At 70.9% G+C, this 55,143-nt stretch carries 55 protein-coding genes and 1 tRNA gene (2 of these 56 cut by a window edge); 22 read left to right on the forward strand and 34 right to left on the reverse strand.

Features of this window, described 5'->3' with window-relative positions:
* The 4 genes from ACIOGX_RS13090 to pdhA form a co-directional block, all read right to left on the reverse strand.
* Positions 1–391: the beginning of an NTP transferase domain-containing protein gene (locus ACIOGX_RS13090; RefSeq protein ID WP_356518086.1), read on the reverse strand. 485 nt of this gene lie to the left of the window's left edge; the window shows 391 of its 876 coding nt (coding positions 1–391); the start codon lies at positions 389–391; its stop codon lies off the left edge, out of view.
* Positions 392–460: 69 nt separating this feature from the next.
* On the reverse strand, positions 461–1,945 hold the full coding sequence (locus ACIOGX_RS13095; protein ID WP_401912709.1) for a dihydrolipoamide acetyltransferase family protein: 1,485 nt from the start codon (positions 1,943–1,945) through the stop codon (positions 461–463).
* A complete protein-coding gene (locus ACIOGX_RS13100; RefSeq protein ID WP_383968280.1) occupies positions 1,945–2,949 on the reverse strand; it encodes an alpha-ketoacid dehydrogenase subunit beta in 1,005 nt (334 codons plus the stop codon). Before ACIOGX_RS13100 ends, ACIOGX_RS13095 begins: the two co-directional genes overlap by 1 nt.
* On the reverse strand, positions 2,946–4,148 hold the full coding sequence (gene pdhA / locus ACIOGX_RS13105; RefSeq protein ID WP_401912712.1) for a pyruvate dehydrogenase (acetyl-transferring) E1 component subunit alpha: 1,203 nt from the start codon (positions 4,146–4,148) through the stop codon (positions 2,946–2,948). The genes ACIOGX_RS13100 and pdhA overlap by 4 nt, the downstream gene beginning before the upstream one ends.
* A 188-nt stretch (positions 4,149–4,336) precedes the next feature.
* Here pdhA and ACIOGX_RS13110 point away from each other — a divergent pair, with 188 nt between their 5' ends.
* Positions 4,337–4,876, forward strand: coding sequence for an Lrp/AsnC family transcriptional regulator (locus tag ACIOGX_RS13110; protein ID WP_383968286.1), 540 nt, complete (start codon positions 4,337–4,339; stop codon positions 4,874–4,876).
* Between the two features lie 73 nt (positions 4,877–4,949).
* Here ACIOGX_RS13110 and ACIOGX_RS13115 read toward each other — a convergent pair whose 3' ends face one another.
* The gene (locus tag ACIOGX_RS13115) at positions 4,950–5,570 is read right to left on the reverse strand and encodes a TetR/AcrR family transcriptional regulator (protein WP_401912715.1); all 621 of its coding nucleotides are present in this window, start codon (positions 5,568–5,570) and stop codon (positions 4,950–4,952) included.
* On the reverse strand, positions 5,567–7,090 hold the full coding sequence (locus ACIOGX_RS13120) for a 3-hydroxyacyl-CoA dehydrogenase (RefSeq protein WP_401912718.1): 1,524 nt from the start codon (positions 7,088–7,090) through the stop codon (positions 5,567–5,569). Before ACIOGX_RS13120 ends, ACIOGX_RS13115 begins: the two co-directional genes overlap by 4 nt.
* 217 nt (positions 7,091–7,307) lie before the next feature.
* Between ACIOGX_RS13120 and paaN the strand changes: the two genes are divergently transcribed.
* A complete protein-coding gene (paaN, locus tag ACIOGX_RS13125; RefSeq protein ID WP_401912720.1) occupies positions 7,308–9,041 on the forward strand; it encodes a phenylacetic acid degradation protein PaaN in 1,734 nt (577 codons plus the stop codon).
* Positions 9,042–9,167: 126 nt separating this feature from the next.
* Here the strand turns inward: paaN and ACIOGX_RS13130 are convergent, their stop codons facing one another.
* From ACIOGX_RS13130 to ACIOGX_RS13140, 3 genes are all read right to left on the reverse strand, one after another.
* Positions 9,168–9,965, reverse strand: a complete 798-nt coding sequence (locus tag ACIOGX_RS13130; RefSeq protein ID WP_401912723.1) for a TrmH family RNA methyltransferase — start codon at positions 9,963–9,965, stop codon at positions 9,168–9,170.
* 99 nt (positions 9,966–10,064) lie between these two features.
* The gene (locus ACIOGX_RS13135) at positions 10,065–11,363 is read right to left on the reverse strand and encodes an HTTM domain-containing protein (RefSeq protein ID WP_401913394.1); all 1,299 of its coding nucleotides are present in this window, start codon (positions 11,361–11,363) and stop codon (positions 10,065–10,067) included.
* A 194-nt stretch (positions 11,364–11,557) separates the two neighbouring features.
* Positions 11,558–12,340 carry a DUF5819 family protein gene (locus ACIOGX_RS13140; RefSeq protein WP_401764330.1) on the reverse strand — a complete coding sequence of 261 codons (783 nt, stop codon included), beginning with the start codon at positions 12,338–12,340 and terminating at the stop codon, positions 11,558–11,560.
* A 41-nt stretch (positions 12,341–12,381) separates the two neighbouring features.
* Here ACIOGX_RS13140 and paaA point away from each other — a divergent pair, with 41 nt between their 5' ends.
* The 5 genes from paaA to ACIOGX_RS13165 are packed head-to-tail and all read left to right on the forward strand — an operon-like array spanning position 12,382 to position 16,050.
* Positions 12,382–13,401 (forward strand): 1,2-phenylacetyl-CoA epoxidase subunit PaaA, encoded by a 1,020-nt coding sequence (gene paaA / locus ACIOGX_RS13145; RefSeq protein WP_401764333.1) that lies wholly within the window; start codon positions 12,382–12,384, stop codon positions 13,399–13,401.
* Positions 13,398–13,688: a 1,2-phenylacetyl-CoA epoxidase subunit PaaB gene (gene paaB, locus ACIOGX_RS13150; RefSeq protein ID WP_129772935.1), complete on the forward strand. Its 291-nt coding sequence runs from the start codon at positions 13,398–13,400 to the stop codon at positions 13,686–13,688. The genes paaA and paaB overlap by 4 nt, the downstream gene beginning before the upstream one ends.
* Entirely contained in the window at positions 13,685–14,446 is a 762-nt protein-coding gene (gene paaC / locus ACIOGX_RS13155; RefSeq protein WP_383968300.1) for a 1,2-phenylacetyl-CoA epoxidase subunit PaaC, read from the forward strand. The genes paaB and paaC overlap by 4 nt, the downstream gene beginning before the upstream one ends.
* Complete coding sequence (gene paaD, locus ACIOGX_RS13160) at positions 14,440–14,988, forward strand: 1,2-phenylacetyl-CoA epoxidase subunit PaaD (protein WP_384772785.1); 549 nt, start codon at positions 14,440–14,442, stop codon at positions 14,986–14,988. The genes paaC and paaD overlap by 7 nt, the downstream gene beginning before the upstream one ends.
* Positions 14,989–16,050 carry a 2Fe-2S iron-sulfur cluster-binding protein gene (locus tag ACIOGX_RS13165; protein ID WP_401912728.1) on the forward strand — a complete coding sequence of 354 codons (1,062 nt, stop codon included), beginning with the start codon at positions 14,989–14,991 and terminating at the stop codon, positions 16,048–16,050.
* An 80-nt stretch (positions 16,051–16,130) separates the two neighbouring features.
* Here the strand turns inward: ACIOGX_RS13165 and ACIOGX_RS13170 are convergent, their stop codons facing one another.
* From ACIOGX_RS13170 to ACIOGX_RS13185, 4 genes are all read right to left on the reverse strand, one after another.
* Positions 16,131–16,475 carry a rhodanese-like domain-containing protein gene (locus ACIOGX_RS13170; protein ID WP_356518113.1) on the reverse strand — a complete coding sequence of 115 codons (345 nt, stop codon included), beginning with the start codon at positions 16,473–16,475 and terminating at the stop codon, positions 16,131–16,133.
* A 189-nt stretch (positions 16,476–16,664) separates the two neighbouring features.
* Positions 16,665–17,522 (reverse strand): J domain-containing protein, encoded by an 858-nt coding sequence (locus ACIOGX_RS13175; protein WP_356518114.1) that lies wholly within the window; start codon positions 17,520–17,522, stop codon positions 16,665–16,667.
* Positions 17,523–17,772: 250 nt separating this feature from the next.
* Positions 17,773–19,254: a DUF2252 domain-containing protein gene (locus ACIOGX_RS13180; RefSeq protein ID WP_401912731.1), complete on the reverse strand. Its 1,482-nt coding sequence runs from the start codon at positions 19,252–19,254 to the stop codon at positions 17,773–17,775.
* Positions 19,255–19,421: 167 nt separating this feature from the next.
* Positions 19,422–19,772, reverse strand: a complete 351-nt coding sequence (locus tag ACIOGX_RS13185; protein ID WP_356518118.1) for a helix-turn-helix domain-containing protein — start codon at positions 19,770–19,772, stop codon at positions 19,422–19,424.
* Between the two features lie 120 nt (positions 19,773–19,892).
* Here ACIOGX_RS13185 and ACIOGX_RS13190 point away from each other — a divergent pair, with 120 nt between their 5' ends.
* Entirely contained in the window at positions 19,893–20,510 is a 618-nt protein-coding gene (locus ACIOGX_RS13190) for an FMN-dependent NADH-azoreductase (protein WP_387016630.1), read from the forward strand.
* Positions 20,511–20,724: 214 nt separating this feature from the next.
* On the opposite strand, the gene ACIOGX_RS13195 is transcribed toward ACIOGX_RS13190, so the two are convergent.
* Positions 20,725–20,808: transfer RNA gene (locus tag ACIOGX_RS13195), tRNA-Leu, on the reverse strand.
* Positions 20,809–21,123: 315 nt separating this feature from the next.
* Between ACIOGX_RS13195 and ACIOGX_RS13200 the strand changes: the two genes are divergently transcribed.
* From ACIOGX_RS13200 to pknB, 6 genes are all read left to right on the forward strand, one after another.
* A complete protein-coding gene (locus ACIOGX_RS13200) occupies positions 21,124–21,984 on the forward strand; it encodes a DUF3662 and FHA domain-containing protein (protein WP_129772943.1) in 861 nt (286 codons plus the stop codon).
* 10 nt (positions 21,985–21,994) lie between these two features.
* Entirely contained in the window at positions 21,995–22,513 is a 519-nt protein-coding gene (locus ACIOGX_RS13205; RefSeq protein ID WP_129772944.1) for an FHA domain-containing protein, read from the forward strand.
* 141 nt (positions 22,514–22,654) lie between these two features.
* Positions 22,655–24,094, forward strand: a complete 1,440-nt coding sequence (locus ACIOGX_RS13210; protein ID WP_356518123.1) for a PP2C family serine/threonine-protein phosphatase — start codon at positions 22,655–22,657, stop codon at positions 24,092–24,094.
* A 29-nt stretch (positions 24,095–24,123) separates the two neighbouring features.
* Positions 24,124–25,536, forward strand: a complete 1,413-nt coding sequence (locus tag ACIOGX_RS13215) for an FtsW/RodA/SpoVE family cell cycle protein (protein WP_356518125.1) — start codon at positions 24,124–24,126, stop codon at positions 25,534–25,536.
* Positions 25,533–26,999, forward strand: a complete 1,467-nt coding sequence (locus tag ACIOGX_RS13220) for a peptidoglycan D,D-transpeptidase FtsI family protein (RefSeq protein WP_401912736.1) — start codon at positions 25,533–25,535, stop codon at positions 26,997–26,999. Before ACIOGX_RS13215 ends, ACIOGX_RS13220 begins: the two co-directional genes overlap by 4 nt.
* A gap of 167 nt (positions 27,000–27,166) precedes the next feature.
* On the forward strand, positions 27,167–29,194 hold the full coding sequence (gene pknB / locus ACIOGX_RS13225; protein WP_401912738.1) for a Stk1 family PASTA domain-containing Ser/Thr kinase: 2,028 nt from the start codon (positions 27,167–27,169) through the stop codon (positions 29,192–29,194).
* A gap of 99 nt (positions 29,195–29,293) precedes the next feature.
* On the opposite strand, the gene ACIOGX_RS13230 is transcribed toward pknB, so the two are convergent.
* The 5 genes from ACIOGX_RS13230 to ACIOGX_RS13250 form a co-directional block, all read right to left on the reverse strand.
* Positions 29,294–30,109, reverse strand: a complete 816-nt coding sequence (locus ACIOGX_RS13230; RefSeq protein ID WP_356518130.1) for a class E sortase — start codon at positions 30,107–30,109, stop codon at positions 29,294–29,296.
* A gap of 47 nt (positions 30,110–30,156) precedes the next feature.
* A complete protein-coding gene (locus ACIOGX_RS13235; protein ID WP_401912741.1) occupies positions 30,157–31,581 on the reverse strand; it encodes a class E sortase in 1,425 nt (474 codons plus the stop codon).
* Positions 31,578–32,216 carry an aminodeoxychorismate/anthranilate synthase component II gene (locus ACIOGX_RS13240; RefSeq protein WP_401912743.1) on the reverse strand — a complete coding sequence of 213 codons (639 nt, stop codon included), beginning with the start codon at positions 32,214–32,216 and terminating at the stop codon, positions 31,578–31,580. The genes ACIOGX_RS13235 and ACIOGX_RS13240 overlap by 4 nt, the downstream gene beginning before the upstream one ends.
* Complete coding sequence (locus tag ACIOGX_RS13245) at positions 32,213–32,386, reverse strand: hypothetical protein (protein ID WP_129772952.1); 174 nt, start codon at positions 32,384–32,386, stop codon at positions 32,213–32,215. The genes ACIOGX_RS13240 and ACIOGX_RS13245 overlap by 4 nt, the downstream gene beginning before the upstream one ends.
* Positions 32,387–32,521: 135 nt before the next feature.
* The gene (locus tag ACIOGX_RS13250) at positions 32,522–33,289 is read right to left on the reverse strand and encodes a DUF881 domain-containing protein (RefSeq protein WP_401764356.1); all 768 of its coding nucleotides are present in this window, start codon (positions 33,287–33,289) and stop codon (positions 32,522–32,524) included.
* A gap of 142 nt (positions 33,290–33,431) precedes the next feature.
* On the opposite strand from ACIOGX_RS13250, the gene crgA reads away from it, so the two are divergent.
* Positions 33,432–33,689, forward strand: a complete 258-nt coding sequence (gene crgA, locus ACIOGX_RS13255; protein ID WP_129772954.1) for a cell division protein CrgA — start codon at positions 33,432–33,434, stop codon at positions 33,687–33,689.
* Between the two features lie 271 nt (positions 33,690–33,960).
* Here the strand turns inward: crgA and ACIOGX_RS13260 are convergent, their stop codons facing one another.
* Together ACIOGX_RS13260 and ACIOGX_RS13265 are read right to left on the reverse strand one after the other, a co-directional pair.
* Positions 33,961–34,872, reverse strand: a complete 912-nt coding sequence (locus ACIOGX_RS13260) for a rhomboid family intramembrane serine protease (RefSeq protein WP_356518138.1) — start codon at positions 34,870–34,872, stop codon at positions 33,961–33,963.
* Between the two features lie 139 nt (positions 34,873–35,011).
* The gene (locus ACIOGX_RS13265; RefSeq protein ID WP_356518140.1) at positions 35,012–35,539 is read right to left on the reverse strand and encodes a peptidylprolyl isomerase; all 528 of its coding nucleotides are present in this window, start codon (positions 35,537–35,539) and stop codon (positions 35,012–35,014) included.
* A gap of 404 nt (positions 35,540–35,943) precedes the next feature.
* Between ACIOGX_RS13265 and ACIOGX_RS13270 the strand changes: the two genes are divergently transcribed.
* Entirely contained in the window at positions 35,944–36,654 is a 711-nt protein-coding gene (locus ACIOGX_RS13270; protein WP_356518142.1) for a DUF5324 family protein, read from the forward strand.
* A gap of 265 nt (positions 36,655–36,919) precedes the next feature.
* On the opposite strand, the gene ACIOGX_RS13275 is transcribed toward ACIOGX_RS13270, so the two are convergent.
* On the reverse strand, positions 36,920–37,291 hold the full coding sequence (locus ACIOGX_RS13275) for a DUF6344 domain-containing protein (RefSeq protein WP_356518144.1): 372 nt from the start codon (positions 37,289–37,291) through the stop codon (positions 36,920–36,922).
* A 468-nt stretch (positions 37,292–37,759) separates the two neighbouring features.
* On the opposite strand from ACIOGX_RS13275, the gene ACIOGX_RS13280 reads away from it, so the two are divergent.
* Positions 37,760–38,737 carry an alpha/beta hydrolase gene (locus ACIOGX_RS13280; RefSeq protein ID WP_356518146.1) on the forward strand — a complete coding sequence of 326 codons (978 nt, stop codon included), beginning with the start codon at positions 37,760–37,762 and terminating at the stop codon, positions 38,735–38,737.
* Positions 38,738–38,859: 122 nt separating this feature from the next.
* On the opposite strand, the gene ACIOGX_RS13285 is transcribed toward ACIOGX_RS13280, so the two are convergent.
* The 10 genes from ACIOGX_RS13285 to ACIOGX_RS13330 form a co-directional block, all read right to left on the reverse strand.
* Complete coding sequence (locus tag ACIOGX_RS13285; protein WP_356518148.1) at positions 38,860–39,858, reverse strand: cytochrome d ubiquinol oxidase subunit II; 999 nt, start codon at positions 39,856–39,858, stop codon at positions 38,860–38,862.
* On the reverse strand, positions 39,855–41,294 hold the full coding sequence (locus ACIOGX_RS13290) for a cytochrome ubiquinol oxidase subunit I (protein ID WP_401912751.1): 1,440 nt from the start codon (positions 41,292–41,294) through the stop codon (positions 39,855–39,857). Before ACIOGX_RS13290 ends, ACIOGX_RS13285 begins: the two co-directional genes overlap by 4 nt.
* A 191-nt stretch (positions 41,295–41,485) precedes the next feature.
* The gene (locus tag ACIOGX_RS13295; RefSeq protein ID WP_356518152.1) at positions 41,486–42,691 is read right to left on the reverse strand and encodes an ABC transporter permease; all 1,206 of its coding nucleotides are present in this window, start codon (positions 42,689–42,691) and stop codon (positions 41,486–41,488) included.
* Positions 42,688–43,440: an ABC transporter ATP-binding protein gene (locus tag ACIOGX_RS13300; RefSeq protein WP_384772846.1), complete on the reverse strand. Its 753-nt coding sequence runs from the start codon at positions 43,438–43,440 to the stop codon at positions 42,688–42,690. The genes ACIOGX_RS13295 and ACIOGX_RS13300 overlap by 4 nt, the downstream gene beginning before the upstream one ends.
* 8 nt (positions 43,441–43,448) lie before the next feature.
* The gene (locus ACIOGX_RS13305; protein ID WP_401912754.1) at positions 43,449–44,450 is read right to left on the reverse strand and encodes a peptidoglycan-binding protein; all 1,002 of its coding nucleotides are present in this window, start codon (positions 44,448–44,450) and stop codon (positions 43,449–43,451) included.
* 188 nt (positions 44,451–44,638) lie between these two features.
* On the reverse strand, positions 44,639–45,250 hold the full coding sequence (locus ACIOGX_RS13310; RefSeq protein WP_401912756.1) for a hypothetical protein: 612 nt from the start codon (positions 45,248–45,250) through the stop codon (positions 44,639–44,641).
* A gap of 179 nt (positions 45,251–45,429) precedes the next feature.
* Positions 45,430–46,893, reverse strand: a complete 1,464-nt coding sequence (locus ACIOGX_RS13315; protein ID WP_401912759.1) for a sensor histidine kinase — start codon at positions 46,891–46,893, stop codon at positions 45,430–45,432.
* An 89-nt stretch (positions 46,894–46,982) separates the two neighbouring features.
* Positions 46,983–47,648, reverse strand: a complete 666-nt coding sequence (locus ACIOGX_RS13320) for a response regulator transcription factor (protein WP_401912762.1) — start codon at positions 47,646–47,648, stop codon at positions 46,983–46,985.
* Positions 47,649–47,809: 161 nt separating this feature from the next.
* Complete coding sequence (locus tag ACIOGX_RS13325; RefSeq protein ID WP_401912765.1) at positions 47,810–48,940, reverse strand: PP2C family protein-serine/threonine phosphatase; 1,131 nt, start codon at positions 48,938–48,940, stop codon at positions 47,810–47,812.
* Between the two features lie 99 nt (positions 48,941–49,039).
* Positions 49,040–49,912 (reverse strand): ion transporter, encoded by an 873-nt coding sequence (locus tag ACIOGX_RS13330; protein ID WP_401912768.1) that lies wholly within the window; start codon positions 49,910–49,912, stop codon positions 49,040–49,042.
* A gap of 390 nt (positions 49,913–50,302) precedes the next feature.
* Between ACIOGX_RS13330 and ACIOGX_RS13335 the strand changes: the two genes are divergently transcribed.
* Both ACIOGX_RS13335 and ACIOGX_RS13340 read left to right on the forward strand, forming a co-directional pair.
* Positions 50,303–50,524 (forward strand): hypothetical protein, encoded by a 222-nt coding sequence (locus ACIOGX_RS13335; protein WP_401912770.1) that lies wholly within the window; start codon positions 50,303–50,305, stop codon positions 50,522–50,524.
* A gap of 93 nt (positions 50,525–50,617) precedes the next feature.
* Positions 50,618–51,694, forward strand: coding sequence for a sporulation protein (locus ACIOGX_RS13340; protein WP_401766098.1), 1,077 nt, complete (start codon positions 50,618–50,620; stop codon positions 51,692–51,694).
* 172 nt (positions 51,695–51,866) lie between these two features.
* Here the strand turns inward: ACIOGX_RS13340 and ACIOGX_RS13345 are convergent, their stop codons facing one another.
* Positions 51,867–52,796, reverse strand: a complete 930-nt coding sequence (locus ACIOGX_RS13345; protein WP_356508848.1) for a M56 family metallopeptidase — start codon at positions 52,794–52,796, stop codon at positions 51,867–51,869.
* A gap of 4 nt (positions 52,797–52,800) precedes the next feature.
* Positions 52,801–53,211: a BlaI/MecI/CopY family transcriptional regulator gene (locus ACIOGX_RS13350; RefSeq protein WP_383969035.1), complete on the reverse strand. Its 411-nt coding sequence runs from the start codon at positions 53,209–53,211 to the stop codon at positions 52,801–52,803.
* Between the two features lie 438 nt (positions 53,212–53,649).
* On the opposite strand from ACIOGX_RS13350, the gene ACIOGX_RS13355 reads away from it, so the two are divergent.
* The 3 genes from ACIOGX_RS13355 to ACIOGX_RS13365 all read left to right on the forward strand — a co-directional run.
* Complete coding sequence (locus ACIOGX_RS13355) at positions 53,650–54,540, forward strand: hypothetical protein (protein WP_401912773.1); 891 nt, start codon at positions 53,650–53,652, stop codon at positions 54,538–54,540.
* A gap of 110 nt (positions 54,541–54,650) precedes the next feature.
* Complete coding sequence (gene tatA / locus ACIOGX_RS13360) at positions 54,651–54,923, forward strand: Sec-independent protein translocase subunit TatA (protein ID WP_356508854.1); 273 nt, start codon at positions 54,651–54,653, stop codon at positions 54,921–54,923.
* Between the two features lie 115 nt (positions 54,924–55,038).
* On the forward strand, positions 55,039–55,143 hold the 5' end (the start) of the coding sequence (locus ACIOGX_RS13365) for a GlsB/YeaQ/YmgE family stress response membrane protein (protein ID WP_356508856.1). The gene runs 162 nt beyond the window's last position; only the first 105 of its 267 coding nucleotides appear in the window; its start codon is at positions 55,039–55,041; the stop codon falls past the right edge of the window.

The raw sequence follows: 55,143 nt of genomic DNA on the forward strand, positions 1-55,143 counted from the left end.
CGACCAGCGGCTGGTCGCGGCCGTCGGCGTCGGTGAGCAGCGCCCCCTCCCGGCCTGTTCCGCCCAGCGTCTCGATCAGGCGGCGCACCGTCGGCTCCCCCAGGAACGGCAGGTCCGCGGAGAGGACGAGCACGGTGTCCGCCTCGGCACACCGCACCCCCGCGTCGAGCGCGGCGACCGGTCCGCCGCCCGGCGGATCCTCGCGCGCCCAGCGCACCGGCCGCACCGTGGGCCGCCTGCTGCCCACGACCACGGTGCGGGCGGCCCCTTCGCAGGCCGCCAGCACCCGGTCGAGCAGCGATCTGCCCCCGACGCGTACCCCTGGCTTGTCGGCGCCGCCGAGCCTCTTGGCGGCACCTCCGGCGAGCACGATGGCGTCATACGCGGTCATGGCTGAAGTATGGGCCGCGACCGCCCGGCAGCAGCACCCGCGGTGGCCGGTTTCCGGACGAGCGACGGCCTACAGCGTGCGCAGCAGCACCGCCGGCTGTTCGACGCAGTCCGCCACGTAGCGCAGGAAGCCGCCCGCCGTGCCGCCGTCGCAGACGCGGTGGTCGAAGGTGAGCGACAGCTGGACGACCTGACGCACGGCCAGCTCGCCCTCGTGCACCCACGGCTTGGGCACGATCCGGCCGATCCCGAGCATCGCCGCCTCGGGGTGATTGATGATCGGCGTCGAGCCGTCGACCCCGAACACCCCGTAGTTGTTGAGGGTGAACGTCCCGCCGGTCAGCTCGCCCGGCGTGAGCGTGCCCGACCTGCCCGCCTCCGTCAGCCGCGCGAACTCGGCGCTCAGCGACTCCGCCGAGCGGGCCTGCGCGTCCCGTACGACGGGGACGACCAGGCCGCGGTCGGTCTGCGCGGCGAAGCCGAGATGCACCTCCGGCAGGCGCACGATCTCCCGGGCGGCCAGGTCCACGGTGGAGTTCAGCTCGGGGTGGCGGGCGAGGGCCGCCGTGCAGATCCGGGCGAACACGGCGAGCAGCGAGATCTTGGCCCCTCCGGCCGCGTTCATCGCCCTGCGCGCGGCCAGCAGTTCCGTGGCGTCCGCGTCGACCCAGCAGGTCGCGTCCGGGATCTCGCGACGGCTGCGGGTGAGCTTGTCCGCGACCGCGCCGCGTACGCCCCGCAGAGGCACCCTGGTGACGCCGGGCCGCGCGGACGGGGAGGCCGCCGCCGGAGCCGGTGCCGGGGACGGGGACGCGGTCGGTGCCATGACAGGAGCCGGGGCCGTGGCAGGAGCCGGGGCGCTGACGGCGGACGGCGTCTGTGTGGCGCCCCGGTGGATCGCCTGCTCGACATCGCATCGCAGGATCAGCCCGTCCCGCCCCGTGCCCGTCAGGCCCCGCAGATCGACACCGTGCTCACGGGCCAGCCTGCGCACCAGCGGGGAGACGACCGGGACCGGCCCGGCCGCACCGTTCACCGGTTCACGAACGAGGGCGGGGGCGGCGGGGGACGCGCTCAACGGCGCCCGGCGGACCCGGCGCCTGCGCGCCGCCGGAGCGCCCGTGCCGTATCCGACCAGTACATTGCCCGACGTCTCGTCGGAAGCGGAAGCGGAAGCCGAAGCCGAAGCCGATGCGCGGGCCGGCGTCGGGCCCGGGGCCGGAGCGGCGGCCGGGGCGGGCGCGGCGGCCCGCGGCGTGGCCGCCGTCGCCGGGGCGGGGGCCGTGTCCGACACGTCGGCAGGGTCCGACGCGCCCACCGCCACGGTCAGCAGCGGCGCCCCGACGGGCAGCTCCGTGCCCTCTTCGCCATAGCGCGCCGTCACCACACCCCCGTAGGGGCAGGGCACCTCCACCATCGCCTTGGCCGTCTCGACCTCGACGACCGGCTGATCGACGGCGACGACATCCCCCACCGACACCAGCCAGCGGACGATCTCCGCCTCGGTCAGCCCTTCCCCGAGGTCCGGCAGTTTGAATTCCAGCACCTGGGCCATCAGCTCTCCGTCTCCCACTGGAGTCGCGCGACCGCGTCCAGCACCCGGTCCACTCCCGGAAGATGGTGCCTCTCCAGCATGGGCGGCGGATAGGGAATGTCGAATCCGGCCACACGCAGCACCGGCGCCTCCAGATGGTGGAAGCAGCGCTCGGTGACCCGCGCGGCGATCTCCCCGCCCGGTCCGCCGAATCCGGTGGACTCGTGGACGACGACCGCGCGCCCCGTGCGCCGCACGGACGCCGCGACCGTCTCGTCGTCGAACGGCACCAGTGAGCGCAGGTCGACGACCTCCAGGTCCCAGCCCTCGGCGCGGGCCGCCTCCGCCGCCTCCAGGCAGACCGGCACGGAAGGACCGTAGGTGATCAGCGTGGCACTGCTGCCCCGGCGCCGGACGGCGGCCCGCCCGATCGGAGCGACCTCGGCCGGCTCGTCCGGCGACCACGGGGCCTTCGACCAGTAGAGCCGCTTCGGTTCCAGGAAGATCACCGGATCGTCGGAGGCGATCGCGGCCCGCAGCAGCCCGTACGCGTCGTCGACCGTCGCGGGCGTGACGACGTGGAGGCCGGGCGTCGCCATGTAGTACGCCTCCGAGGAGTCGCTGTGGTGCTCGACCCCGCCGATCCCGCCGCCGTACGGCACCCGCACGGTGATCGGCAGCGGCATCGCGCCCCGCGTGCGGTTCCGCATCTTCGCCACATGGCTGATCAGCTGCTCGAACGACGGATAGGCGAAGGCGTCGAACTGCATCTCCACGACGGGCCGCAGGCCGTACATGGCCATCCCGACGGCCGCCCCCAGAATGCCGGCCTCGGCGAGCGGGGTGTCCGTACAGCGGTCGTCGCCGAACTCGGCCGCGAGCCCGTCGGTGATCCGGAAGACCCCGCCGAGCGTGCCGACGTCCTCACCGAGGACATGGACGGAGGGGTCCTCGGCCATCGCGTCGCGCAGCGCGCGCCGCAGGGCCTGCGCCATGGTGGCGGGCTTCACCGCGACGGTGGTCATCGCACCTCACCGGATCCTTCCGCGCGTCCTTCGCCGGGGCCTTCTTCCGTGTCTTCCCCTGCCGAGGCGTCCAGCTCAGCACGGAGTTGGGCCGCCTGCTCACGCAGCTGGGCGGTCTGGTCCGCGTAGACATGCGCGAAGAGGTCCATGGGGTTGAGCACCGGCTCGGCGTTCATCCGGTCGCGCAGCCGCGCGGCCATCGTCTCGGCGGCGTCCGCGGCCTTCCTGATGCCGTCCTCGTCGAGCACCCCGCGCGCGGTCAGCTCGCGTTCGAGCAGCCGGACCGGGTCGTGCGCGCGCCAGATCTCGACCTCGTCGCCCGCCCGGTAGCGCGTGGCGTCGTCGGCGTTCGTATGGGCGTCCATGCGGTACGTCACGGCCTCGACCAGCGTCGGTCCCCCGCCGCGCCCGGCGCGCGCCAGGGCCTCGCCGAGGACCGTGTGCACCGCGACCACATCGTTGCCGTCGACCAGCCGGCCCGGCATGCCGTACCCGACGGCCTTGTGGGCCAGGGAGGGCGCCGCGCTCTGCTTGGCGAGCGGCACGGAGATCGCGAAGCCGTTGTTCTGGACGAGGAAGACGACCGGGACCTGCCAGACGGCGGCGAAGTTCAGCGCCTCGTGGAAGTCTCCCTCGCTGGTGCCGCCGTCGCCCACGAGGGCGAGCGCGACCACGTCGTCCCCCTTGAGCCGGGCCGCGTGTGCCAGGCCGACGGCGTGCGGCAGCTGGGTGGCCAGCGGCGTCGACAGCGGGGCGATCCGGTGCTCGTGCGGGTCGTAGCCGGTGTGCCAGTCGCCACGCAGCAGCGTCAGTGCCTGTACGGGGTCGAGCCCGCGCGCCACGGCCGCGAGCGTGTCGCGGTAGCTGGGGAAGAGCCAGTCCTGCTCGCGCAGGACCAGCGCGGCGGCGATCTGGCAGGCCTCCTGGCCGGTGCTCGACGGATAGACGGCGAGCCTGCCCTGCTTGGTCAGGGCCGTGGCCTGCGTGTTGTACCTGCGCCCGCGGACCAGCTCGGTGTAGAGCCGCAGCAGCAGGGCGGGGTCGGCCCCGGCCGCGGTGTCCGTACCCAGCACGCGGTACGGCTCGGGGTCGGGCAGCAGCGGCGCGGGGTCGGTACGCGGCCGCCACGCCGGGGGCGAGTGCGGCAGGTGGCCCGCGGCACCGGGCAGTTCCTGGACCGACGTACTGCTTTTCTTCACGCGTGCACCTCCTCGTGGGAGTGGGCGAACGGGTGCCAAAATGTGGCACGCCTCACCTACCGATTGTTCGGTCGACAGGGCATTTTGGCTACACGCGGCTCCAGCCTGTGGACAAACGGTTCTCCACAGCTTGGGATGGACGCAGCCCGTCCATGGCGCGAAGGCGAGGAGACAGGAGAGCTGAACAAATGGCCGACGGCACGGACCACGAGATCGACGGGGTGGGGGTCGGGCCCGGCGCCGAAAGAGGCGGCGGCGGTACGGAGCCCCTGCTTCCGGCGCGCCCGCTGGACGTCATCGACCAGGACATTCTGCGCATCCTGCGAGCGGACGGCCGCGCCTCGATACGGTCCGTGGCCGAGCGCGTCCATGTCTCGCGCGCCAACGCCTACGCCCGGATCAACCGGCTGATCGACGACGGCGTGATCCGCGGGTTCAGCGCCAGCGTCAACCACGAACGCGCGGGCCAGGGCTCCTCCGCGTACATCACCCTGAAGATCGTGCAGAACTCCTGGCGCACGGTGCGCGAACAGCTCCAGGAGCTGCCGGGGGCCACCCATATCGCGCTGGTCAGCGGTGACTTCGACGTACTGCTGCTGGTGCACGCCCCGGACAACCGCTCCCTGCGGGAGCTGGTCCTGACCAGGCTCCAGTCCATCCCCGAAGTGCTCTCGACCCGCACGCTGCTGGTGTTCGAGGAGACGGACCTGAACGGGCCCCTTCCGTAGAGACGGCCCCCTGTTCATGGTCAACGGCCCCCTCTTCGAAGAGGAGGCCGCTGACGAGTTCAGGAGACGACGGCTACGAGCCCTGCGGGAGGCCACCCCGCTGCGGCTCGGTGCGCAGCCCGTCGAAGGCCAGCCGTACGACCGCGTCCGCGACCTGGTCACGGTCATAGCCGCCGGGCGCGTGCGGCCGGTACCACTCCACCAGCGAGTTGACCATGCCGAAGATCAGCCGGGTCGCCAGCCTGATGTCCATGTCGGCACGCAGATCGCCGTCCGCCGCGGCGGCCTTCAGCAGATCGGCGACCCGCTGGTCGAACTCGCGGCGCCGCTCCATGGCCCAGCGTTCGGTCTGGGTATTGCCCCTGACCCGCAGCAGCAGCGTCACATAGGGCAGCTCGGCGATCAGCACCTCGACCGTACGGCGGGTCACGTACTCCACCCGCCCGATGGCCCGTCCGCGCGTCGCCCCCTCCTCTTCGAGGATCCCGAAGAGGCCGTCCAGGGCGCGGCTGACCGCACGGCGCAGCAACTCCTCCTTGCCCACCACGTGGTGGTATATCGAGGACTTGGAGATCCCGGCCGCCTTGGAGAGATGCTCCATGGAGGTGCCGTCGTACCCGCGCTCGTTGAAGACGCGGACGGCGACGGTCAGCAGGGTCTCGGGCGTATAGGTGTCGCGCTTCGCGGTGGTCATGACGCGTCGTCCTCCTGCGCGGCGGCCAGACGGCGCAGGGCCTGGGAGGGGGCGTAGCGGCCCGTGGGGTACTCCTCGTGCAGCGCCTCCAGCGTGTCGAGCGCCCACCGCGCGCCGAGCCGGCCGCCCCAGTCGAGCGGGCCGCGCGGGTAGTTGACGCCGAGCCGCATCGCGAGGTCGATGTCCTCCGGGGCCGCCACCCGGCGCGCCGCCGCGTCGAGGGCGAAGTCCACGAGCATCGCGACCGTACGGGTCACGATCAGGCCCGGGATGTCACCGATCACGCTGACGTCCTTGCCCAGCGCCTGGAACAGGCCGATGGCCTCCTTGAGGGCCGCCTCCGCCACATGGGCCGCGGGCGCGAGCGCGATCCGGGTCGCCTCCCGGTAGTCCAGTGCCAGATCGAAGTGGATGACGGGCATCCCCGCGTCGTCGGCGGCCGAGCCGTCCGCCAGGAAGAGACGTGTGCCGTCGGACAGTTCGAGCCAGCCGGGATAGCCCGGGACGGCGTCCTCCTCACGGGTGACGCCGATCCCCGCCTCCTCGATCAGGCCGGGCAGCGCGTCCGCCGCGAACAGCTCGCCCCGCACGACGACGGACGCGGGCGCCTTCTCCGGCCCCGCCGTGTGCGCGGCGGCCGGCGGCGTGGCGTCCTCGCCGTACGCGTACCACCCCCGGCCGGCCTTCCGGCCCAGCCGCCCCGACTCCACCAGCCGGCGCTGTGCGAGCGACGGCGTGAACTTCGGGTCCTGGAAGAAGGACTCCCAGACCGACCGGGTGACGGCCTCGTTGACGTCCTGGCCGATCAGATCGGTCAGCTCGAAGGGGCCCATCCGGAAGCCGCCGCACTCGCGCAGGACCGCGTCGATGGTCGCGGGGTCCGCGGCCCGCTCCTCGTACACGCGCAGCGCCTCCGCGTAGAAGGGGCGGGCGATGCGGTTGACGATGAAGCCCGGGGTGTCGGCGCAGCGCACCGGCGTCTTTCCCCAGGCCAGCGCCGTCGCGTGGGCGCGCTCGGCGGCCGTCTCGTCGGTCGCGAAGCCGCTGACGACCTCCACGAGGGGCAGGAGAGGGGCGGGGTTGAAGAAGTGCAGTCCCACGAAGCGGCCGGGACGGCGCAGCGCGCCCCCGACGGCCGTGACGGAGAGGGAGGAGGTGTTCGTGGCGAGCAGGCAGTCGTCGGCGACGATGTCCTCCAGCGCCGCGAACAGGTCCCGCTTGACGGGGAGTTCCTCCAGGACCGCTTCGACGACGAGCGCGGCGTCCGCCAGCTCGGCGAGGTCCCGGGCCGGGTGCAGCCGGGCGCGCGCGGCGTCGCGCGTCACGGCGTCGAGACGGCCCTTCTCGACCAGTCGGTCGAGTCGCCCCGCGAGAGTGGTGGCGGCCTGCTCCGCGCGGCCGGGCACGGCGTCGTAGAGCCGTACGGGGTGGCCCGCGACCAGCGCCACCTGGGCTATGCCCTGCCCCATCGTGCCGGTGCCGACGACCGCGACGACGCGGCCGGGCTCGATTGCTGTCATGGACGCAATCCTCCCGTATGAGTGAGCTGTTGAGTGAGCCGGTTATCCACAGATGAGTCGTCCACGGACGAGTCACGGGACGAGTACGGGCGAGTTGTGCACAGGTTCGCCGGACACCCTTGTCCCGACCGATCGTTCGGTTACTCTAACTCTGTCCGCCCGTTCATGTCTCTGTCCGTGTCCCTGATGCTCAGCCCGACCGAGGAGTGGGTCCGTCATGGCCGCCGCCCAGCTCAGTCCCCAGCAGCTCTCCGACAAGCACCGGCCCACGCTCGACCGGGCTCTCGACGCGATCAGCACCCGCGCCTACTGGTCCCCGCACCCCGAGCACCCCAAGGGGTACGGGGAGACCGCCCCGGCGGACGGGCTCGCCGCCTTCCAGGCGCTGCGCGGGACCCGCTTCGAGCTGGACCAGCCGGGGACGGACGGCTGGACCGGTGGCGAGATCTCGCCCTACGGCCCGGCGCTGGAGGTCGAGTATCCGCACGCGGACCTGGATGTCCTGCTGCCCGCCATGCGCGCGGGGATGGGCGCGTGGCGCGAGGCCGGGCCCGAGACGCGCGCCCTGGTCTGTCTGGAAATCCTGGCCAGGATCAGCGCCCGCACGCACGAGTTCGCGCACGCGGTGATGCACACCAGCGGGCAGGCGTTCATGATGGCGTTCCAGGCGGGCGGGCCGCATGCCCAGGACCGCGGTCTGGAGGCCGTGGCGTACGCGTACCAGGAGCAGATCCGTACGCCGGGCGAGGCCGACTGGTCCAAGCCGCAGGGCAAGCGCGACCCCCTTGAGCTGCGGAAGACCTTCACGGCGGCGGGGCGCGGGATCGCGCTGCTGGTCGGCTGCAACACATTCCCGACGTGGAACGGCTACCCCGGCCTGTTCGCCTCCCTGGCCACCGGCAATCCGGTGCTCGTCAAGCCGCATCCGCGGGCGGTCCTGCCGCTCGCGCTGACGGTCCGGGTGGCCCGCGAGGTGCTCGCCGAGGCCGGCTTCGACCCGAATCTGACCGCCCTGGCCGTGGAGCGGCCCGGCGAGGGCATCGCCAAGACCCTGGCCGTACGTCCCGAGATCCGGATCATCGACTACACCGGGTCCACCGCCTTCGGCGACTGGCTGGAGACCCACGCCCGTCAGGCGCAGGTGTACACGGAGAAGGCCGGCGTCAACACCGTCGTGATCGACTCCACCGACGACTACAAGGGGATGCTCTCCAACCTCGCGTTCTCGCTCTCGCTGTACAGCGGCCAGATGTGCACCACCCCGCAGAATCTGCTGATCCCCCGGGACGGCATCACGACGGACGCGGGCGAGAAGTCGTACGACGAGGTGGTGGCCGATCTCGCGGCCTCGGTGAGCGGGCTGCTGGGCGACGACGCCCGCGCCAACGCGCTCCTGGGCGCGCTGGTCAACCCGGAGGTGAAGGCCCGCCTGGACGCGGCGGGCGGGCTCGGGGATGTCGCGCTGGCCTCGCGCCAGATCACCAACCCGGACTTCCCGGACGCGGTGGTCCGTACGCCCGCGATCGTGAAGGCGGACGGCGCCCGCAAGTCCTGGGAGAAGGCGTGGGAGGGCGCGGCCCAGGGCGGCGGCGCCACCGACGCGGAGCTGCCGTATCTCGCGGAGTGCTTCGGCCCGGTGTCCTTCGCGGTCGCCGTGGACTCGACGGAGGACGCGCTGGAACTGCTGCGGCGCACGGTGCGCGACAAGGGCGCGATGACGGTCGGCGCGTACACGACGTCGAGCGAGACGGAGCGCGCGATCGAGGACGTCTGCCTGGAGGAGTCCGCGCAGCTCTCGCTGAACCTCACGGGAGGGGTCTATGTGAACCAGACAGCGGCCTTCTCCGACTTCCACGGCTCCGGCGGCAACCCGGCGGCGAACGCGGCGCTGTGTGACGCGGCGTTCGTCGCGAACCGCTTCCGGGTGGTGGAGGTACGCCGCCAGGCCTGAGGCACGCCGAACACCCGAGGTGTTCCCCGGGCGCCCGGGGAACGGGTGCCGCCCGCCGGTCAGGGGGCGGGCGGCACCGACTCTCCTGGCGGCTCCGACTCCCCTACGGGGACGTGGCCGACTCTCCTACGGGGACGTGGCCGCTTCGGGAGCCGCTGCCTCTTCGGGGACCGCGGCCGGTCCGCCCCAGTGGAACAACGTCATGGCCACGCTCGTGGCGAGGTTGTAGCTGGACACCTGCGGTCGCATCGGGAGCGACAGCAGTGCGGTGGCCCGGCTCCGGACGTCCGCCGAGAGTCCGTGCCGCTCGGAGCCGAAGGCGAGCAGCGCGTCATCGGGGAGGGTCACGGACCGGATGTCCTCGCCCTCCGGGTCCAGCGCGTAGAGCGGTCCCGGAGGAAAGTCATCGGGAGAGAGCCGCTCGACGGCGGTGGCGAAGTGGAGGCCGGCGCCGGCGCGCACGGCGTTCGCGTGCCAGGGGTCCAGGTCGCCGGTCGTGATCACACCGGTCGCCCCGAACCCCGCGGCGAGCCGCACCACGGCCCCGACATTGCCCAGATTGCGCGGGTTGTCCAGGACGACGACGGGTGCCGGACGGGGCAGGGCCGACAGAGCGTCCAGGTTGGTGCGGCGACCGCGCCTGACCGCGAGAGCCGCGATCTGCGTGGCGTGGACACGCGGCACGAGTTCCCGCAGGACGTGGGCCGGTACCTCGACGACGGATTCCTTGATCGCGTCCGTCAGGTCGTCGGCGAGTTCCGCGGCCAGGGCGAGGGCGGCGTCCTTGTCGCTCGTGACGGCCGACCGTACGTCCGCCCCGAACCGGAGGGCGTGTTTCAGCGCGTGGAAGCCGTCGAGGACCACCAGGTCGGGGCCGGCCTCGCGCCACTGCCGTACGGCGCGGGCGGCATCAGCGTCGTTCATCGGCTCAGGGTACGGCGTGTCCGTCGTGACCAGGCAGTTCGTCGGCCCCGCCCGGCCGCTGCCCGAGAGCCGCGGCCATGGCGGGAGACGTGCGGAGTCTCACGGCCGGCCGTCGGAGCCGACAAGGCTGCGGGGCTGGTCAGGGCTCTCGCTCCGCTGCTCGGGCAACGGTTTGCCCCGCCAGAGGAAGAGTCGGTCCCGCAGGTGTGCGATCCGGTCACCGAGCCATCGCAGGAAGTTCGTCGGCAGGAACACCGCGTCCGCGGCGATCATCGCGAGCGAGAAGAACGGCAGCCCGAGCAGCACGGCGATGCCCGCGTGCTCCAGCATCATCGCGACCAGCAGCACATTCTTGACGCGGCGGTTGAAGAGCGTGAACGGGAAGGCGACCTGCACGATGACCGTGCCGTAGCTGAGCAGCATGACCATGAAGCCGCTGGACGCGAGCAGTCCGGAGAGATCCGGCCAGGGCGAGAAGTAGTCCAGCTTGAGCGGGTAGTAGAGGGCGGTGCCGTCCTGCCAGCGCGAGCCCTGGATCTTGTACCAGCCGGCGGTCGCGTAGACGAGACAGACCTCCGCCATGATCACGGCGAGCCCGGCATTGTGGACAAGGTTGGCGAGGATGTCGAGCAGGGCGCGGGGCTCGCCGTCCGGCGCGTACCGGTTCGCCGCCCACCACAGGCCCTGCGCGACCCAGAGTCCCCAGAACAGGATGAGCATCCACAGCTCGACATGGACCCGGTCCAGCGACGTACCGACCAGGAGCGCCCCTCCGAGGACCACCCAGAGGACCGGTCCGACGCGATCCGGTACAGCACGTTCGCGTACGGCAGGGTCGCGTACGGCAGGGTCGCGTACGGCAGGGTCGTGTACGGCAGGGTCGTGTACGGCAGGGTCCGGTACGGCAGGGTCCGGTACGGCAGGGTCCGGTACGCCGTCGGCCGCCTTGCGGGCGGCACGCGCCGCGCGCCTGGCGTCCAGCGACCAGACCTGACCACACCGCGTCAGCACGAGATAGATCGCGATCAGATGGATGATGTTGTCGCCGCCGTCGCCCATGAAGATGGAGCGGTTCTGGAGCGACAGCACCCCGAACATGAAGACCACGGACATCGTGCGGGTGCGCCAGCCGAGCAGCAGCAGCGCGCTGGACAGCACGGCGACGGCGTACACGATCTCGAACCAGACCGTGCTGTCCGACCACATCAGCCCGGTGAAGGCACCGTTCTTGGCGATCAGCTGCTGGGCGAGGTCCCAGCCCCACGGGGCGTCGGGCCCGTACATCTCGCGGCGGTGAGGCAGCTCGCGCAGCAGGAAGAGCAGCCAGGTACCGGCGAACCCGATCCGGACGACGGCGCTCTGGTACCGGCCGAGAGGGCCGCCGGTCACGCGCCGGATACCGCGGGCGGCCCAGCGGTCGAAGGTGACCCGCTTGCCGCCCCGGTCGCCCTTGGCCGCGCCCGGCGGACCGTCCGGGGGCCCGTCCGGCGGACTGTCCGGCGGACTGTCCGGCAGCCGCTCCGGTGCCCCGGCCGGCGGGCGCTCCGGCGTCGCGCCCGGCAGACCGTCCCGCGGATGCTCCGACCACTCGCTCACCGGCCCGCCTCCGTACGGTCGTTCCGTACGCCCCCGGGAAGATCGGACGCGTTCACCGTCCACCAGGGGAAGACCCGGTAGTACGGGCGCGTATTGACCTTCTCGCTGCTCCAGGAGGGGGCCGTGATGGCGGTCGTGGCGGACCTGAGCTGGAGGCGTTCCACGGAACCGCCCAGATCGTGGCCCTCCAGGCGCAGCATCACTATGCGGCGGACGTAGCTCTCGGAGAGCTGCCCGCGCAGACCGTTGGGGCGGTTCTTGTCGTCGCGCGATCCGACGAAGAAGTCCCAGCCCCTGCGCAGTTCGTTCTGGTCGACATGGCTGGGCAGCGGATTGCCGCGGATCGCCGCGCCGTCCTCGGCGGAGAGATCGATCCAGTCGGTGGTCCGGCGGGAGCCGTCGGGGGTCTCGATCTCGGCGCGCGCCTGGACGGCGACGTTCTGCTGGAGCGGGTTGGGCGCGAAGAGCTTCCAGTTCTGTTCGAACTCGGGATAGATCCAGCCGTCGACGGTCTCACCGTGCTGCTTGGTGAGCGTGTTGGACGGGGCGACATGCAGAAACACCATGGCCACATGTCCGCAGGCCAGCACCCCGATGACCGCGAGGGCCACGGCGGCCACCACTTGGTAGCGCAGGGAGAGGCCGGCTATCCCGGCGCCCGGTGGCGGCCCGGCCGGCACACCCTCGTCGTCGTACGAATCCATCCCGCCCCGATCCCCGTTGGTGCCACAGTCACTTATCCACAGCGGTTGACACCCTACGGGCCGCCGACTCACCATTGAAGTCCATGAACCGAACGATCGGTCGGTAGGGGGCTCGGATGACGGCAGTGACCGCGGGAACGGCTGCGGAGGCGACGATGGGGGCGACGGCGGAGGGGTTCGAGGCGGGGTTCGACGCCGCGGTGGCCGCCGATGAGCGCATCGAGCCGCGCGACTGGATGCCCGAGGCATACCGCGCCTCGCTGGTCCGCCAGATCGCGCAGCATGCCCACTCCGAGATCATCGGCATGCAGCCGGAGGCGAACTGGATCACGCGCGCGCCGTCGCTGCGCCGCAAGGCGATCCTGATGGCCAAGGTGCAGGACGAGGCGGGACACGGGCTGTATCTCTACAGCGCGGCGGAGACGCTGGGCACCGGCCGTGAGGAGCTGCTCGACAAGCTCCACACCGGCCGCCAGAAGTACTCGTCGATCTTCAACTATCCGACGCTGACCTGGGCCGACGTCGGCGCGATCGGCTGGCTGGTGGACGGCGCGGCGATCACGAACCAGGTGCCGCTGTGCCGCTGCTCGTACGGCCCCTACGCCCGCGCGATGGTCCGGATCTGCAAGGAGGAGTCCTTCCACCAGCGGCAGGGGTACGAGCTGCTGCTCGCGCTCAGCAACGGGACCCCGGCGCAGCACGAGATGGCGCAGGACGCGGTGAACCGCTGGTGGTGGCCGTCGCTGATGATGTTCGGCCCGCCGGACGACGAGTCGGCGCACTCCGCGCAGTCCATGGCCTGGAAGATCAAGCGGCATTCCAACGACGAGCTGCGCCGGCGCTTCGTGGACATCTGCGTCCCGCAGGCCGAGGCCCTCGGGCTGACCCTGCCGGACCCGGATCTCCGCTGGAACGAGGAGAAAGGCCGGCATGACTTCGGCGCCATCGACTGGGCCGAGTTCCGCGAGGTCCTGAAGGGCAACGGCCCCTGCAACGAGCAGCGCATCACCCAGCGCCGCCGGGCGCACGAAGAGGGCGCCTGGGTACGGGACGCGGCGGCGGCGTACGCGACGAAACGCGCCGCCGACGGCACGGCGGCGGAAGACGGCATCCGGATGATGGAGGCGACGGCATGAGCAGCTCGACGGACTGGCCGCTGTGGGAGGTGTTCGTACGCTCCCGCCGCGGGCTGTCCCACACCCACGCCGGGAGCCTGCACGCCCCGGACGCGGAGATGGCCCTCCGCAACGCGCGCGATCTCTACACCCGGCGCAACGAGGGGGTGTCGATCTGGGTCGTCCCGTCCTCGGCCGTCACCGCCTCCTCCCCCGACGAGAAGGACCCGTTCTTCGCGTCGGCCGCCGACAAGCCCTACCGGCACCCGACCTTCTACGAGATCCCGGAAGGGGTGAAGCACCTGTGAACGACGCACCGGTGACCGCCCCGACGACGATCCCGCCGACGGCGCCGCCCCGGGCCGCGGCCCTCGCGCTCGGCGATGACGCCCTCGTGCTCTCGCACCGGCTGGGGGAGTGGGCGGGACACGCGCCCGTGCTGGAGGAGGAGGTCGCGCTCGCCAACATCGCGCTGGATCTGCTCGGCCAGGCACGGATCCTGCTCTCCCTCGTCGGGGACGAGGACGAGCTGGCCTATCTCCGCGAGGAACGGGCCTTCCGCAACCTCCAGTTGGTCGAGCAGCCCAACGGCGACTTCGCGCACACGATCGCCCGCCAGCTCTACTTCTCGACGTACCAGCTCTTCCTGTACCGGCAACTGGCCGCCGGGGACAGCGCGTTCGCCGGTCTCGCGGCGAAGGCCGTCAAGGAGGTCGCGTACCACCAGGACCACGCCGCGCACTGGACGCTGCGGCTCGGCGACGGCACGGCCGAGAGCCATGAGCGGATGGCGCGGGCCTGCGGGGCGCTGTGGCGGTTCACCGGCGAGATGTTCGAGCCGGTGGAGGGTCTGGAGCTGGTGGTCGACTGGCGTGCTCTGGAGGACAGTTGGCGCGCCTCCGTCGCCGACGTGCTGGAGCGGGCGACGCTGACGCTGCCGGACGGGCCCCGCTCCGGCGCCTGGCGGGCGGGCGCCGGGCGGCAAGGACTGCACACGGAGCCGTTCGGGCCGATGCTCGCCGAGATGCAGCATCTGCACCGCAGTCACCCGGGCGCGTCATGGTGAGCGGCACGGGCTCCCGGACCGCCCCTTCCACCCCGGCCGCTTCGGGCGACACGCACCCGACCGCGCTGGAGGCCGAGCTGCGCGCACTCGCCGGGGCGGTGCCCGACCCCGAGCTTCCGGTGCTGACGCTGGAGGAGCTGGGCGTGCTGCGCACGGTCGTGATGTCGGGCCCCGGCCGCGTCCGGGTCGAGCTGACCCCGACCTATACGGGCTGCCCGGCGATCGAGGCGATGTCCGAGGACATCGAGCGCGTGCTGCGCGAGCGCGGCATACCGGACGTCTCGGTCGTGACGGTCCTCTCCCCGGCCTGGTCGACGGATGACATCAGCGCCGAGGGCCGGCGCAAGCTCGCGGAGTTCGGCATAGCCCCGCCTCGCCCGGGTGCCGCGGACGGGCCCGTACCGCTCTCGCTCTCGATCCGCTGCCCGCACTGCGGCTCGACCGACACCGAGCTGCTGAGCAGGTTCTCCTCCACCGCGTGCAAGGCGCTGCGCCGCTGCACGGCCTGCCGTGAACCGTTCGACCACTTCAAGGAGTTGTAGATGTTCCATCCGCTCCGGGTCAGCGAGGTCGAGCCGCTCACGGACGACGCGGTGGCCGTCACCTTCACCGTCCCGCCCGAGCTGCACGCGTCCTTCCGTCACACCCCCGGCCAGCACATCGCCCTGCGCCGAACCGACGCGCGGGGCGGGGAGATCCGGCGTACGTACTCGATCTGCGCGCCCGCCGGAGCCGATCCCGTGCTGCGGGTGGGGATCCGGCTGGTCGAGGGCGGCGAGTTCTCGACGTACGCCCTCAAGGAACTCGCCGTGGGCGACGTGGTCGACGTCATGGAGCCGACGGGCCGTTTCACGCTGGAGCCGCGCGCCGGGCACTTCGCGGCGGTCGTCGGCGGCAGCGGCATCACGCCGGTGCTGTCGATCGCCGCCACCCTGCTGGCGCGGGAGCCCGGCGCCCGGTTCTGTCTGGTCCGCAGTGACAGGACCGTCGCGTCCACGATGTTCCTGGAGGAGGTCGCCGACCTCAAGGACCGCTATCCGGACCGGTTTCAGCTGGTCAGCGTGGTCTCCAGAGAGGAGCAGCAGGCGGGGCTGCCGTCCGGCCGGCTGGACCGGGAGCGGCTGGCGGAACTGCTGCCGGCGCTGCTGCCGGTCGCCGACGTCGACGGCTGGTTCCTCTGCGGCCCACTGGGTCTGGTCACCAGCGCCGAACGGGCACTGCGCGGTCTCGGGGTGGCCCGCGACCGTGTCCACCAGGAGATCTTCCATGTCGACGACGTGACCGCGACCACGGCGGCACCGGGCACGGCCACCGCGCCGGTCCCCGCCCACAGCACGCTCACCGCGACCCTCGACGGCCGCTCGGGCAGCTGGCCTGTCAAGGACGGGGACTCCCTGCTGGAGACCGTGTTGCGCAGCCGCGCGGACGCCCCGTACGCGTGCAAGGGCGGGGTCTGCGGGACCTGCCGGGCGTTCCTGGTCTCGGGCGAGGTCAGGATGGACCGCAACTTCGCGCTCGAACCGGAAGAGACGGAAGCGGGCTATGTGCTGGCCTGCCAGTCCCATCCGGCGACCGCGGAAGTGGAGTTGGACTTCGACCGCTGAACGGCCGTGACCGCCGAACATCTGCCCGCCGATCCGGGGCCCGGCTCGCTCCGTGCCCCGGAAGGGCCCTGAGGCGGGTCTCAGAGGACGAACGCCGGGCTGCCGCTGTCCGTGACCATCGGACGCCCGGCGCCGTCCCAGGCGAGCATTCCGCCGTCCACGTTCACCGCGTCGACACCCTGCTGAACCAGATACTGGGTGACCTGAGCCGACCGGCCGCCGACCCGGCACATGACATAGGCCCGTCGGCCCTCGGCCACCGCCTCGGTCACCTCACCGAAGCGGGCCACGAAGTCGCTCATCGGGACATGCAGCGCGCCCTCGACATGGCCGGCCGCCCACTCGTCGTCCTCCCGGACATCCAGCACCAGGCCGTCGGCCGGGATCGCCGCGGCATCGACCGAGGGCAGCGGGGCGAAGTTCATGGGAAGTGCCTTCTCTCGTACGTGACCGGGGCGGGCGGGATTCCGGGCCGGGACCAGGAGGACCAGGACCTGCGGACCGGCACCGGCACCGGCACCGGCACCGGCACCGGCACCGGCCTGATGGTCTTCCGAACGTCCCCGCGGGGTCCCGCCCGATCAGCGGGCTCCCGGCCGGGGGCTCCGAAAAACCTACTGCACCAGCCTGGCCAGTTCCGTCTCACGCTCGGAGACCTCCGCGAGCAGTTGCTCGGCGATCTCCTCCAGCAGCCGGTCCGGGTCGTCCGGAGCCATCCGGAGCATCGCGCCGATCGCGCTCTCCTCCAGCTCCTTGGCGACCACCGTCAGCATCTCCTTGCGCTGTGCCAGCCACTCCAGCCGGGCGTAGAGCTCCTCGCTCTCGCTCAGCCGAGGCGCCAGCGGCTCCGGCCCCGCCGCCCATTCCGCGACGAGTTCCTGGAGCAGCGGCTCGTCCCCGCGCCCATAGGCGGCGTTCACGCGTGTGAGGAACTCCTCACGCCGCGCCCGCTCCTTCTCGTCCTGCGCCAGATCCGGATGCGCCTTGCGCACCAGGTCGCGATAGAGCTTGCGGGCCTCGTCGCTCGGCCTGACCCGCTTGGGCGGCCGCACGGGCTGATCGGTCAGCATCGCCGCAGCCTCCGGCGACAGCCCGTCGGAGTCGAGCCAGTCGTGGAACAGCTCCTCCACACCCGGCATCGGCTGCACCAGCGCACGGGCCTCGCGCGCCTTGCGCAGATCCTCGGGATCACCGGTGCGCGCCGCACGGGCCTCGGCGATCATCGCGTCCAGCTCGTCGAGCCGGGCGTACATCGGACCGAGCCGCTGGTGGTGCAGGCGGGAGAAGTTCTCCACCTCGATCCGGAAGGTCTCCAGCGCGATCTCGAACTCGATCAGCGCCTGCTCAGCGGCGCGCACGGCCGTCTCCAGCCGGGCCTCCGGACGCGGCGCCGCCCCCGCGTCGGGCGCGTCTCGTACGTCCTGCTCATCGTCGTTTCGGATCGTCGGCTCCCCAGGGGCGTCGTGCATCACCCGTCCAGCGTAAGGGCGAACGCGGCGGCCCCCGCGCCGTCCCACCCCTGGACCAGTAGCCGTTACCCCCCTGGACCGGCAGCCGTCATACCCCTGGACCGGTAAGTCCGACGGACCAGCGGGTCCGGCACTCCGTCCGCCAGGGGCCAGCGGTCCGAGCGGACGACGCCGCCCCCTCGGACCTACCGCCCCCTCGGACCTGCTGCCCCGTCTCGGACCTACCGCCCCCTCGGAGCTACCCCCCTCGGAGCTACTGGTCCAGCTCGGCCGCGATCCGCCCGCTCCTGATGGCCGCCAGCAGCTCGGCGTGGTCCGCCTCCGTACGGTCCGCGTACGCCATGGCGAACGCCGCCACGGCCGCGTCCAGCTCCTCGCTCTTGCCGCAGTACCCGGCGATCAGCCGCGGGTCCACGCTGTGCGCGTGGGCCCTGGCCAGCAGCGCGCCGGTCATCCGCCCGTAGTCGTCTATCTGGTCGGCGGGAAGCGCCGCCGGGTCCACGCTCCCCTTGCGGTTCCTGAACTGCCGTACCTGACAGGGCCTGCCCCGGACCGTCGTCCACCCCAGCAGGCTGTCGCTGACGACCTGCATCCGCTTCTGCCCCAGCACCACACGCCGCCCCTCGTGCACCGCCTCCGGCGCCTCGAAGCCCACGGCCGGCAGATGGGGCAGCAGGGCCGAGGGCCGCGCCTCCTTCACCTGGAGGACCAGCGGCTCGCCCCGGTGGTCGAGGAGCAGCACCACATACGACCGCGTCCCGACGCTGCCGGTGCCGACCACCCGGAACGCCACATCGTGGATCGCGTACCGCGCGAGCAGCGGCAGCCGGTCCTCCGAGAGCGTGCCCAGATACTCCTCCAGCGAGGCGGCGACCGCCGCGGCCTCCTCGTCGGACACCCGCCGCAGGACGGGCGGCGCGTCCACGAACCGCCGCGTGTCCCCGCCCGCGTCCGCGCCCCCGTCGGGCACCGTCTCGGTGGCCTTGGCCGCGAACCGCGCGCTCGTGTTGTTGCGCGCCTTCTCCGATACGCGTTCCAGCGTGCCGGCCAGGTCGCGTGCGTTCGCGTGCGAGACCAGCTCCTCGTCCGCGATGGCGTTCCACGCGTCGAGCACGGGAAGCTTCGTCAGCAGCCGCATCGTGCGCCGGTAGGCGCCCACCGCGTCGTGCGCCCCCTGCCGGCAGGTGTCCTCGTCCGCGCCCGCCTCGCGGCCGGCCAGCACCAGTGAGGTGGCGAGCCGCTTGACGTCCCACTCCCAGGGGCCGACCACGGTCTCGTCGAAGTCATTGAGATCGATCACGAGCCGGCCGCTCGCGTCCCCGTACAGACCGAAGTTCGCCGCGTGCGCGTCCCCGCAGATCTGCGCGGCGACGCCGGTGACCGGGGTGCCCGTCAGATCGTGGGCCATCAGCCCGGCGGCGCCCCGCAGAAAGGCGAACGGGGTCGCGGCCATCCGCCCCACCCGCAGCGGCGTCAGCTCGGGCACCCGGCCGCGGCTCGACTCCTCGACGGCCCGCACCGCGTCGGGCCGCCCCGCCGTGAACACCACCGAGTCGTGCGCGGACCTCGGCACCCGGCGCCGGAGCGCCTTCCCCCGGGCCTTGGGCGTCTCCGCCCCGCCCACGGCCGTACGCGGCGCGAACCCCGGCACCACCGGGATACGCGCGCTCCCGGAAGCCCCGGAGCCCTCGGAAACCGTGCGCGGCGTGTCCGCCGCCGACCCGACATCGCCCATGGCGTGCCGCCTCCCCCGTACTCGTGCGAGATCGACCACACACGACGTTACCGCCGGGCCCGACAGCCGTCCTCCCCTGTGGACAACCCCGGCCCGCTCCCGTGGCGCCCCTGTGGACAGGACCTGGGTGTCGTGACCCGCGGGGTTGTTGACCCGGGTCAGGACACCTAGCAGCTGCCCTCCGAAGCCCCTCGCAGATGGGATTCCGCCCACAGCGCCAGTTCCTTCAGCGCGGGTTCCATCGCCGTCCCCGCCTCGGTCAGCCGGTACGAGACCCGCAGCGGCGGCCCCTCATCGACCTCCCGCACGACCAGCCCCGCCGCCCCCAGCTCCGTGAGCCGGTCCGAGAGCATGCGCTCGCTGATACCGGGGATCGCCCGGCGCAGCTCCGCGAAGTAGACCGCTCGTTCCATCAGTACGGAGATGATCGGCCCGGTCCACCGCTTGCCGAGCAGCTCGAAGACGCGCGTGATGCTCACGTCGACCTTCTTGCACGCGTCCTCACTGTGGTCCGCCATACGCACAGAGTACTGGTTTTCCCAGACGGGATGAAAAAAAGTAAGCGGCTATGTTATCCATAGGAGCGAACGGAACTTCCGTCCGTTCGCCGTCATACGCCACCCCTCATGGAGACCTTCATGGCCACGCTTCTGCACATCGACTCCGCCGTCTTCCCCGAAGGCTCCGCCTCGCGCGACATCACGGCCGCCTTCGTCCGGTCCTGGCGGGAGCAGCACCCCGAGGGCAAGATCATCTACCGCGATCTCGCCGCCGCCCCGCTGCCCCACCTGAACGTCAGCGCCGCCGCCGCGGGCGCGGACGACACGCTGCGCGCGGAACTGGCCGCCGAACTGGCCGAGGCCGACGCCGTACTGATCGGCGCGCCGATGTACAACTTCACGATCCCGTCCACCCTGAAGGCGTGGCTCGACCAGGTGATCATCGTCGGCCACAACGCGGGCCGCCCCGACGCGCCGCTGGCCGGCACCCCGTTCACGATCGTCGCCAGCCGCGGCGGCTCGTACGCCCCCGGCACCCCGCGCGAGGACTGCGAGTTCGTCCAGAACTACCTGGAGAAGGTGCTGGCGAACATGTTCGGCACCACCCAGATCGACTTCATCGTCCCGGAGCTGACCCTGGCCCACACCAACCCGGGCATGGCCGATCTCATCCCGCTCGCCGAGGCGTCCCGCGCCAAGGCGGAGGAGGAGGCCTCCCAGAAGGCCAAGGCCCTGGCCACCCGCCTCGCCGCCTGAGCTCCACGTCACAGAGGGCACGAAGCGCCCGAGAACATGCCTCCCACGGGACCCACCCGCGGGAGGCATGTCTCACACCCGGACGTCTCCACCCCCGGACGCCTTCAGCCGGACGTCTCCACCGGGACGTCTTCAGCCGGACGCCTTCACCCGGACACCGGCACGACACGACGAAGAAGCCCCGTAGGTCGATGACCTACGGGGCTTCCATCTGTGCGCGAGGGGGGAGTTGAACCCCCACGCCCTTTCGGGCACTGGAACCTGAATCCAGCGCGTCTGCCTATTCCGCCACCCGCGCATTGGGTGTGCCGTCCGGTGCTTCACCTGCTGGTGTGCGCTCCTGGCGACATCGAGAAGATTAGCACGGTGCGGAGGGTGGGTTCACCTCCGTTTGTTTCGACGACCCGGCCGCGGAACAGGGAACGAACAGCGGCCGCCCCCCACTCCTCGTGAGTGCACCCCGGGTGCGGGACACTGGCGTCAGGCCGCCTCTACGATCCGTGTGAGAGGTGACACTCATCGACGGGGCAGACAAGGGGAACCAGCCGATTTCCCGACGCGTGGATACGATCAGTAAGCAGTACCAGGACGGCCACTACGGAGGAGGTGCCCCATGGGAGTCATGAAGCGTTTCGAACAGCGTCTCGAAGGTTTGGTCAATGGCACCTTCGCGAAGGTGTTCAAGTCCGAGGTCCAGCCCGTCGAGATCGCGGGTGCCCTCCAGCGCGAATGCGACAACAACGCAACGATCTGGAACCGCGAGCGGACCGTCGTACCCAATGACTTCATCGTGGAGCTGAGCACGCCCGACTACGAGCGCCTCAGCCCGTACTCCGGACAGCTCGGCGACGAGTTGTCCGGACTCGTCCGCGACTACGCCAAGCAGCAGCGCTACACCTTCATGGGCCCGATCAAGGTCCATCTGGAGAAGGCCGAGGATCTCGACACCGGCCTGTACCGCGTCCGCAGCCGCACGCTGGCGTCCAGCACGTCCCAGGCGCCCGAGCGCGGTCCCGCGGGCTCCCCGGTGCCCGCCTCCCCGCACGGTGGCGCGCCCGGCGCCGCTCCCGGCGGTTACGGGTACCCGCCCGCCGCGGTCCCTCCCATGCCGCCCGCTCCACCGCCCGGTGGCGGCCACGCGCCCGCGGCGCACCGCCCTCCGGCCCCCGGCCCCGGCTCGCCGCCGCACGGCCAGGTACGCCGCTGGATCGAGATCAACGGCACCCGCCACCAGATCTCCCGCGCGACACTCGTCCTGGGCCGCAGCACCGACGCGGACGTACGGATCGACGACCCCGGCGTATCGCGCAGGCACTGCGAAATCCGCACGGGGACGCCCTCGACCATTCAGGATCTCGGGTCGACCAACGGCATCGTGGTAGACGGGCAGCACACCACCCGCGCTACGCTCCGCGACGGCTCGCGGATCGTCGTGGGCAACACCACCATCGTTTACAGGCAAGCCGAAGGGTGAAGCGGGGGCAATGTCAGAGCTGACCCTGACGGTCATGCGGCTAGGTTTTCTGGCCGTTCTGTGGCTGTTCGTGATCGTGGCCGTACAGGTCATCCGCAGCGACCTGTTCGGAACACGCGTCACGCAGCGCGGCTCACGCCGCAACGCAGACGCCCGCCCGCAGCAGGCACGCCAGACACCGGCGCCGCCCCAGCAGCGCCAGCAGCAGCAACAGGGGGGCAGGCAGCGCCGCGGAGCCCCCACCAAGCTCGTCGTGTCCGAGGGAAGCCTCACCGGCACCACGGTGGCGCTCCAGGGACAGACCATCACGCTGGGCCGCGCGCACGACTCGACGATCGTGCTGGACGACGACTACGCGTCCAGCAGGCATGCCAGGATCTACCCGGACCGCGACGGCCAGTGGATCGTCGAGGACCTCGGCTCCACCAATGGCACGTATCTCGACCGGACCCGGCTCACGACCCCGACACCGATCGCGCCTGGCGCTCCGATCCGCATCGGCAAGACCGTCATCGAGCTGCGGAAGTAGTACGACAATGAGCGAGCGGAGCGAGCGAGCCGCGGCGGTACCGACGGCGGACCGCGGCCGGCTCCCGACCGGAGGGTGGGCAGTGTGGCTCGAGACCGGCTGGCGCGACAGTCGACTGGCGAGCCGACGGGCGAGGTGCGCATGAGTCTGTCTCTGCGCTTCGCCGCCGGATCGCACAAAGGCATGATCCGGGAGGGAAACGAGGACTCCGGTTACGCCGGTCCCCGGCTGCTGGCCATCGCCGACGGCATGGGCGGCCAGGCCGCGGGCGAGGTCGCCTCGTCCGAGGTGATCTCCACCCTCGTACAGCTCGACGACGATGTACCGGGTTCGGACATCCTCACCTCGCTCGGCACGGCGGTGCAGCGCGCCAACGACCAGCTGCGCGTGATGGTCGAGGAGGACCCCCAGCTGGAGGGCATGGGCACCACGCTCACCGCCCTCCTCTGGACCGGCCAGCGCCTCGGACTCGTCCATGTCGGCGACTCCCGCGCCTACCTCCTGCGCGACGGCGTACTGACCCAGATCACCCAGGACCACACCTGGGTGCAGCGGCTGGTCGACGAGGGCAGGATCACCGAGGAAGAGGCCACCACCCACCCGCAGCGCTCCCTGCTGATGCGCGCGCTGGGCAGCGGCGACCACGTCGAGCCCGATCTCTCCATCCGTGAGGTCCGGGTCGGCGACCGCTATCTGATCTGCTCCGACGGCCTCTCCGGCGTCGTCTCCCACCAGACGATGGAGGAGACGCTCGCCGGTTACCAGGGCCCGCAGGAGACCATCCAGGCGCTCATCCAGCTCGCGCTGCGCGGCGGTGGCCCCGACAACATCACCTGCATCGTGGCCGACGTCCTGGACGTCGAGTCCAACGACACCCTGGCCGGGCAGCTCAACGACACCCCGGTCGTGGTCGGGGCGGTCGCCGAGAACCAGCTCCCGCTCAGCTCCGCCGAGAACGCCGCCGCGATGCAGACCCCGGCGGGCCGCGCCGCGGGCCTCGGCCGCGCCGTACCGCCGCAGCCCGGCGGGGGCGGCTTCGGCCCGCCCGGCAGCGGCGACAGCGCCGACTACGACGGAATGCCGCCCGAAGGCGGTTTCGGGGCCTACGACGACGAGGAGTTCGTCAAGCCCCGCCCGCGCCGCCGGTGGCTCAAGACGTCGTTCTACGCCGTCCTCGCGCTCGCCGTCGTCGGCGGTGGTCTGTACGGCGGCTACTACTGGACGCAGACTCAGTACTACGTCGGCGCCAACCAGCAGCACGTGGCGCTCTACCGGGGTATCAGCCAGGATCTCGGCTGGGTCTCCCTCTCGAAGATCGAGAAGGAAACCGACATCGAACTCAAGTACCTGCCGGACTACCAGCGCAAGCAGGTCGAGGCAACCATCGCCGAGAGCAGCCTCGCCGGCGGACGCGACAAGATCGACGAACTCGCCGTCCAGGCGTCGGCCTGCAAGAAGGACGAGCAGCGCCGTCTGGCCACGAAGACCGCCGACACCAAGCCGAAAGCAACCACTCCCTCTCCGGGCCCCAGCCTCTCGGAAGAGGAGCAGAAAGTGGCCTCGAACTGCGGTAAGCAGTAGGAGCCGGCCGTAGGGGGCCTTTCACCACCATGAGCGTAGTCACCAACACGACGACCATCGGCGCCATCGAAGCACCGAGCCGCCGCAACACCGAGCTTGCCCTGCTCGCCTTCGCCGTCGCCATCCCGGTGTTCGCGTACCTGAACGTCGGGCTCGCGCTCGACGGCAAGGTGCCCACGGGCATGCTCGGTTACGGCCTCGGCCTCGGCCTGCTCGCCGGCGTCGCCCACCTCGTGGTGCGCAAATTCGCCCGCTACGCCGACCCGCTGCTGTTGCCTCTGGCGACGCTGCTCAACGGCCTCGGGCTGGTGCTGATCTGGCGTCTGGACCAGTCACCCCGGCTCATCCGGCTCGCCGAGATCAGCTTCGGCGCCTTCAGCCCGTCCGCGACGAAGCAGCTGCTGTACTCGGCGATGGGCATCGCGCTCTTCGCGGCCGTCCTGATGCTCCTCAAGGATCACCGCATCCTCCAGCGCTACACGTACATCTCGATGGCCGTCGCGCTCCTCCTGCTGGTCCTGCCCATGTTCTTCCCCGCCAGGAACGGCGCCAAGATCTGGATCAGCATCGCCGGCTTCAACCTCCAGCCCGGTGAGTTCGCGAAGATCATCATCGCGATCTTCTTCTCCGGTTATCTGATGGTCAAGCGCGATGCCCTGGCCCTCGCCAGCCGCCGCTTCATGGGGCTCTACCTGCCCCGCGGACGCGACCTCGGGCCGATCCTCGGCATCTGGGCCCTCTCGATCCTCATCCTGGTGTTCGAGACCGACCTCGGTACCTCACTGCTCTTCTTCGGCCTCTTCGTGGTCATGCTCTACGTCGCCACCGAGCGGACCAGCTGGATCGTCTTCGGCCTGCTGATGTCGGTCGGCGGAGCCGTCGGCGTCGCCACCTTCGAACCGCACGTCCAGGCCCGCGTCAACGCCTGGCAGGACCCGTTCTCCTGCTACGCGACCGACGGCGCCTGCCAGCAGATCGGCGACGCCCTGCTGTCCTTCGGCTCCGGCGGCACGCTCGGCACAGGGCTCGGCCAGGGCAACTCCGACCTCATCGGCTTCGCCGCCAACGCCGACTTCATCCTGACCACCGTCGGCGAGGAGCTCGGCCTCGCCGGCACGATGGCGTTCCTGCTGCTGTACGGGCTGATCGTGGAGCGCGGCGTACGTACCGCCCTCGCCGCCCGCGACCCCTTCGGCAAGCTCCTCGCCATCGGCCTCTCCAGCGCCTTCGCCATCCAGGTCTTCGTGGTCGCGGGCGGCGTCATGGGGCTCATCCCGCTGACCGGTATGACCATGCCGTTCGTCGCGGCCGGCGGCTCGTCCGTACTCGCCAACTGGGCCCTGATCGGCATCCTGATCCGTATCAGCGACACCGCGCGCCGGCCCGCACCGGCCCCGGCCCCCTCACCCGACGCCGAGATGACCCAGGTGGTCCGACCGTGAACAAGCCCCTGCGCCGCATCGCGATCTTCTGCGGGCTGCTCGTCCTCGCGCTGCTGATCCGGGACAACTGGCTCCAGTACGTCCGTGCCGACGAACTGAACTCGCATAAGAACAACCGCCGGGTCCTGATCGAGCGGTACAGCGCCGAGCGCGGCAACATCATCGTCGACGGCAAGCCCATCACCGGCTCCGTCAAGACGGACGACACCGACTTCGTCTACAAGCGCACCTACACCAACGGACCCATGTGGGCGCCCGTCACGGGCTACGCCTCGCAGGCCTTCGACGCCAACCAGATCGAGAAGCTCGAGGACGGCATCCTCACCGGCAACGACGACCGGCTCTTCTTCGACCGCACCCTGGGCATGTTCACCGGCGAGGAGAAGAAGGGCGGCAGCGTCGTCACCACCCTCAGCGGCGCCGCCCAGAAGGCCGCCTTCGAGGGCCTGGGCAACAAGAAGGGCGCCGTCGCCGCGATCGACCCCCAGACGGGCAAGATCCTGGCGCTGGCCTCCACGCCCAGCTACGACCCCGCCACGTTCGCCGGGAACAGCAGCAAGGACACCAAGGCCTGGGTCGGCCTGGACAAGAAGAACAACCCCGACGACCCGATGCTCAACCGGGCGCTGCGCCAGACCTACCCGCCCGGCTCCACCTTCAAGGTGGTCACCGCGGCCGCCGCCCTGGAGCACGACCAGGTCACGGACATCGACGCGGCCACCGACACCCCGCTGCCGTGGATCATGCCCGGGACCACCACCCCGCTGCGGAACGAGGGCAACATCCCCTGCAAGGACGCCACGCTCCGCACCGCGCTGCGTGTCTCCTGCAACACCGTCTTCGGCAAGCTCGGCGCGGACCTCGGCAAGGAGAAGATGCTGGAGACCGCGAAGAAGTTCGGCTTCAACCAGGAGCAGTTCATCCCGGTACGCGCCGACGCCTCGGTCTTCCCCGAGGAGATGAACGCGTCGCAGACCGCGCTCTCCTCGATCGGCCAGTTCGACACCCGTACCACCCCGCTCCAGATGGCCATGGTCACCGCCGCGATCGCCAATGACGGCAAGCTGATGAAGCCGTACATGATCGACCGCCTCGTGGCGCCGAACCTGGACGTGCTCGACCAGAACGAGCCCGAGGAGCTGAGCCGCCCCCTCAACCAGGAGAACGCGCAGAAGCTCCAGAGCATGATGGAGACGGTCGTCAACGAGGGCACCGGCCGTAACGCGCGCATTCCGAACGTGACCGTCGGCGGCAAGACCGGTACCGCCCAGCACGGCGAGAACAACAGCAAGAACCCGTACGCCTGGTTCATCTCGTACGCCAAGGCGGGCAACGGCTCCCCGGTCGCCGTCGCGGTGGTCGTCGAGGACAGCGGCGCCAGCCGCGACGACATCTCCGGCGGCGGTCTCGCGGCCCCCATCGCGAAGAGCGTGATGAAGGCGGTCCTCGACACCAAGAAGTGACGCCGGTCACGGCTCACGTCCATTCCTGCACATTGCGATACCGGTCGTATATCAGGTGACCGTTACGGGCCAACCGCATGCGGCGTGCCCGGTAGCGTAGGCGCGAACAGCACACCGCCGGACCACACACGGGTGCGGTCGGGACTGACGGAGAGGGCTGGAACGTTATGGAAGAGCCGCGTCGCCTCGGCGGCCGGTACGAGCTGGGCTCGGTGCTCGGCCGTGGTGGCATGGCGGAGGTCTACCTCGCGCATGACACCCGGCTCGGTCGCACCGTCGCCGTGAAGACGCTCCGGGCGGACCTCGCCCGCGATCCGTCCTTCCAGGCCCGGTTCCGCCGAGAGGCCCAGTCGGCCGCCTCGCTCAACCACCCGGCGATCGTCGCGGTCTACGACACCGGCGAGGACTACGTCGACGGGGTGTCCCTCCCGTACATCGTGATGGAGCACGTCGACGGCTCGACCCTGAGAGAACTGCTGCACTCCGGGCGCAGACTCCTGCCCGAGCGCACGCTGGAGATGACGGTCGGCATCCTCCAGGCCCTGGAGTACTCCCACCGCAACGGCATCGTCCACCGTGACATCAAGCCGGCCAACGTCATGCTGACGCGCACCGGCCAGGTCAAGGTCATGGACTTCGGCATCGCCCGCGCCATGGGCGACTCCGGGATGACGATGACGCAGACCTCGGCCGTCATCGGCACCGCCCAGTACCTCTCCCCCGAGCAGGCCAAGGGCGAGCAGGTCGACGCGCGCTCCGACCTCTACTCCACCGGCTGTCTGCTCTACGAACTGCTGACGGTCCGGCCCCCGTTCATCGGGGACTCCCCGGTCGCCGTCGCCTATCAGCACGTACGGGAAGAGCCGCAGACGCCCAGCGTCTTCGACCCGGAGATCACGCCCGAGATGGACGCGATCGTGCTCAAGGCCCTCGTCAAGGACCCCGACTACCGCTACCAGTCGGCCGACGAGATGCGCGCCGACATCGAGGCGTGCCTCGACGGCCAGCCCGTCGCCGCCACGGCGGCCATGGGCGCGGTCGGCTACGGCGGCGGCGGATACGGCGGCCCTCCGGACCAGCCGACGACGGCCATGCGCCACGGCGACCCGGGCGGCCAGACCTCCATGCTCCCGCCCATCGGGCCGGACGAGGGCGGCTACGGCGGCTACGACGACCGCCCGGCACGACGCCGGCAGAAGAAGTCCAACACCTCGACGATCCTGCTGGCGGTCGCGGGCGTCCTGGTGCTGGTCGGCGCCATCCTGATCGGCAAGTCGGTCTTCGGCGACACCGGCGACGGCAGCAGCCAGCTCGATGTCCCCCAGCTCGTCGGCGAGACGCTGACCGAGGCCGAACGGCTCGCGGACAACGCGGGCGTGAAGGTCGCGCAGTCCGGCTCGGAACGCTGCGAGGTGCCCAAGGGCTCCATCTGCAGCCAGGTCCCGGCCTCCGGCAGGATGAGCCAGGGCGAGACGATCCAGGTCGTCGTCTCCGAGGGCGCTCCGCAGGTCAAGGTCCCGGATGTCACCGACAAGCAGAAGCAGAGCGCGACGGACATCCTGGAGTCCGAGGACTTCACGGTCGACTACAAGCAGGAGGAGTCGGACGAGGATCCGGGGACGGTGCTCTCGCAGGATCCGGAGGGCGGCTCCATGGTCGAGAAGGCCTCCAAGATCACGCTGACGATCGCCACGCAGAACCAGGTCTCGGTTCCTCCGGTGGTCGGCGCGCAGTTCGACGCCGCGCAGAACCAGCTCCAGCAGCTCCAGTTCACGGTCGTACGCAACGACGTGGACTCGGAGCAGCCTCTGGGCACGGTTCTCGAGCAGAACCCGCAAGGCGGCACCAAGGCCGCCGAGGGCTCGCAGGTCACCCTGAAGGTCTCCAAGGGCCCGCAGCAGCAGAAGGTCCGGATCCCCGAGGTCCGCGGGAAGACGTTCGGAGAGGTACAGGGCATGCTCCAGGGCCTGGGCCTCAATGTCGCGCTCGCACAGAACGCGCCGAACGACCCCAATGCCCTGGTGATCAACAGCGATCCCCAGCCCGGTCAGGAAGTCAACAAGAACGACACGGTCACCCTGACCACCGTGGGCGGTCAGGGCGACAACAACGGGGGCAACAACAACGGCGGGAACAACGGCGGGAACAACGGCTTCTTCGGCGGCCCGGACGCCGGCAACGTCCGTAGGGACTGACCGGAGGAACAGGCGGTACGCGAAGAGCCCCGGCACCCTCCTTGCGAAGGGTGCCGGGGCTCTTCCGTGCCGTCCCCGGGGACGGCCGGGCCACGACCGTCAGCGAAGCTCGGGCGGGGGCGTGCGGTTCTTGTCGACCTTCTCCGTGCGCTCCAGCTCGGCCCAGACGATGTAGCGGTAGTCCGAGGTGTAGATCGGCGTGCAGGTCGTCAGGGTGAGATAGCGGCCGGCCTTCTTCTTCCCCGACTCCTTGGGGACCGGCTGGAGCACGTCCACGTTGTACTTCGACGTCTTCGGAAGCTCCTTGAAGACCTTGTAGACGTACCAGGTGTCGCGGGTCTCGAAGACGACCGGATCACCGGTCCTGAGCTTGTGGATGTTGTGGAACCTCGCCCCGTGGCCGTCCCGGTGCGCGGCCAGCGTGAAGTTGCCCTTCTCGTCCCAGGGGAGCGCCGACTTGACCGGCTCGGTGTAGTAGCCGGCGATCCCGTCGTTCAGCGACGAGGCCGTGGTGCCCTTCTTGACCAGCACCTCGCGGGTGTTCATCGCGGGGACGTGGAGAAAGCCGATGCCGTCCTCGGAGTCGTAGACCGGCGGGGCGGAGCCGGGCTTCTTCTCCTGCGCCCAGCCGTGGCGTACGTCGTCGCCCTGCTTGGCGGCCTCGCGGTCGGCCAGGACGTTCGTCCACCACAGCGAGTAGACGACGAAGAGACCCAGTACCACGCCGGCGGTGATGAGCAGTTCGCCGAAGACGCTGACGGCGGACGCGAGCGGGCTCCTGGGGCGGCGGACCCGTACCGGAGCCGGGGCGGCTGCCGCGTCCGGGGCCTGGTGCGCCGCGTCCTCCGGGCCCGAGTCCCCGCCCGACGGCGGCGGTGCGTCGGCCTGCTCGTCGTGCTCGGTACTCGCTGCCACCGCACCCGTCCCCAAGTCCCTGAAGTGTGTCCGCGCTCCGATCGGCGTCAGCCGACGAGAGCGTCGGGCTTGCCCTTGCTGCGCGGCCGTTCGTCCACCATCTTGCCCCACACGATCATCCGATAGGTACTGGTGAACTCCGGGGTGCACGTCGTCAGCGTGATGTAGCGACCGGGCTCCGTGAACCCCGAACCGGGCGGCACCGGACCGATGACGCTCACATTCGACGGGGCCGTCTGCGGCAGGAGCCGGGTCATGTCGTACGTGTAGTACGCGTCCCGCGTCTCGACGATGATCTCGTCGCCCGGCTTCAGCTGATTGATGTAGCGGAAGGGTTCGCCATGGGTGTTGCGGTGGCCGGCCACCGCGAAGTTGCCCTGCTTGTCGGAGGGCATCGCCGTCTTGAGGCGGCCCTCCGAGTAGTGGCCGACCATGCCGCGGTCGAGGACCTTCGGCTTGCTGATGCCCTCGGCGATCGGCACGACGACGTCCAGCTTCGGGATGTGCATGATGGCGAAGCCCTGCCCCGGCTCGAAGGCGCCCGGCTGCCGGTCCTTCGACCAGCTGTCCTGGATCTTGTTCGTCTCCTTGCCCGCGTACTGGTCGGCCCGGATGTTCGTCCACCACAGCTGGTACGTGACGAACAGCAGCATCAGGACGCCGAAGGTGATGAACAGCTCGCCGACCGCCCGGCTGGCGATGACGGCGGGGCTCTCCTTGAGGGCACGCGCCGCGCGCCGCGCTTCGACCCGGGAGAGCGGCCGGGCGGGCGCCGGCTCCCCGGAGCCGGGCGCGGAGCCGTGTCCTGAGGCGTGTCCCGGGCCTTGCCCGGCCCCGGCCCCCGCGGGCTCGGCACGTCTACGGCCCCGGCCACCGCCCTTGGCGGCCCTGCGCCGCTCGGCCCGGCCCCCTGTCACGGGCTCCGGCCCGGCCGCCCGGCGCGTGTCCGCCGTCCGGAGTCCGACGGTCTGGTCATCCAGCCGCGGCACGGGCACGGGAGCGGGTACGGGCGCGGGCGCGGAGTGCGCGGGCCCCGGTTCGGACACGGGCACGGGCACGGGCACGGGATCCGGCTTGGACACCGGTATCAGGGCCGTGTCGGCCGTCGGCGACGTACCGCCCGCGCCCGCGTGGTACGAGGGGGTGCCGGACTCCGGCCCCCGCGGGGTCTCCGCCGCGTACTGACGGTAGTAGTCGCCGGACCACTCCGGGCCCGGGGCCGCGGCCGGGGCGGGGGCTGGGTCCGGCGCGGGCTCCGGCTGCCGGGGGCCCCGGTGCCGCCCCTGCTTCCGTACCGGCTGCCGGCCCGGCTCCTGCTCCTGCCCCTGGCCCTGTTGCTGGCCCGGGAGCGGATCGTTCAGTGGGTCCGCCAGCCCGTCCACCGCCGCCTCGAACGCTCCGGAGACCTCGTACCCTCCCTGCTCGTACGAGGCTCCGTAACCCGCTTCGTGTTCGGGGCGGAGTGCCGTCACGCGAGCGCCTTGCCCACCACCGGCGCCAGCCCCGCCGACCGGCCGACCGCACCCGGATCGCCGCACTGGGCCAGCCAGTTGGCCAGCATCAGATGCCCGTGTTCGGTGAGGACCGACTCCGGGTGGAACTGCACACCCTCGACGGCCAGTTCACGGTGGCGTACGCCCATGATGATGCCGTCCGCGGTGCGCGCCGTGACCTCCAGCTCGTCCGGCAGCGTCGCGGGCTCCGCCGCGAGCGAGTGATACCGGGTCGCGGTGAACGGTGAAGGCAGCCCCGCGAAAACGCCCTTGCCCTCATGCGTGACGAGCGACGTCTTGCCGTGCAGCAGCTCGGGGGCCCGGCCCACGACACCGCCGTACGCCACCGCCATCGACTGCATGCCGAGGCAGACCCCGAAGACGGGCACCGCGGTCCCGGCGCAGTGACGCACCATCTCGACGCAGACACCGGCCTGTTCGGGCGTACCGGGCCCGGGGGAGAGCAGCACCCCGTCGAAGCCGTCCTGGGCGTGAGCGGTCGTCACCTCGTCGTTGCGCAGCACTTCGCACTCGGCGCCGAGCTGGTAGAGGTACTGGACGAGGTTGAAGACGAAGCTGTCGTAGTTGTCGACGACAAGAATGCGCGCGCTCATCCGGCGGCCCCCGCTCCGTCGACGGTCACATCGTTGAACGGCAGCAGCGGCTCCGCCCACGGGAAGACGTACTGGAACAGCACATAGACGACGGCGAGCGCCAACAGGAGCGAGATCGCCGCCCGCAGCCACACGTTGCCCGGCAGATGCCGCCAGATCCAGCCGTACATGCTGTCCCTTCCGTCCGGTACCGCGCCAGGCGGTACGGCACCAGACTAAAGGGATCCACCGGCACATGGGCGGTTCATCGGTCAGCTGCACAGAGGTTCGGGGGTTGCTCTTCGTCACAGGCTCCGGCGAGCGCGCTACCCGACCGGCTTCGCGTAGTGCAGATCCACCGTTCCCGTGTAGCCCGGCAGCGTCTGCTTGTCGCGCTCGTCGACCTTCCAGCCGAGGCCGTACGCCTTGACGTACAGCTGGTAGTTCTGGATCGCCGGGGAGTCGGTGAGCGCCTTGCGGAGCTTGTCCTGGTCACCAACAGCGGTGATCTTGTAGGGCGGCGAGTAGACGCGGCCCTGGAGGATCAGCGTGTTCCCCACGCACCGCACGGCGCTGGTGGAGATCAGCCGCTGGTCCATGACGCGGATGCCCTCGGCACCGCCCTTCCACAGGGCGTTGACGACGGCCTGGAGATCCTGCTGGTGGATGACGAGGTCATTGGGCTGCGGCTCGGGATAGCCGGGGTTGGCCGTGGCGTTCGGCGGGGCGTCGTCGAGCGTGACCGTGAGCGCCTGACCGGTGACCTTCTTGGTACCCGCCGCCTTCTCCAGGGCGTTCAGCCGGGCCTCCTCGGCCGCGGTGGTGCCGTGGTCGCGGCTGACGAGGGCATCGACGTCACGCCGTACCGCCGCGTTGGCGTCGCCCAGTTCGGCGTTCTTGCGGTCGCGCTCGTGGATCAGATCGGAGAGCTTGAGCAGCGAGGTGTCCGTACGGATGTTGGTGCCCTTGGCCGTGTTGAAGCTGGTCACGAAGATCAGCCCGGCGAGGGCGAAGACGGCAGCCGTGAGCAGCCGGACGGGCCGCCTGTTCGGTCGGCGGACCGGCCCTGGGGGAGAGTCGGCGGAATTGCTCAACGTACCCTTATCTCCTTAGGCGCCGCGGAAGCACTACGCTAACGGACGCCCGGGGGCGGCGGTGTTCCCCCTGCTCTCCGCCCCGGCACACCGTTTCAGTCCCCCTGCGCGGTCACGCAGCGCATCGACAGGAGAGTCCCTCGTGCCGAAGTCACGTATCCGCAAGAAGGCCGAGTTCACGCCGCCTCCGGCCGCGAAGCAGACGGTCAACCTCAAGCTGACCAATCGGAGCTGGGTGGCCCCGGTCATGCTTGCCCTGTTCCTGATCGGCCTGGCCTGGATCGTCGTCTTCTATGTGACCGAGGGCGATCTTCCGCTGGAGAGCTTCGGGAACTGGAACATCGTGGTCGGGTTCGGCTTCATCGCCGCCGGCTTCGGTGTCTCGACCCAGTGGAAGTAGCGGGTCCACCACCCCGCCGTCAAGCTCCGCCCCTACTTATCCACAGCGTTGTCCACAGCAGGGGAAAAGGTCAGACGATCTGTGGATAACTCCACGGGACATTGACGCCGGTGTGACTACTTCCGCCATTCTGATGACACGCTCGCCCCTTGTCGCTGCTGGTCAAACCCACATCAGCGACAAGGGGCACGCACGTTCCCCACAGGATGCACAAGATCCGCCACACACTGTGGACAACTGTGGAGTACGGGCCGTCCTCACCAGGTCACGCTCAGGTGAGTGAGACGGTTCTGGCCACGATGGTCACGACCGTCGCCACCAGCACCAGCGCGCAGGTCCCGTACTGCACGAGAGCCCGCCGCTCGCGAGGCGCGTGCACCATCCCTATGGCGACCACCACGCCCGCGACCAGCCCGCCGACATGCGCCTCCCAGGCGATGTTGGACCAGGTGAAGGTGAAGAGCAGGTTCAGCGCCAGCAGGACGAGGACCGGCCGCATGTCGTAGTTGAGCCGCCGCATCAGTACGACGGTCGCGCCGAGGAGCCCGAAGATCGCGCCGGAGGCGCCCAGCGAGGGCTGGTTCGGCGCGGCGATGAGATACGTGAGCGCGCTGCCGGCCAGTCCGGAGAGCAGATAGAGCGCCAGGAAACGGACGCGGCCGAGGGCCGCCTCCAGCGGCCCGCCGAGCCACCACAGCCCGAGCATGTTGAAGGCGATGTGCCAGATCTCCTGGTGCAGGAACATGGCGGTGACCAGGCGATACCACTCACCGTCCGCGACGCCGACGACCCGGCCGAGGCCGGGGCTGTAGGCGTAACCGATGAGGTCGAGATCCTCGACGAGCCGGTGCCGGTCGCCCACCGCGAGGACGGCGACGAACACCGCGACATTGATGCCCAGCAGGATCTTGGTGACCAGCCGGGGGTCGGCCGCGACCGTGCCGCCCGCGAGGGTGCGCGGCCGGTTGGCGGTCGCCCCGTGTCCCGTGCCCGAACCCTGCCGGACGCATTCCGGGCACTGGAAGCCGACAGAGGCGCTGATCATGCACTCGGGGCAGATGGGGCGCTCGCAGCGCGTGCAGCGTATGCCCGTCTCCCGGTCCGGGTGCCGGTAACAGCTGGGCGTGCCTTCGGTGACGGCAGGCTGGTCCTGGCCTCCGTGGCCGCCTGGCGGGTGGTCCATCGGTCCCCTCGGTCCTTCGTGACGGCGGACGGTGCCCGGCACGGCACAGCGCACCGCCCCGCCCGTCCGGTATGTAACCACTACGGACGGGCAGGGCGGGAGGTTCCCCGCACCGGGGAACCGAACAGTGCGCGAGCGGTCAGCGCGTCTCGACGACGACCGATTCGATCACGACCTCCTGGAGCGGGCGGTCGGTGCGCGGGTTGGTCTGCGCGCCGCCGATGGCGTCCACGACCTTCTTGCCGGCCTCGTTGGTGACCTCACCGAAGATGGTGTGCTTGCGGTTCAGCCAGGAGGTCGGCGCCAGGGTGATGAAGAACTGCGAGCCGTTGGTCCCCGGGCCCGCGTTGGCCATCGCCAGCAGGTACGGCCTGTCGAAGGAGAGGTCCGGGTGGAACTCGTCCTCGAACTGGTAGCCGGGGCCACCGGTGCCGTTGCCCAGCGGGTCCCCGCCCTGGATCATGAAGCCGCTGATCACACGGTGGAAGACCGTGCCGTCGTACAGCTTGTCCGTGGTCTTCTGACCGGTCTCCGGGTTGACCCACTCCCGCTCGCCCTGCGCGAGCTCGACAAAGTTCTTGACCGTCTTCGGCGCGTGGTTCGGCAGGAGCCGGACCTCGATGTCGCCGTGGTTGGTCTTCAGGGTGGCGTAAAGCTGCTCGGCCACGATCTGCCTTCCGTAAGTCTTCTCTGACTCTCACGATCCTCGCACGGAAGGCGTGATCGCCGCCCGGCCGCTGCCCTCGAACGTGCTTTACGCCCGTCTTGGTGCGGTTTCGGGGCCGGATGGAGGCGGTGGAGGACAGAAAGGTTCAGGGCAGCCGAAAGCGAGCAGTCGCGGAGAAGGCGGTGTGGTCACGCCGGAACCCGCGCATGCTGGAGGGAAGTGCGACATCGTCATCCATCGGTACGTACGAAAATCTACGCGGAGGACCGCGATGTCCGGGCATCACCCACGTCACCTCGGATGACCCGGATGCCCGCAACGCATGCCGAGACCGATGCCGACAGGCATGATCTCGAAAAGGGTGGATAGGCGAAATACGGAACGCCACCGAGGAGGATGATCCTGTGACCCGCATGGACAGCGTGCGCGCCGCTACCGGTTCGGCGAAGGAGAGCGTGCAGCACGCCGCGGAAGCGGTGGCCCCTTACGCCGGTTCGGCCAAGGAACAGGCCGCTCTGGCCAAGGAACAGGCCGCGCTCTACGCCCGCGAGGCGCGCGTACGGCTCGCCCCGACAGTATCGAAGGCCGCTCAGCAGGCTCGTGTTCAGTACGGCGCCCATGTGGCGCCCCGGGTACCCCCAAAGGTCGATGAAGCCGCTCACCGCGCCGCGGTGGGCACTCGTCAGGCCGCCCGTCAGGCGGCGGATTACACAGTGCCGCGCGTGAACCAGGCGGTGGCCACCGCACGGCCGGTGGCCGGACAGGCCGCGGCGCGTTCCGCGGCCGCCCTGGCCGCTCTGCGCGGACAGGTCACGGCGAAAGAGATCCAGAAGCTGGTGAGGAAGCATGAGCGGCGGGCCAGGGCCGGCCGGGTCGCCAAGGGCCTGGCGGTCCTCGGTGTGCTGGCCGGTGGGGCTTTCGCCGCCTGGAAGTGGTGGGACAAGCAGGCGAATCCGGACTGGCTCGTGGAGCCGCCGGCCGCTACCGAGGTCTCGGAGCGTGGTCCGCTGACGTCCGTGGACGGCAGCCATGTGGTCGATCCGCTGGATCCGGAGGTCCAGGCGAAGCAGGCCGAGGCCGAGGCGTCGGAGAACGACCGGGACGACCGCCCCTGAGCGCACGGACCGCGGAGATCACAGACCGGGCGTGGCACTCGCCGCGCCTGTAGTCCTTGTCGTCCGCGCCTTCGCCGTCTGCGCTCGAACGGCTCGAATGGCTCGAACGGTGTGCGTACCTGCTGTTCGCATACGCGCTGTTCGCGTGCTTGCTGTTCGCGTACTTGCTGTCCGCGTCGTCCTCGTCGCGCCACCGGCGTACGGGGTTCGGCGACGGGCGCACCGGAGGTGAGGGGCGCCGGGAGACCGCGGGGTTCCCGGCGCCTCACGCCGCGACGAGTGCCGCGTCGGCGGCGTACGCGCTCACCTGCGCCTCGCGGGCATCGGCCTCGCTCGGCACGGTCGCCGGCAGATGACGGACCGAAGGTGACGAGCCGTGCGCCTCCGCGTGGATACGCTGCTTGATCGTGGGCGGCAGCGACCGGCCGCGTGGCAGCGACCTGGGTACGGTCGCTCTGGCCGGAGTGGCCTTGGCGACGTAGTGCGCGGCGGCGGGTGCCGGCGCGGGCTGCTCGGCCGGCTGCTGCACGGCGTTGCCGGCGGCCGCGGCCGGGGCGGTCAGCCCCAGGGAGGCGAGCACCGCGAAGAACGCGGTGATGAAGACAGTCCACAGTTTCTTGACCTTGAAGGCGGCCATGACCCCTCGCTTTCGGGTTGGGCGGTTTACATACCTTCCTTATGATGTGGACGCATCTTGAGAATCCAGGGAGCTACGCCGCCGTCCGGCAGTTCTTCGGATGAACACCACTCGTACGGTCCAACCGACCCCGCGTAATCGCGGGCCGGAGCGCGCCCGAAGCCGCATCTGAAGCAGTGCTTCCGCGCCGCCGACCGACTTGCACAAGCGCACGTCAGCGCCCTTTCAGCGGCTCCGCGCCGCTCTCTTCGCCGGCCGAAGCACGACTTCCGCGCCGCCGCCACCCGGAACGATCGCCGCCGCGCGGGGCGCACCGCCTGCCCGGCCTCGCGGATCACCCGCCTGCCGTCCAGGACGCGCCGTATCGGCACAAACCGGAAAAGCTGATGTCTGGACCGCCGCTCGGCCCGCTCCTCGGCTCGCCGCTCGGCCGCCCCTTCCCGGCAGAAGAGAAAGAGAGAGAACGCCATGACGCTGCGCCTGTCCCGAGAGCTCATACGTTCGCGGCCCGTCGCCGCCCTCGCCTCCGTGTGCTCCGTGGCGGCGCTCGCCGCGCCCGCGCCCGCCATCGCCGGTGGCGCTTCCTCCAGTTCGGGCAACGGCGGCATAGCCAAGCCGACCGTGGTGCTGGTGCACGGCGCGTTCGCCGACGCCTCAGGATGGGACGGGGTGGTGGAGCGGCTTCAGCGCGACGGCTATCCCGTCATAGCCCCCGCGAACCCGCTGCGCGGGCTGGCCAGTGACTCCGCCTACATCGCCAGCGTCCTCAAGAGCGTCAAGGGACCGGTCATCCTCGCCGGCCATTCCTACGGCGGCGCGGTGATCGGCGAGGCCGCCGCCGGCAACCGCAACGTCAAGGCGCTCGTCTACATCTCGGCGTTCATGCCCGACAAGGGCGAGACGCTCGGGGCGCTGGGCGCGAAGTTCCGCGGCAGCGAACTCGATCCGGCGCTCAGACAGGTGCCGTTCCAGGACGGCGACGGCACGACGGGCACCGATCTGTACATCAAGCCCGACAAGTTCCACCAGGTCTTCGCCGCCGACCTCGCGGCGTCCACCGCCGCGCAGATGTCCGCCACCCAGCGCCCGATCAGCGCCACGGCCTTCACCGAGAAGGCCCGCGGCGCCGCCTGGAAGTCCATCCCGTCGTGGTTCCTGGTCGCCACCAAGGACCGGGCGATAGCCCCGGATCTGGAGCGCTTCGAGGCCAAACGGTCGGGCTCCCACACCATCGAGGTGAACTCCTCGCACGTGGCGATGATCTCCCACCCCGGCACCGTCACCAGCCTCATCCTCGACGCCATACGCACCGAGGCCTCCGGCACGCCGTCGCTGGCCACCACGGGCAGTACGACGAGCGCCACCGGCCTCATCGGCGTCGGCGCCATCGTCGCGGGCGTGGGCCTGATCGTGGCCGTACGCAGGCACCAGGCACGCGACCGCTGACCGCCGAGCCGCCACGAACCCGAGCCGCCGCGAACCCGGACCGACCCCCTTCGAACCGTGTTCAGGCGGTTCGGCGGGGGTCGGAGGGGATTTCGAGGGGGTCGGACGTGGTTCGGAGGGGGTTACTCCCTCGCCCCGAGTCTGCCGCGGTTGTGCAGGACGTACAGGAACGCCAGGGACGGAACGATGAGGAGCACGGCGGCGCCGGCGACACCCACGAGCACCCACAGCGTGGGCGTGGGCGAGGCCGCTGCGGAGATGCTCAGGTGCGTACCCAGCAGATACGGGTACTGCGCGACCCCCCATCCGCAGACGACGGCGGCCACCGCCAGGGCCGCCGACATGCGCAGCACACCGGTTCTTCCGGTCTTGAGCAGGAAGAGAGTGGCCAGGCCGCTCAGGGCGGAGATGATGAGCAGCGGCAGTCCGCGATGGCTCAACTCGTGGAACAGACGCGGCGAGTCCGCCTGGAGCACGAAGATCCCGGCCAGACCGACCAGGCCGGTGGCGGCTCCGGCGAGCAGCGCGCGCCGGCTGAACCACGCTTCGAGTGCGGGGCTCCCCGTCTGCCGCGCGGCGGCCGTCAGAAACACCGCGGCCAGGTAGGAGCAGACCAGGACCGCCAGTACTCCACCGAGCACGGACGTCGGGTTGAGCCAGCTGCCGAGCGGATCGCCCTTCCCGCCGGCCGGTACCCGTCCGGACGCGATCGCCCCGGCCAGGCTTCCGAAGCAGTACGGGGTGACCACCGAGGACAGCGCGAAGAACACCCCGTAGACCCGCTGCTCCGGGGTACGCATCGACTCCTTGCGGAACGCGAAGCCCGCCCCGCGCAGCACGATGCCGAGCGCGGCCAGCCCCAGGGGGATGTACAGCGTCGTGGTGATGGCGGCGAAGGCCGCGGGGAAACCGCTCCACAGCACGACGAGGCAGTAGATCAGCCAGGTGTGGTTGGCCTCCCAGACGGGCCCGACCGTCAGGTCGATCAGATGGCGGGACCGGCTGCCACGCGCCGCTCCGCCGCCGGTCAGGTCCCAGAAGCCGGCGCCGAAGTCGGCCCCGCCGAAGAGCGCGTAGGCGATGACGCCGACGAACAGGATGACCGCGATGGCATCGCTCATGCCGACCGGCCCTCTTTCGGGTGCGTTCCGGTGAGAGGCCGCTCGGGCCCGTAGGGGACGTCGACGGCGTCGTCGCCCTCGTCTCTCCACCGTCGTGTCAGGGACCGCAGGACGAGTACGGCGCCGGTTCCCACCGCGAGGTAGATGGCCAGGGCGGCCGCGAAGAACGGCCAGAGATTGCCCTGGGTCGCCACGGCGTCCTTGGTCAGCAGCAGGCCCCTGACCGTCCACGGCTGCCGTCCGACCTCGGTGACCACCCAGCCGCTCTCCAGGCACAGCACCGCGACGACTCCGCTCACGGCGACGCACCACAGGAAGAGGCGGTTGGCCGGCACCTCCCGCCGGCGCCACCACAGCCACGCGAACCAGAGGGCGAGAGCGAGCAGCGCGAACGCCGTACCGACCATGACGTCGAAGGCCAGATGGACGATGCTCACCGCCGTGTCCTCGGGCCGTACCGCGGGAGGGATGGCGTCGAGTCCGCGGATCTCGGTGGAGGGGCTGAACCCGGCGAGCAGGGAGGCCATGTCGGGTACGGGGAGCCCGTAGCGGACCTCGCCGTCGATCAGTACCCCGGCGAGCGTCTCCGGGACATGGTTCCCGGTGGTGGGCAGCAGTTCGATGGCGGCGAACTTCGCCGGCTCGCTGTGGAACACCTGACGGGCGACGATGTCGCCGACGAAGATCTGTACGGGTATGGCGACGGCGGCCACGGTGAACCCGATGAGGAACCCGAGCCGGTGGTAGGCGTCGCGACGCCCCTTCAGCAGTCCGACGGCGTAGACCCCCGCCACCGTGAAGCCGGCGACGATATACGCCGCCAGCAGCATGTGGATGCTCTCGAACCAGAAGGCGCCGTTGAAGAACACGCCCGCCGGACGGACCTCCGCCACGCGCCCGTCCCGCATCGTGATGCCGCCCGGCTGGTTCATCCAGCTGTTCGCCGCCACGACCGCGCAGGTGCCACCGATGCTCGCCAGGACGACGGGCACGCCCGTCCAGAAGTGCGTCCAGGGAGGGAGCCGCTTCCAGCCGTAGATATAGATCGAGACGAAGATCGCTTCGAGGAAGAAGAAGATGCCTTCGATCGCGAAGGGGAAACCGAAGGCGGCGCCGTAGCGTCCCATCAGCCCCGGCCAGAGGATCCCGAGTTCGAAGCTGAGCACGGTACCGGTGACGGCTCCCACGGCGAACAGCACGGCCGCCACCTTCGACCAGCGCTGCGCGAGAAGCAGGGCCTGGTCGTCACCGCGGCGCAGACCGCGGTAGTTGGCGATGAGCATCAGAGCCGTGAGAGCCACGCCGAACGGCACGAGAATGATGTGGAAGCCCAGAGTGAACGCCATCTGCTCGCGGGCGGGCAGCAGTTGCGGCGGATCGTCAGCCGAGGCCAGAACCTGAAGCAGGATCCCGGCAGCATCAGGTGAGTACGGCATCCCCGCATCCTTCACGCGCCCGTCGGACTCACGGCCCCGGAGACACGGACCGGACACCGAAGCAACCCGTTCGGACGACGGGGAGCGGGCGGAGGCCGGCCGCCGGGTTCGCCGGCCCGTTGGAGAGGCCGGTGACCGGTCCTTCGACGGTCACCGGCCTCTCCACGGACAGGGCGGGATCGGTGGCCGGGTCAGGCCGCGGCCAGTGCCACGGTCGGGGGTGTGCGCGCGGCTCGCAGCGCCGGGTAGAGCCCGGCGATCGCGCCGATCACCATCGTCGAGGCGATCCCGCCCACGGGTGCCACGAGGGGGATCGCCGTGGGCCAGCCCTGGCTGAGGGCGTATCCGGCGGTGACGGCGGCGCCGAGCGCCGCTCCGCCCAGACCGCCCAGTGTGGACAGCAGCAGGGCCTCGACGAGGAACTGCCGGGTGATGTGCCGGCGGGCCGCGCCGAGGGCGCGTCGCAGGCCGATCTCCCTGCGTCGTTCGATGACGGTGATGACCATGGTGTTGGCCACTCCGATACCGCCGACGAGCAGGGCCACCCCGCCGAGTCCGACGAGCAGCCCGGTGAAGGACGCCTCGGCCGCCTGACGCGCCTTCAGCGCGTCGGAAGGGCGGCTGACGGCGACGTTCTGGGGATTCTCCGGGTCGACGGCACGGGGCAGCAGACCGCGGACGCTTTCGACGAGGGAGTCGGGAGAGCGCTCGTACACCATGGTGGGGCGGCCGTCGAAGCCGAGATACCGCTCGGCCGCCGCGCCGTTGACCAGGACCGCGGAGTCCAGATCCCGCGCGAGCGGTACCGGGTCGAGGACGCCGAGGACGGTGAAGTAGCGGTCTCCGATCCACACTTGCTCGCCCGCGTGCGTCACTCCGAGCCGGTAGGCGGCCCGGTGGCCGAGCACGGTCGTGGGGTAGCGGTCGGGCGCCCGGTCCAGCCAGCCGCCCCGGGCCAGGGTGCCGCGCAGGGTCTTCACCAGGTTCCCGTCGACGGCGAGGACGGTCAGCCCGTTCGTCTCGGCGGGATCCACCCGCGCGTTGCGGTAGGCACCGATGTCCTTGACCTCGCCGGTCGCGCTGACGGAGTCGACCCCGTCGGCGCGGGCGACCGTGTCCACGGCGGTCTCGGGAAGGAGTACGGGCTCGCCGGTCAGGGGGTCCTGGCCCGGGGCGATGGTCAGGAGGTTGGTGCCGAGTTTGTCCAGTTCGGCGTCGAGGTGTGCCTGGCTGGAGGTGGAGATCCCGATGACGGCGATCATCGCGGCGATCCCGATGGCGATACCGGCGGCGGAGAGCACCGCGCGCAGCGGACGCGTCCGGAGTCCGTTGGCACCCAGCCGGAACAGATCGCCGCCGCGCAGGCGTGAGGGCGCGAGGTTCGTACGGCCTCTCATGCGGTCGCCCCGTCCGCGCCCGCGCCGGGCGGTGCCTGGCGGATGTCGTCGACGAGTCGTCCGTCCCGCATCAGGAGCCGGCGCGGCAGGCTCGCGGCCAGCCCGGTGTCGTGGGTGATGATCACGACGGTGGTGCCGGAGGTGTGGAGTTCGCGCAGCAGGTCCACCACCAGGGCGCCGGACCGGGTGTCGAGTGCGCCGGTCGGTTCGTCCGCCAGCAGCAGGGGTGGATCGCCCACGACGGCGCGCGCGATGGCGACCCGCTGCCGTTCGCCGCCCGACAGCTGGTGGGGCCGGTGGTCCAGGCGGTGGCCCAGCCCGACCCGGTGCAGCGCGGCCTCGGCGCGTGTCCGGCGCCGCCGCCGGGGCAGTCCCGTGTACAGCAGTCCGTCGGCGACGTTGTCGAGGGCGCGGGTGCCTTCGGCGAGGTGGAAGTGCTGGAAGACGAAACCGATCCGGTGGGCGCGCAGCGACGACAGGCCCCGGTCGTCGAGCCGGGCCACATCGTGCCCGTCGATGACCACCTGCCCCGAGCTGGGCCGGTCCAGAGTGCCGACGAGATTGAGCAGGGTCGACTTGCCCGACCCGGAGGGCCCGACGACGGCGACCAGTTCTCCCCGCGCGACCGAGGCCGTGACCTCGCGCAGGGCGTGGACCCGGTGCTCACCGCTGCCGTACGAGCGGCCCACATCCGTCAGCCGCACCACAGGCTCGGCGGAACCGGCGGGCAGGACGGCGGTGTCGTGCATGACGGCGGTCACAGCTTGGGCACCCCCACCCGTACGCCCTCGGAGATCCCCGGGCCGCTCACCTCCACACGGCCGTTGGTGAACGCACCCGTCTTCACCTGCACCCGGCGGACCTTGCCGCCCTCCACGATCTGCACCCCGAACCCGCCGCCCGGCAGCGGCAGGAGTGCCGTGACCGACACGGAGTACACGTCCTCGGCCTCCACCCGGCTCAGCACCACCATGACGTCCGCGCTCTGAACGTTCTTGACTTCCCCGGGAGAGCTGAGCTTGACGGTGACGGGAACGACCTTCTTGCTCTCCTTGTTCAGCTTCTGCGCCCCGACGGAGGAGACCGTCCCCGGTGTCCGCTTGCCGTCCGGCAGCTCGATCTCCACCTTGGCGCCCTTGACGACGAGTTCCTGTGCCTCCTGCGGCACCTCTGTGGTGACCCGCTGCTGGGAACCGCCGGCCTGGAGCACCTCGGCGCCGGCCGTCGCGGGGTCACCGGGGCGCACGGACGCCTTCTTGATCCGCAGGATGTCGGGGGCGAACACCACCCGGCCCAGTTCTATCTTTCCGCTCCGCGGCAGGCCGTTGTTCTTCTGCCAGCGCTTCACCGCGGCCTCGGTCTTCTCCGTGAACTCCTCGTCGACCGTGAAGTCGACATAACCGAGCGCTGCCAGATTCTCCTCCAGCATGCGCACATCCCTGCCGTTCTTCATACCGGCCTTGAACTCGCGCCAGGCGGGAAGGTCACCCTGCATCAGGAACACCGGCATGTCATCGACCGCGTACAGGCGCTCCCCGCGCTCGATGATGCTGTTCGCGGACGGCAGCCAGGTGAAGATCCCCCGCATCTGATTCGTGACCCGGCGGTCACCGAAGAACTGGAGGACGCCGAAGGACCGCACCTCCGAGACCAGATCGGCCCGCACGATCTTCTCCGTGGCGGGCGGCATCGGCTCGCTCACGGTGGACGGTTCGGGCGTGTTCGCCCGCGTGTAGAACAGACCTCCGCCGACCGCCATGCCCACGAGAGCGACGGCGGCTCCGGCGAACAGCCAACGACGCCCGCGCCGACGGCCGCGACGCCGCCCTCTCTCTCCGGCCCCGGGGTACTCGGGCTCCTCCCCATAGGGCTGGACCTCCGCCCCGTAGGACCCGGCAGCCTCCCCGTGGGTCTCGGCCCCGGGCCCTACGGGCTCGGCAACGTCCCTCACCGCTCACCGCCCTGCGACGAGACGTCCTTGATCATCTTGTCGAGGACGTCCTGCTCGCGCTTGCACGCCTTCTGCGCCGCCGTGAGCTCGGGGGTCGACTTGAGCTGCACGCTGCCGTCCGCGTTCGGCTTGGGGGGCACGTAACCGTTCTTACGCATACATGCCATGTACTTCAGGCGGAGCGCCTCGAAGTCGGGGTTCTCGGTGAGGTCCTTCAAACCCGGGTCGCCGCTCCCCGCCATGGCGCCGGGGAGCTTGCCGCACGCCTTCTCCAGCTTGTCGAGGACGCTCTGCGGGGTACCGGCGGGAATCTGCGGCGCCTCACCCGGCTTCGGGTCCTTCACCTGGACGCCGTTGTCCCGCATGCACGACGCGTACGTGATACCGGAATCCGCGCCGGACTCACCGCTGTCGCCCGTATCGCCGCCCGAGGCGCCGCCCGTCGAAGCGCCGCCGGTCGCCCCGTCGCCCGTCCCACCGGCTCCTTGCGACGAGGCGGCAGGCGGTTTCTCCGAATTTCCGCCACAGGCCGCTGCCCCGACGGCCAGAAGCACCACCATCGCGCTCGTGGCGAGACGGCGGCGGGGAGTGCGGGCGAATGGACGCATGAAAACCTCCGGAGACCGGTGCGGCTCGGAAAAGACGCACAGGGAACAGATAGGAAGCCGCCGTCCCGGAACGCGGGAGAAAGGGGTCGGCAGATCAGGTCCCAGCACACCAGGACAGGCATTTCGTGGCCGTCTGCTGATTTCTTTATGCTCTCCACATCCCTGGTGCGCGCGGCAGATCAGGACGTGGAAGCACGGCCCCCGCACAGGTCCGCGGTGGGGAGGGTGACGGTGATGCCGAGGCCGCCGTCCCGTAGTGGTTCCGCGTGGAGGGTTCCGTTGTGGGCGCGGACGATCGATTCCACGATGGCGAGGCCGAGGCCGTAGCCCGCCGGGCGGTCCGGGCGGCTCGTGCGGCGGGTGTCGAGGCGGTGGAAGGGTTCCAGGATGCGGTCCGTCTCGGTGCGGGTGAGCGTGCGTCCGGTGTTGCGTACGACGAGCCGGGTCCCGTGCTCGGGCCGCTCGTCCACGCTCACGGTCACCGTTCCGCCCGGGTGGTTGTGGCGGACGGCGTTGTCGACGAGGTTGGTGACCAGCTGCCGCAGCAGGACCCGGTCGCCGAGGACCCGGCCCCGGCCCACCGACGCGGTCAGGACCACCCCCGCGTCGGCCGCCGCCGGGGTGGCCTGGGTGCACACCTCCCGTGCCAGGACGTCCAGTTCGACGGCCTCCTCGGCGAGCGCGCCGTGGTCGGCGCGGGCCAGGACCAGCAGCGCCTCGGTGATCTCCGTGGAGCGCCGGTTGAGGGTGAGCAGGTCGGGGCCCAGGTCCTCCAGCCGGTACTCGCCGGGCGCGGCGAGCGCGACCTGGAGGAGGGTCCGCATCCCGGCCAGCGGGGTGCGCAGCTCGTGCGACGCGTTCGCCGCGAACCGGCTCTGCGCCTGGAACGCCTTGTCCAGGCGCTGGAGCATCGCGTCGAAGGTGTCGGCGAGTTCCCTGATCTCGTCCTTCGGTCCGGCCAGCGCGATCCGCTCGTGCAGTGTGGACCCGGCGATGCTCCGGGCGGTCGCGGTGATCCGCTGGAGCGGCGCCAGCATCCGCCCCGCCACGAACCAGCCCAGCACCACCGCGATCACCAGCAGGACGAGGAGGGCCACGGCGCTGAAGATCAGCAACGCGTCGAGGAAGTCGGCTTTCGACGCGACCTCGAACGTGATGATGCCCGACTTGGTCGGCCGGGCCTCCGACGCGCCTGTGCCGGATGCGTCGTCGGCTTCCGCGGCTTCCGTCGGTTCCGCGGCGGCATCCGCGGGGGCGCTGGGTACGGCAGGCTTCCCCGCGGCGGTACTGGGCGCGATGCCCGCCTCTCCGGCGCCGTCCGCGGGAGCACTGGGGGCGGCGCCCGCGACCGCGCCGGCGCCGGCCGCGGCACTCGCCTCCTTACCAGCACCCGTGCCGGCAGTGGGCGCGGCGCCCGCCGCTCGGCCGGCATCCGTACCGTCACCGGATACGGAGCGCTCCTCCGTACCGGCACCCGGACCGGACAGGACAGGGACCTTCACGAGGTTCGGGGCATAGGTCGGCCCGTAGTTCATGAACAGATACAGCAGACCGATCATGGCCACACCGGCCGCCGCGAAGAGTCCGGCGTAGGTGAGGGTCAGCCGGGTGCGGATGGTGAGCCGGCTCCGGACGGTGCTCACGGGGCCGCTGGTCACGGGGCCGCTGGTCGCAGGCCCGGTGGTCACAGGGGCGCTGGTCACGGGTCCGCCGGTCACAGGGCCGGTGGTGGTCACGGGGACGGTGCCAGGTAGTAGCCGACACCGGTCATCGTGTGCAGCAGGGCCGGTTCACCCAGCTTGCGCCGCAGGGTGGAGACGGTGACGCGTACGGAGTTGGTGAACGGGTCCGCGTGCTCGTCCCACGCCTTCTCCAGCAGCGTCTCCGCGCTGATGACCCCGCCCCCGGCCGCCGTCAGGAGATGCAGCACGGCGAACTCCTTACGGGTCAGCCGCAGATACCGGCCCTCCCGGTACGCCTCACGACGGAACGGATCCAGCCGCAGCCCCGCATACTCCAGAACCGGCGGCGGCGGAGTCCCCGCCCGCCGCTGAAGCGCCCGCAGCCGCGCCACCAGCTCCGGAAAATCGAACGGCTTCGGCAGATAATCGTCCGCGCCCAGCCGCAGCCCGCCCACCCGGTCATCCAGCGAAGCAGCCGCCGTCAGCATCAGCACCCGCACCGACCGGTACTCCTCCACCACCCGCCGGCACACCTCATCGCCATGCACCCCCGGCAGATCCCGGTCCAGCACCACCACGTCATAGTCATGGCAGGCCAGATTCTCCAACGCCCGTTCACCATCGGTCACCAGATCCACCGCCATCGCCTCACGGCGCAGCCCCGCCACCAGAGCCCGCCCCATCAGCGGCTCGTCCTCCACGACGAGTACGCGCACGTGCTGTCCCTCCCTCACCCTCTCCGGTTCGCATCGGGTCGACAGCCGGGGGCCGCGACCGGATGGCAGGGCTCACGGCGCCATCTCATCGCACGGGTTGTTTGGCGGGTGTATGCGAAATTCCTTATCCTCACCACATACGACGCCCGCGGGCCCCGTGGTCAGACCACGCGCTGCACGGCGACCATCGCCACGTCGTCGGTGGGCCGCGCGCCGACGTATCGCAGCAGGTCGGACCGTATGGCGTCGAGCATCTCCGCCGCGTCACGGTCGGTCCACCGGGCCACCCGCTCGGTTAGCGGGTAGAAGCGCCCGGCCGCGTCGCGTGCCTCGATGACACCGTCGGTGTAGAGCAGCAGCCGGTCACCGACGGCCAGCTCATAGGTGTCCACGTGCTGCTCGGCGGCGCAGAGATCACCGAGCCCCAGCGGCAGCGCGGATTCCATGGGATCGAGCGGGAGCACCGTGTCCCGGCGGATGAGCAGCGGCGGCGGGTGGCCCCTGTTGGCGATCCGGACCACGTCCTCCCCCTCGCTGAACTCCACGATCACCGCGGTGACGAACCCCTCCAGCGCCCGGCTGCGGGAGACGTCATCCGGTGCGTCGCCGGAGGTGGCCCGCACGTCGACGAGATCATCGCGCAGGCTGCGGTCGAGGAAGTCGGGCAGCTCCGCCAGTGTGGTGCCGTTCCTGGCCGCCTGCCGGAAGGCCGTCAGCAGATAGACGACCACTTCGACCGCGCCGAGCCCTTTTCCCTGCACGTCACCGACCATGACGCGGACGGAGCGTGGCGTGACGGCGGCGGCGTACACATCGCCGCCGATATTGGCCTCCTCCTCCGCCGCGATGTACACGGAGGAGATCGACAAGCGGCCCAGCCGACGCGGAAGCGGTCGCAGCACCAGGTTCTGCATGACCGTGGCGACCCAGCGCGACTGGGCGAGTTCGCGTTCGCGCCGTTGCCGCAGTGAGGCCGTCACGACGGACGCGACGCTGATCAGCGCCACGGTGGCGAACGAGATGGGGAAGGCCTCGGTGCCCAGGGTGTCGTTGTTCACCGCCGCGACGGCGACACTGAGCAGCGTCAGCAGTACGACGAAGAGGACCTGCCCCGGGGCCAGGAAGGTCGCCGAGAGTGCGGGCACCGCCACCATCAGCCCGCCGATCCGGATATTCGGGTTGGTCAGCAGGTCGAAGCCGAGCAGCCCGGCCAGGCACACGAGCGCCGCCGCCAGCTTCACATACGGCCGGCGTACGAGGCGCGACGACGTGGCTGCCCCAGTCGTGCCCATGACCCCAAACTACGTCGCGACAGTCCGCCCCGCCTCCCACGCGCCGGCCTTCTCCGCGCCGGCCGCGCGCCACTGCCCCGCACACCGGGCAGGACAGGGTCAGCGCCGGGACGGTGCCGACGGCTCCAGGCTCGCTTCGAGGTCGTCCAGCGTCCGGCGGGCGTCGGCGATCCGCGCCCGTAGTGCCGCGTTCGCGTCGTCCGCGGCCGCCGGTCGCGCGGGTACGGGGTGGTCCTGCCCGGCTTCGAGCTCGCGTGCCTCTTGCAGCGAGTTGATGACAACGCCGATGAGGAGGTTGACGAGGACGAACGATCCGAGCAGGACGAAGGAGGCGAAGTAGGCAATGGACCAGCGGGAGATCTCGAGCCCGGCCCGTACCGCGTCACCGAGGCCGTCGAGGGTCATGAGGAGGAAGAGAGTGAGGACGGCGCGGCCGAAGGACCCGTAGTGCTCGGGATCGTCGTCGGCGAAGAAGACCCAGCCGACCATGGCGTACACATACAGCAGGAGTGCCCCGACGAGCAGGAAACTCAGCGTGCCGGGCAGGCTCTTGCCGACGGCGACGATCACGACGCGCAGTTGGGGAAGGAATCGCGCGGCGCGCAGCACCCGGGCCAGGCGCAGGAGCCGGAGCACGGTGGCGTTCTCGCGGGCGAACGGCATGAAGGCCACGGTGACGACGAGCAGGTCGAAAATGTTCCACGGGTCGCGGAAGAAGTCTCCGGGGCGGTCGGCGTGGGCGGCGGCGCGCAGCAGTATCTCGGCCGTGAAGGCGACGAGGAAGAGATGCTCAGCGGCCTTCAGGACCCCGTGCCATTGGTGTACGACGCCGGTATAGGTCTCGATGCCCAACAGCGCGGCGTTGCCCGCGATGAGGCAGAACACGGTGGCGGTGAACGCGCCGGAGTCCACGATGCGGCGGCTGTGGTCGGCGAGACTGCGCCGTAACCGCGCGGCGGTCCGTTCGGACATGGGGTGAGTCGTTTCCTCGCAGACCTGTTCCTGCTCTCCAACAGGTGTGGATCTTAGAGGGTGTTGGTGTCGGACCGGACTGTCGGCCAGGGTCCGGCCGCTCTTCCGGGAGCGCGCGGGTCGCCCCGCGGGGCGATCTTCCCCACCGGCCGGGGCGCTTTTCGGACGTTCCCCGGCGAGCCGCCGGGATGCCGCCTGCGCGGGGCACCCGACCTCTATGCTTCTACACGCGTGTAGAAAACACGAGGGGCTGCCCGGATGTTCCCGGCTGCCCCGCGGGCGACGGGCAGTCGGCCGGAAGGGGTGCCGTGCGCCACAGCGAGCACAGGGCATCGGCCACCGGAGCTGTGCGCCGCCCGGATCATCCATCGTTTCCCTGGGAGGGCCGTCGTGGCTTCGATCGACCTGGACAAGGTGCTGGACAAGGCGTGGGCGGACAAGAGTCTGCCGGAGATCCTCGCCGCGCCGGTGGCGGCGCTGAAGGGAGTCTCCGACCGAGACGGCGAACTCCTTCAGGAGGCGTTCGGCGTCACGTCGGTCGCCGATCTGGCCGGCCTGAAGTACGCGCGCTGGGCTCAGGCCCTGGCCGCGCTGGACACCTCCGCCAAGTAACCCTGGCTCGTCCACTGGTGGGCTCCGCCCCCTTCGGGGCCCACCGGCGGCGACGGAAGAGCCTCACGTACACATGAAGGAGTGAACGCCACGATGGTGTTCAAACGGCTGCTCGGCTCGCTCGGCGTGGGCGGGCCCACGGTGGACACGGTCCTCGCTCCGGGCGCGGTACCGCCCGGCGGCGTCCTGAGCGGGCAGGTCCATCTGAAGGGCGGCGACACCGACTTCACGATCGAGCACATCACCCTGGAGCTCGTGGCCCGCGTGGAAGCGGAGCACGACGGCGGGGAGTCCGAGGGCACGGTCGTCTTCGACCGGTTCAGCGTCGGCGGGAATTTCCGCCTCGCCGCCGGCGAGCAGCACAGTGTGCCCTTCAGCGTGATGCTGCCGTGGGAGACCCCGGTCACCGAACTGTACGGCCAGAGCCTCGGCATCGTCCTCGGGGTGCGCACCGAGCTGGCGGTGGCCGGCGCGAAGGACAAGGGCGACCTCGACCCGCTGGCGGTGCGCCCGCTGCCCGCCCAGGAAGCGATCCTGGAGGCGCTCGGGCAGCTCGGCTTCGGCTTCAAGTCCGCGGACCTGGAATATGGGCACATCGGCGGCACCGGCCAGCAGCTGCCCTTCTACCAGGAGATCGAACTCGCCCCGGCCCCGCGGTACGCGCACCAGGTCAACGAGATCGAGGTGACCTTCCTGGCGAACCCGGGCGTGCTGGAGGTGGTCCTGGAGGCCGATAAACGCGGTGGCTTCTTCTCGGGGGGCCACGACGCGGTGACCCGCTTCACCGTCAACCACCACGGCGTCGAACAGATCGACTGGCACGCCGAAGTCGACTCCTGGATCCGCCGGCTGGTCGAGCACCACGCCTCCTCCGGCGGCCACGGCTCGTACGGGCACAGCGGCTCGTACGAGCACAGCGGCTCGCATCACGGCGGCCCCTACGCACACGGCGCCGCCCACAGCGGCCACACCCACAAGGACGAGCACGGCCACGGCGAGCACCATCACGACGGCGGCCACCGCTCCGGGCCCGGCATGGGGACCGCGATCGCGGCCGGCGCCGCGGGACTCGCCGTCGGCGTGGTCGGCGGCATGGTCGCCGCTGAAGTCATCGACGAGGTGGGCGACTTCTTCGAAGGCGACGACGAGGAAGAGGGCGACGAGGGCTGAGCCGTCCTCGCCTCCCAGGTGACCTCTGCTCCCAGGTGACCTCTGCTCCGAGGTGTTCTGCGCACCTGCGGAAGAAGTGGTCGTCCGGGCCGTTTCCCTTTCGGCCCGGACCGCCTCCGGCACGTACACAGTCCGTACGGAAGGCCCTGGATCCTTCCGTACGGCGGCCCGGCTACATCGGGGTGGCCGCGTGCAGGATGAGGAACAGCGTGACGGCGGAGTTCGCCGAGGACAGCGCCGAGACGGTGGTGCCCGCGGCGGCTCCCCAGGCGGCCAGGCCCACCGTGGTGAAGACCGGCGGCCAGACGCGTCCGGCAGGCGCTGGGCCGAGCAGGGCGGCGACCCGGCGCGGCACCGGGCCCGCGGTCGCGAACCCCGCGAGCGTGGCGATCGGCGCGCCCCGGGAGATCAGCGCGGACTTGCCGATCGCCAGTGCCACGGTGCGCCGACTGCCGACGTGGATGGCGGCTTCCTCGTCCGCCCACCGCTCGGCGCTGTAGGTGACGGCGGTACGCAGCGGCCGCAGGAACGGGTTGGCCCGCGCCGCGAGCTGCACGGTGAGCAGGAACCGGTGGTGACGGCGGGCCAGATGGACTCGCTCGTGGGCGAACAGGGCGCGCCGCTCACCGGCGTTCAGCCCGGCCAGCATGCCGGTGGTGACCACGACGCGGTCCGGCGTGCCGGGCAGCGCGTAGGCGTACGGCATCTCGTCCGGCAGCACCGCCACCTGTGTGGCCGGCAGCCCCGCGAGGGCGCGCTCCGCTCGGCGGCGTACGCGGTGATGGCGCCACGCCGCCCGCGTGCACGCGGAGAGTACGGCGATCAGGGCGGGAATGGCGGTCTTGCCCGCGATCTCGTCGTGGGGCACGGCTTCGCGTACCTCCGGGTCCGACCAGGCGTCCGGCAGCGGATTGCCCGGTAATTGAGCGGTGCCGACCACCACCAGCAAGGCCAGGCACAGGGTGCTGCACACCGCGAGCACCCCGGCGACCCCCGTCAGCAGCCAGGTCGCGGCCCGCGGGTGCAGGTGCTGTTCGGCCAGGCGGGCGATCGGCCAGGCCGTCAAGGGCAGGACCAGCGGCAGGAAGACGAAGACCCCCATGGCGTCAGTCTTCCCCCTCCGCGGGTGCCAGGGCCAGCAGGCCGCGCAGCAGTTGTTCGTCGCCCGGCGTCAGGGCGGTGAGGAAGCTGGCCAGGACCGCCTCCCGGTCCGTCTCGGCGTCCAGGACCTTGCGCATCCGCAGCGCCGCCAGCCCGGCCTCGTCGGCGACCGCGGTCCACTCGAACGACCGGCCCGCCCGCTTGCGGGCGACCGCGCCCTTGGTGTGCAGCCGGGTCAGGATGGTCATCACCGTGGTGTAGGCGAGGTCGCCGCCCAGGCGTTCCTGGACCCAGGCCGCGGTGACCGCCCCCGGGGCCCGGCGCAGCGCGGCGAGCACCTGCGCCTCCAACTCGCCCTGGCCGCGCCGACGCGGCTGCTGGTCCAGACGGCCCTCGTTCTGGTCTGCCACGTCCATCTCCCTCCCCGCCCAGGTGCCCCGCACGCCGTCGCAGGGGGTGGTTCATCGTACTGAGTCGCGGCCCGGCCACCGGCCGGTCTTCCGGCGTGCTCACGGGGTCCGGCGGCACGGCGGGACGGGCCGCGCCGCGACCGAACCCGGCTCCTGCCGCCGCGAAACCCCTCCACAGAACCCTCCGCGGACCCCCTGCGCGCACCTCCGTACACCCTGCCCGGGAACCCCCCACCAACTTCTACAGTGCTGTAGATTTATCAGATGCCAGACCACCCCTCCTCGGCTGGGCGCCCGGTATCCGCGGCCACGCAGCCGAAGAGAGACATCGGCATCAGACCGGCATCCGCGCGGGACCTGTCCGTCCGCCGCGGTCCGGGGAGCGCGACGAGGACCGCAGTCACGGGCGGCGGCCCGTGGGCAGACACGATCGGGGGACTTCTCATGCACGCGTCCGACCGCCGTGAGGCGGAAGACAGAGCGGACTTCGAGCAGGTGCTGCGCCTCGCCCTGGACACCCCGGAGATCCGCGAGTCCCTGCGGCGCCCCGGCGCGCGGGCCGATGCCGAGTACCTGCGCTCCCAGGCGCTGGCGGCGGCCGGGACCATCTCAGCCGCGGCTGTCCCTGAGTACACCGCCTACCTCCGGCTGTGCGACGCGACCCGGCATCCCACGGCCCACCTCCCCGATCGTCCTCACCAGGCGGACGCCTCGACGGTGGACGCCTCGATGGTGGACGCCTCGACGGGCGGGCGCGGGCTGCTGGCGGCGCTGGCCGTACTCGCTCCGGTCCTGTCCGTCACGGCGGCCGCGATATTCCTGCTCATCGGCTACGCCCTACGTCTGGCCGATTTCCAACAGCCCCTCGCGGACGCATTGGTGGGTACCGGCTGGCTCACCGCGGCCCTGGCGGCACTCGCGGCGGTCATCGCGGCCGCCGCGCTGGTCGTCACCGCCGTACGGCACCGCTCCGCGGCCGGCGGCCACCCCCGCCATCACACCCCGGCCGTCATCGAGGCCCGCGCCGCGTGGCGTCAAGCACTGCTGGAACGCGGCATGCTGCCCTTCCTGCGCCGGCAACTGCACCCGCTCGCACAGGCCCCAGCGCCGGCCCCTGACCCGGCCCCTGACCCGGCCCCCGATGCCGACGCACAGCCGTCGCCGCCCCGGCTGCCCGCCGCCGGTCCGCTCCCGGAACGCCGCACCCCCCTGGGCTACACCAGCCCCGATTTCGCGAGCCCGGACTTCACCGGCCCGGCAGCGCCTCGCGGTACCGACGCCTCCCGCACCACCCCGGCCGTCGTGCACGACATCCCGCCCCGGACGACAGGCTGACCGCGCACATGTGGCCGTGACGGGCGCGGTGACGCACATCGTCCCGATCCGCCGGGCAGACACCGTCGCCACCCCCTGCCACCCCACCACCAGGGAGAAGAGGAACACTCATGTTCGGCGTCAGCGAGATCGCCATCGTCCTCATCGTCGTCATATTGCTCTTCGGTGCCAAGAAACTCCCCGAACTCGCCCGCTCCATGGGCAAGTCGGCGCGCATCCTCAAGAGCGAGGCCAAGGCCATGAAGTCCGACCCGACCACGCCGACCGCGGAGGGGACGCCCTCCTCCGGAGCCGCGGCCCCGCACACCATCCGGGCCGCCCCCGGCGACGTCACCGGCCCGCACCCCACCGCGCGGCCGGGCGACGACGCGCCCCGGCCCTGACCAGCCCGCGCCTCCATCGCCCCAGGTGCGCCCCTTCCGTGCGTGTCCCTTTCGCAGGGGCACGGCCACCGGGCCGCCGCCGTCCGCCCCACCGAAACGAAAGCAGCGTCACGTCATGGGCATCGTCAGCTGGATGATCCTCGGGCTCCTGGCCGGAGCCATCGCCAAGTTCCTCCTGCCCGGACGCGATCCGGGCGGGTTCATCGTCACCACCCTCATC

It is taken from the genome of Streptomyces sp. NPDC088147, assembly GCF_044741565.1.
Classification (GTDB): Bacteria; Actinomycetota; Actinomycetes; order Streptomycetales; family Streptomycetaceae; genus Streptomyces.

Excerpts from the sequence above, each read along its gene's own strand:
- ACIOGX_RS13115 (WP_401912715.1), bottom strand. The coding sequence starts at position 5,570 with ATGACCACCGCGAAGCGCGACACCTATACGCCCGAGACCCTGCTGACC.
- ACIOGX_RS13355 (WP_401912773.1), top strand. The coding sequence starts at position 53,650 with ATGCACGCGTCCGACCGCCGTGAGGCGGAAGACAGAGCGGACTTCGAG.
- ACIOGX_RS13305 (WP_401912754.1), bottom strand. The coding sequence starts at position 44,450 with ATGGCGGTCGGCGGAGGTCTGTTCTACACGCGGGCGAACACGCCCGAA.
- ACIOGX_RS13245 (WP_129772952.1), bottom strand. The coding sequence starts at position 32,386 with ATGTACGGCTGGATCTGGCGGCATCTGCCGGGCAACGTGTGGCTGCGG.
- ACIOGX_RS13340 (WP_401766098.1), top strand. The coding sequence starts at position 50,618 with ATGGTGTTCAAACGGCTGCTCGGCTCGCTCGGCGTGGGCGGGCCCACG.
- ACIOGX_RS13290 (WP_401912751.1), bottom strand. The coding sequence starts at position 41,294 with ATGCCGTACTCACCTGATGCTGCCGGGATCCTGCTTCAGGTTCTGGCC.
- ACIOGX_RS13200 (WP_129772943.1), top strand. The coding sequence starts at position 21,124 with ATGGGAGTCATGAAGCGTTTCGAACAGCGTCTCGAAGGTTTGGTCAAT.
- ACIOGX_RS13180 (WP_401912731.1), bottom strand. The coding sequence starts at position 19,254 with ATGGGCGATGTCGGGTCGGCGGCGGACACGCCGCGCACGGTTTCCGAG.
- ACIOGX_RS13210 (WP_356518123.1), top strand. The coding sequence starts at position 22,655 with ATGAGTCTGTCTCTGCGCTTCGCCGCCGGATCGCACAAAGGCATGATC.
- ACIOGX_RS13170 (WP_356518113.1), bottom strand. The coding sequence starts at position 16,475 with ATGAACTTCGCCCCGCTGCCCTCGGTCGATGCCGCGGCGATCCCGGCC.
- ACIOGX_RS13345 (WP_356508848.1), bottom strand. The coding sequence starts at position 52,796 with ATGGGGGTCTTCGTCTTCCTGCCGCTGGTCCTGCCCTTGACGGCCTGG.
- ACIOGX_RS13095 (WP_401912709.1), bottom strand. The coding sequence starts at position 1,945 with ATGGCCCAGGTGCTGGAATTCAAACTGCCGGACCTCGGGGAAGGGCTG.
- ACIOGX_RS13140 (WP_401764330.1), bottom strand. The coding sequence starts at position 12,340 with ATGGTGAGTCGGCGGCCCGTAGGGTGTCAACCGCTGTGGATAAGTGAC.
- ACIOGX_RS13300 (WP_384772846.1), bottom strand. The coding sequence starts at position 43,440 with ATGCACGACACCGCCGTCCTGCCCGCCGGTTCCGCCGAGCCTGTGGTG.
- ACIOGX_RS13100 (WP_383968280.1), bottom strand. The coding sequence starts at position 2,949 with ATGACCACCGTCGCGGTGAAGCCCGCCACCATGGCGCAGGCCCTGCGG.
- ACIOGX_RS13295 (WP_356518152.1), bottom strand. The coding sequence starts at position 42,691 with ATGAGAGGCCGTACGAACCTCGCGCCCTCACGCCTGCGCGGCGGCGAT.
- ACIOGX_RS13325 (WP_401912765.1), bottom strand. The coding sequence starts at position 48,940 with ATGGGCACGACTGGGGCAGCCACGTCGTCGCGCCTCGTACGCCGGCCG.
- pknB (WP_401912738.1), top strand. The coding sequence starts at position 27,167 with ATGGAAGAGCCGCGTCGCCTCGGCGGCCGGTACGAGCTGGGCTCGGTG.
- ACIOGX_RS13350 (WP_383969035.1), bottom strand. The coding sequence starts at position 53,211 with ATGGACGTGGCAGACCAGAACGAGGGCCGTCTGGACCAGCAGCCGCGT.
- ACIOGX_RS13185 (WP_356518118.1), bottom strand. The coding sequence starts at position 19,772 with ATGGCGGACCACAGTGAGGACGCGTGCAAGAAGGTCGACGTGAGCATC.
- ACIOGX_RS13215 (WP_356518125.1), top strand. The coding sequence starts at position 24,124 with ATGAGCGTAGTCACCAACACGACGACCATCGGCGCCATCGAAGCACCG.
- ACIOGX_RS13240 (WP_401912743.1), bottom strand. The coding sequence starts at position 32,216 with ATGAGCGCGCGCATTCTTGTCGTCGACAACTACGACAGCTTCGTCTTC.
- ACIOGX_RS13260 (WP_356518138.1), bottom strand. The coding sequence starts at position 34,872 with ATGGACCACCCGCCAGGCGGCCACGGAGGCCAGGACCAGCCTGCCGTC.
- paaB (WP_129772935.1), top strand. The coding sequence starts at position 13,398 with ATGAGCAGCTCGACGGACTGGCCGCTGTGGGAGGTGTTCGTACGCTCC.
- tatA (WP_356508854.1), top strand. The coding sequence starts at position 54,651 with ATGTTCGGCGTCAGCGAGATCGCCATCGTCCTCATCGTCGTCATATTG.
- paaA (WP_401764333.1), top strand. The coding sequence starts at position 12,382 with ATGACGGCAGTGACCGCGGGAACGGCTGCGGAGGCGACGATGGGGGCG.
- ACIOGX_RS13190 (WP_387016630.1), top strand. The coding sequence starts at position 19,893 with ATGGCCACGCTTCTGCACATCGACTCCGCCGTCTTCCCCGAAGGCTCC.
- ACIOGX_RS13165 (WP_401912728.1), top strand. The coding sequence starts at position 14,989 with ATGTTCCATCCGCTCCGGGTCAGCGAGGTCGAGCCGCTCACGGACGAC.
- ACIOGX_RS13205 (WP_129772944.1), top strand. The coding sequence starts at position 21,995 with ATGTCAGAGCTGACCCTGACGGTCATGCGGCTAGGTTTTCTGGCCGTT.
- ACIOGX_RS13110 (WP_383968286.1), top strand. The coding sequence starts at position 4,337 with ATGGCCGACGGCACGGACCACGAGATCGACGGGGTGGGGGTCGGGCCC.
- ACIOGX_RS13130 (WP_401912723.1), bottom strand. The coding sequence starts at position 9,965 with ATGAACGACGCTGATGCCGCCCGCGCCGTACGGCAGTGGCGCGAGGCC.
- ACIOGX_RS13330 (WP_401912768.1), bottom strand. The coding sequence starts at position 49,912 with ATGTCCGAACGGACCGCCGCGCGGTTACGGCGCAGTCTCGCCGACCAC.
- ACIOGX_RS13120 (WP_401912718.1), bottom strand. The coding sequence starts at position 7,090 with ATGACAGCAATCGAGCCCGGCCGCGTCGTCGCGGTCGTCGGCACCGGC.
- ACIOGX_RS13280 (WP_356518146.1), top strand. The coding sequence starts at position 37,760 with ATGACGCTGCGCCTGTCCCGAGAGCTCATACGTTCGCGGCCCGTCGCC.
- ACIOGX_RS13310 (WP_401912756.1), bottom strand. The coding sequence starts at position 45,250 with ATGCGTCCATTCGCCCGCACTCCCCGCCGCCGTCTCGCCACGAGCGCG.
- paaD (WP_384772785.1), top strand. The coding sequence starts at position 14,440 with ATGGTGAGCGGCACGGGCTCCCGGACCGCCCCTTCCACCCCGGCCGCT.
- ACIOGX_RS13275 (WP_356518144.1), bottom strand. The coding sequence starts at position 37,291 with ATGGCCGCCTTCAAGGTCAAGAAACTGTGGACTGTCTTCATCACCGCG.
- paaN (WP_401912720.1), top strand. The coding sequence starts at position 7,308 with ATGGCCGCCGCCCAGCTCAGTCCCCAGCAGCTCTCCGACAAGCACCGG.
- ACIOGX_RS13285 (WP_356518148.1), bottom strand. The coding sequence starts at position 39,858 with ATGAGCGATGCCATCGCGGTCATCCTGTTCGTCGGCGTCATCGCCTAC.